General features: G+C 45.1%; 32 protein-coding genes, 1 tRNA gene and 1 pseudogene. 20 read left to right on the top strand and 14 right to left on the bottom strand.

The genetic code is table 11. From position 1 onward, the window contains the following. The 6 genes from T538_RS0109730 to T538_RS0109755 form a co-directional block, all read right to left on the bottom strand. Positions 1-201, bottom strand: a 201-nt coding sequence (locus T538_RS0109730) for a DUF4372 domain-containing protein (protein WP_031541118.1), incomplete at its 3' end; no start/stop codon positions are given. Positions 202-482: 281 nt separating this feature from the next. After that, the gene (locus tag T538_RS0109735) at positions 483-1,508 is read right to left on the bottom strand and encodes a porin (protein ID WP_031533622.1); all 1,026 of its coding nucleotides are present in this window, start codon (positions 1,506-1,508) and stop codon (positions 483-485) included. Between the two features lie 3 nt (positions 1,509-1,511). Continuing rightward, positions 1,512-3,032, bottom strand: a complete 1,521-nt coding sequence (locus T538_RS0109740; RefSeq protein WP_031533621.1) for a sodium:solute symporter family protein — start codon at positions 3,030-3,032, stop codon at positions 1,512-1,514. 274 nt (positions 3,033-3,306) lie between these two features. Continuing rightward, on the bottom strand, positions 3,307-4,026 hold the full coding sequence (locus T538_RS0109745; RefSeq protein ID WP_031533620.1) for a hypothetical protein: 720 nt from the start codon (positions 4,024-4,026) through the stop codon (positions 3,307-3,309). Positions 4,027-4,047: 21 nt separating this feature from the next. Continuing rightward, entirely contained in the window at positions 4,048-5,871 is a 1,824-nt protein-coding gene (locus T538_RS0109750) for a leucine-rich repeat domain-containing protein (protein ID WP_031533619.1), read from the bottom strand. A 154-nt stretch (positions 5,872-6,025) separates the two neighbouring features. After that, entirely contained in the window at positions 6,026-6,856 is an 831-nt protein-coding gene (locus T538_RS0109755) for a leucine-rich repeat domain-containing protein (RefSeq protein WP_081834939.1), read from the bottom strand. Between the two features lie 439 nt (positions 6,857-7,295). Here T538_RS0109755 and T538_RS0109760 point away from each other — a divergent pair, with 439 nt between their 5' ends. Beyond that, entirely contained in the window at positions 7,296-8,039 is a 744-nt protein-coding gene (locus T538_RS0109760) for an amidohydrolase (protein ID WP_031533617.1), read from the top strand. Positions 8,040-8,284: 245 nt separating this feature from the next. After that, positions 8,285-9,721, top strand: coding sequence for a hypothetical protein (locus T538_RS0109765; RefSeq protein WP_155993100.1), 1,437 nt, complete (start codon positions 8,285-8,287; stop codon positions 9,719-9,721). Positions 9,722-9,899: 178 nt separating this feature from the next. On the opposite strand, the gene T538_RS0109775 is transcribed toward T538_RS0109765, so the two are convergent. After that, complete coding sequence (locus tag T538_RS0109775) at positions 9,900-10,874, bottom strand: type I phosphomannose isomerase catalytic subunit (RefSeq protein WP_031533615.1); 975 nt, start codon at positions 10,872-10,874, stop codon at positions 9,900-9,902. A gap of 253 nt (positions 10,875-11,127) precedes the next feature. Here T538_RS0109775 and T538_RS0109780 point away from each other — a divergent pair, with 253 nt between their 5' ends. Then, positions 11,128-13,149, top strand: a complete 2,022-nt coding sequence (locus T538_RS0109780; RefSeq protein ID WP_081834938.1) for a glycoside hydrolase family 5 protein — start codon at positions 11,128-11,130, stop codon at positions 13,147-13,149. Between the two features lie 140 nt (positions 13,150-13,289). On the opposite strand, the gene T538_RS0109785 is transcribed toward T538_RS0109780, so the two are convergent. From T538_RS0109785 to lysS, 7 genes are all read right to left on the bottom strand, one after another. Beyond that, the gene (locus T538_RS0109785) at positions 13,290-13,475 is read right to left on the bottom strand and encodes a hypothetical protein (protein ID WP_031533613.1); all 186 of its coding nucleotides are present in this window, start codon (positions 13,473-13,475) and stop codon (positions 13,290-13,292) included. 93 nt (positions 13,476-13,568) lie between these two features. Then, entirely contained in the window at positions 13,569-14,813 is a 1,245-nt protein-coding gene (locus T538_RS17745) for a hypothetical protein (RefSeq protein WP_155993102.1), read from the bottom strand. A gap of 712 nt (positions 14,814-15,525) precedes the next feature. Next, on the bottom strand, positions 15,526-17,838 hold the full coding sequence (locus tag T538_RS0109795) for a sialate O-acetylesterase (RefSeq protein WP_051656008.1): 2,313 nt from the start codon (positions 17,836-17,838) through the stop codon (positions 15,526-15,528). 267 nt (positions 17,839-18,105) lie between these two features. After that, positions 18,106-18,846: an HAD-IA family hydrolase gene (locus T538_RS0109800; RefSeq protein ID WP_031533610.1), complete on the bottom strand. Its 741-nt coding sequence runs from the start codon at positions 18,844-18,846 to the stop codon at positions 18,106-18,108. Between the two features lie 3 nt (positions 18,847-18,849). After that, a complete protein-coding gene (locus tag T538_RS0109805; protein ID WP_031533609.1) occupies positions 18,850-20,196 on the bottom strand; it encodes a glucose-6-phosphate isomerase in 1,347 nt (448 codons plus the stop codon). Positions 20,197-20,394: 198 nt separating this feature from the next. Further along, positions 20,395-21,393 carry an NAD(P)H-dependent glycerol-3-phosphate dehydrogenase gene (locus T538_RS0109810; RefSeq protein WP_031533608.1) on the bottom strand — a complete coding sequence of 333 codons (999 nt, stop codon included), beginning with the start codon at positions 21,391-21,393 and terminating at the stop codon, positions 20,395-20,397. Between the two features lie 10 nt (positions 21,394-21,403). Beyond that, positions 21,404-23,134, bottom strand: coding sequence for a lysine--tRNA ligase (gene lysS, locus T538_RS0109815; RefSeq protein WP_031533607.1), 1,731 nt, complete (start codon positions 23,132-23,134; stop codon positions 21,404-21,406). A gap of 187 nt (positions 23,135-23,321) precedes the next feature. On the opposite strand from lysS, the gene T538_RS0109820 reads away from it, so the two are divergent. The 17 genes and pseudogenes from T538_RS0109820 to T538_RS0109900 all read left to right on the top strand — a co-directional run bounded on the left by T538_RS0109820 (position 23,322) and on the right by T538_RS0109900 (position 43,757). Beyond that, positions 23,322-24,827 carry a leucine-rich repeat domain-containing protein gene (locus T538_RS0109820; RefSeq protein WP_031533606.1) on the top strand — a complete coding sequence of 502 codons (1,506 nt, stop codon included), beginning with the start codon at positions 23,322-23,324 and terminating at the stop codon, positions 24,825-24,827. A 120-nt stretch (positions 24,828-24,947) separates the two neighbouring features. Then, positions 24,948-25,469 carry a hypothetical protein gene (locus tag T538_RS0109825; protein ID WP_155993104.1) on the top strand — a complete coding sequence of 174 codons (522 nt, stop codon included), beginning with the start codon at positions 24,948-24,950 and terminating at the stop codon, positions 25,467-25,469. 115 nt (positions 25,470-25,584) lie between these two features. After that, positions 25,585-26,217, top strand: coding sequence for an orotate phosphoribosyltransferase (pyrE, locus tag T538_RS0109830; RefSeq protein WP_031533604.1), 633 nt, complete (start codon positions 25,585-25,587; stop codon positions 26,215-26,217). 9 nt (positions 26,218-26,226) lie between these two features. Then, positions 26,227-26,709 (top strand): hypothetical protein, encoded by a 483-nt coding sequence (locus T538_RS0109835; protein ID WP_031533603.1) that lies wholly within the window; start codon positions 26,227-26,229, stop codon positions 26,707-26,709. Positions 26,710-26,721: 12 nt separating this feature from the next. After that, entirely contained in the window at positions 26,722-28,062 is a 1,341-nt protein-coding gene (gene argH / locus T538_RS0109840; RefSeq protein WP_031533602.1) for an argininosuccinate lyase, read from the top strand. A gap of 90 nt (positions 28,063-28,152) precedes the next feature. Further along, on the top strand, positions 28,153-29,124 hold the full coding sequence (locus T538_RS0109845; protein WP_031533601.1) for an aldo/keto reductase: 972 nt from the start codon (positions 28,153-28,155) through the stop codon (positions 29,122-29,124). Between the two features lie 63 nt (positions 29,125-29,187). Beyond that, positions 29,188-29,709: a hypothetical protein gene (locus T538_RS17750; RefSeq protein ID WP_155993106.1), complete on the top strand. Its 522-nt coding sequence runs from the start codon at positions 29,188-29,190 to the stop codon at positions 29,707-29,709. A 169-nt stretch (positions 29,710-29,878) separates the two neighbouring features. Further along, positions 29,879-30,151, top strand: a pseudogene (locus tag T538_RS0109855) (S46 family peptidase); the annotation flags it as partial. Positions 30,152-30,452: 301 nt separating this feature from the next. Then, a tRNA-Gly gene (locus tag T538_RS0109860) sits at positions 30,453-30,525 on the top strand. A 229-nt stretch (positions 30,526-30,754) separates the two neighbouring features. Continuing rightward, on the top strand, positions 30,755-32,440 hold the full coding sequence (locus T538_RS0109865; protein ID WP_031533598.1) for a Na/Pi cotransporter family protein: 1,686 nt from the start codon (positions 30,755-30,757) through the stop codon (positions 32,438-32,440). Further along, complete coding sequence (locus T538_RS0109870) at positions 32,440-33,834, top strand: MATE family efflux transporter (RefSeq protein ID WP_031533597.1); 1,395 nt, start codon at positions 32,440-32,442, stop codon at positions 33,832-33,834. The genes T538_RS0109865 and T538_RS0109870 overlap by 1 nt, the downstream gene beginning before the upstream one ends. Before the next feature lie 153 nt (positions 33,835-33,987). Next, the gene (gene fucO / locus T538_RS0109875; protein WP_031533595.1) at positions 33,988-35,142 is read left to right on the top strand and encodes a lactaldehyde reductase; all 1,155 of its coding nucleotides are present in this window, start codon (positions 33,988-33,990) and stop codon (positions 35,140-35,142) included. Positions 35,143-35,549: 407 nt separating this feature from the next. Further along, positions 35,550-38,891, top strand: a complete 3,342-nt coding sequence (locus T538_RS0109880) for a SusC/RagA family TonB-linked outer membrane protein (RefSeq protein WP_031533594.1) — start codon at positions 35,550-35,552, stop codon at positions 38,889-38,891. Positions 38,892-38,911: 20 nt separating this feature from the next. After that, the gene (locus T538_RS0109885) at positions 38,912-40,462 is read left to right on the top strand and encodes a RagB/SusD family nutrient uptake outer membrane protein (protein ID WP_031533593.1); all 1,551 of its coding nucleotides are present in this window, start codon (positions 38,912-38,914) and stop codon (positions 40,460-40,462) included. A 12-nt stretch (positions 40,463-40,474) separates the two neighbouring features. Beyond that, positions 40,475-41,386: a zinc-binding metallopeptidase gene (locus tag T538_RS0109890; protein ID WP_031533592.1), complete on the top strand. Its 912-nt coding sequence runs from the start codon at positions 40,475-40,477 to the stop codon at positions 41,384-41,386. Positions 41,387-41,397: 11 nt separating this feature from the next. Then, positions 41,398-42,705, top strand: a complete 1,308-nt coding sequence (locus T538_RS0109895; RefSeq protein WP_081834937.1) for a DUF4302 domain-containing protein — start codon at positions 41,398-41,400, stop codon at positions 42,703-42,705. An 8-nt stretch (positions 42,706-42,713) separates the two neighbouring features. Beyond that, a complete protein-coding gene (locus tag T538_RS0109900; RefSeq protein ID WP_197025774.1) occupies positions 42,714-43,757 on the top strand; it encodes a BACON domain-containing protein in 1,044 nt (347 codons plus the stop codon). Positions 43,758-43,970: the final 213 nt, after the last annotated feature.

Below are 43,970 nucleotides of genomic sequence, written 5' to 3' on the forward strand. Positions count from 1 at the left end.
TATCTCCAGTTCGCGCAGGGAATCAAAGTGATTCAATATGCCAAACAGCATAACGACCAGATGCTGGTATCCGTCAAAACGCTTCACATATGCCTCGCTGCCTTCTGTTTCACGGCTAATCTGCATGATTCTTTCACGGTCAAGCAGATTTAATATCTGACTATACACCGGCTGTCCGGTAAAATTGCTATCTTTGCCCATGTTATTGCTGTTTTGTGGTTAAAACAAAGATAACAAAAAGGGTCGGATTCCATGCGAGGAATACGACCTTATTTTTTTTCACTCTAAAAATGTTTTACCGGACAGCAATAGTTTGCAGTAAACAAGTTTTGTATGAAATCTTCGTAAATATGGAGATGACATAAGATTTGCTGACATACCGTCTACCTTTGGAACATAAAAAAAACGCGCCGTGGCACAATCGCTTGTATCACGGCGCTGTTATTATAAAAGTAAATATGTAAAGGTAAAAATATCAGTTTTTAGAATGCAACTTGCATCTGAGCCTGAATGCAGTTGTATTTTTTGCCCGAGTTAGGACAGCATCGGGTGTACTGAAGCTGCGCGCGGCACTTCTTGTAGAACCAGTACTGCACGCCGGCTGTGTAGTTTGTCTGACTGATTTCGAGCGTTGTGTTAGGCTCAAAATAGTCGTAAGATGCTATCGCCTCCAACTGCTTGTAAATAGGCGCAGAGCCTGTGCAGTAGAATCCGCGGCTGCCAACCTCGCCGTCCTTTCCGGCAAGATATTCGGAGCGCAGGTTTATTGGCTTTGTCTGCAACTCTGCACCGAACGACACACGGTCGCGGCGGTAGTCGTCGCCAATCTCAATGTCGGGATTATAGACCGATGTTGCCACGGCGTGTCCCTTTCCCTTCTGTCCTGAAGCCACGATGCGCAACTCCTTTATCGGACGGAAGTCGAGCTTCAGGATAACATCCTTCTGCTTGTTGCCGTCCTTACGGTTTATGCCTTGGCCGTTCATCACCGCCAGCTCGTAGTACAGATGCTTGTTGAACAGGTTTCCATAGGCCATCAGACCGAGGTCGCGACCGTACTGAACGCCGTAGAGAGGGTCGCTTCCGCAGCCTGTGAGATAGATTCCGGCTTGCGAATAGCACTCTATGAGTTCGAGTTTGGTAGGCGACAGCGGATTCTCGAGCGAATAACTGTTCTTAAACTGTCCGAACCTTACGCAGAAGGCATCGTGAACCTTGTAGTCGGTATAGAACTCCTGCACCACGCTCGAAAAGTCGTGCATGAACAGGAATGACCATCTGTCGGTAACCTTAGCCTTTGCCCAGAAAAGCACGCGCTTAACGTCGAACGTGTTTGTTGGGCTTCCCTCGCTGGCATCCTTGTATGTGTACCCTGCCTGAGCGTATCCGTGCAGCTCTATACGGCTTGCCAAATCGTCGATAATCTGTTTTGCGTTGCCCTCGCCGTTCTGTGCCAAGATGGTATGGCTTACAAGCAGCATTGCTGCCAGAAGAAAGTTTCTTGTCATGTGTTATTTGTAGCAGTTAAACATTTCGTCAACATATTCTCTGTCTGGCTTTGGAGTGAAGAGGCTCACCGCCGGCACGACAACGAATCCGCCCAGCATGGCAATTGCTCCGCAGTTGATAGGGTTTATCGGGTTGCCCATAAGCATGTTTATGACCGTTAATCCGACGCCCCAAGCAAAGCAAGCCCACACCGATGCGGTGGTGATGCCCCTCATGTAAAGTCCCAGCATGAACGGAGCGAGGAATGCGCCTGCCAGTGCGCCCCAGCTGATGCCCATAAGCTGCGCGATGAATGTTGGCGGATTAAGCGCAATCATAAGCGATAGGGCGATGAAGAACACAATGAGCACGCGCATAACCACCACCTTTCGGCGTTCAATCTTCTCTGAAACGGTATCGTCAATCTCGCCGTCAACAACCTCGTCCTTAGCCGATTTCTTGTCGCGATAGATGAGGTCGAGCGTCATTGTCGAGCTTGACGTGAGCACGAGCGATGCCAGAGTAGACATTGATGCCGACAGCACCAGAAGCACCACGAGCGCAATCAGAGCATCGGGAAGAGACTCGAGCATCGAAGGGATGATAGAGTCGAAGTCCAGCCTACCGTTTGGCAACGTCGGAGGCGTTCCGAACAGTCGGCCGAAGCCGCCGAGAAAGTAGCATCCGCCGGCAACCACAAGGGCAAAGAACGTAGATATTATAGTGCCTCGCTTAATCGCGCTCTCGTCGGTTATAGAGTAGAATTTTCCCACCATCTGAGGCAGTCCCCACGTTCCGAGCGATGTGAGCACCACCACGCCCAGAAGGTTCCAAGGGTCGGGGCCGAAGATGTCGGCAAAACCGCCGTTGGCTGTCGAGCCGTCGGCAGGCAGTTCGGCCATCTTCTTTATTGATTCAGAAAGACCGCCCTGCGTGTTCAGTACCGCCATTATTATAACCACAATGCCAAACAGCATTATTATGCCCTGAATAAAGTCGTTTATCGCCGTAGCCTTGTATCCGCCCAGAATGACGTAGAGGGCTGTGAGCACCGCCATCATCACCACGCAATATTCGTAGGGAATGCCGAAGCCCATCTCGAAGAGGGTAGAGATGCCCTTGTAAACTCCGGCGGTATAAGGAATCAGGAATACGAAGGCTATTATTGATGCCACCACTCTCAAGCTCTGGCTGTCGAAGCGAGTGCCGAAGAAATCGGGCATCGTGCGGCTGTTTATGTGCTGCGTGAAGAGTTTGGTGCGCTTGCCCAGAACGAGCCACGCCAAGAGACTTCCGATGATGGCGTTGCCTATGCCTATCCATGTGCTCGAAAGTCCGTATTTCCAGCCAAATTGGCCGGCATATCCAACGAAAACCACCGCGCTGAAGTATGATGTTCCGTAGGCAAAGGCCGTGAGCCACGGACCAACTTCGCGTCCGCCGAGCACAAATCCGTCAACCGATTTTGCCTGCTGGCGCGAGTACAGTCCCACTCCAATCATCACGGCAAAGAAAATAATAACTAACAGAATTTTAATTAGCATTGTTATGGATTTTTGTGTAAAATGATGATAAATTAAAGGTTTGGGTTGTAAAATTATAACAATCTGTTAAATTAGCCAAGTTTTTTGTAACAAAATTGTGTAAAATCCTTTTTATTCTGTTTATTTCTGCACTTCATTTTATAAATATACCGAAAATATAAGCGTTTTAGGCAGAATCAATAAAAAACGCATCGAACATGTCGATGCGTTTTTGATATAAAAAAGGTATGCTTTTTATTGAACTATTAGCTATGTTCTACTTTATTACCTTTGTTTATGATAGATTCCGTTCTATTATAATATGGACTTTTGAAGAAGGCATATCACAATCTTTTATTCTTTTCATCAAGTCATCCCAAATAATTCTCGATTTATTGGAAAAATAGTGATAATGTGGCTTTCCCCCCATAAGTCCACTTTCATTACCAGCAAGCCCTTTATATGTGAAATAAAAACAATGCCAGACATTATTCTTGTGATATATACGTGCTTGAATGACTTTTCTTTGTTCTAATATAGCACGCATTTCTCCTTCGGTCATGTCGGTCGTTCCCATTTTCTCTATGTCATTATCTTTCTTTTTATGGATTAGTAATGGAATATTCTTTTCTTTGAATTTTTCTGGGAACTTCTCTTCTTGATAAATATTTAGTAAGAATCCAAAGTCTTGTGCCTCTTTATTCATCCACAATATATCTGTTGGAGTTAAACTCACGCCTTTGAGCAGATTTTCTTGTTCTTTATGTGAAAGTGTGTCGTCTGTTAGAAGTTGATGAATAGCTGGATGAGGCTTACTTTCTTTTAGTTTCTGTTCTAGCATCTCGTTCGTTTTGTTCAAGATTTCTCTTTTCTCTAAATCATCATTAGTTAGAGACTGATAGTATGCATATACCAATCGAAAATATTCGAATGGAGGACAATCTATTTCTGTACTTGGCATAATACCACGAAAAGAAACATTTGTATTTTTGTCTTTAAAGTCAAAAAACTTCATATACTGTATTTGAAAGTATGTTTAGTATCTTGGTCTGTCAACCTCGATATACTCGTGCTTGTCGCCCCATGAGGCGATATATTCAGCAAGCGAGCCTCGCGGAATGAAAACCTTTGCGCGTATGCCGTTGAAAGGATTGGCATTTGCGCTAAGTTGCTTGCCAAGGTAGAATCTTGCAGGTTTGAAGCAAGCCTCGGCATGAATCTCCAATCCGTTGCGGCAGTTCTTGAAGGCGTTGTGACCGATGGCGAGGAGTGTGCTTGGCAGCTTTATTATGTGCATGTTAGAGCAGTTGGTAAATGCATCGTCGCCAATAGTTCTTACTCCCTCGCACAGTTCAACCTTTCTTAGGTTGTAGCAGTTGTTGAACGCGCTGTTGCCTATGTGCTGAACGCTTCCGGGAATGAACATCTCAGACAGACTTCGGCATTGCTCAAAAAGCCTTGGGCTAATCTCGCGCAAGTCTCGTGGCAGACCGATGTACGACAAGTTGGTGCATCCGTTAAACACTCCCTCGCCAAGAGTAGAGCCGTCGGGAATGAAAATCTCGTTCAGACTCTTGCAGTTGCTGAAGGCAAACGCGCCGATGTTTGCAGGGTTCTGAAACGAAACCATCTTCAGGCTCTGGCAGTTCTCGAAGGCCTTCTCGCCGCAGGTGTTCAGATATTTAGGCAGAACAACCTCCGTAACGTTTGTGCAGTTGCTGAATGCTCCGCTGTCAATCCTTTTAACATTGTCGGGCAGAAAGACGCTTGTAAGTCCTGTGCAGCCCTCGAAGGCAGAGCCGCGAATTACCGATATATTCTCGGGCAGGCTAATCTCCGTTAGACTTTGGCATTTGTAGTATGCGCCGAATCCGATTTCAGAAACAGAATACGGAATAACGGTGTTTTTGCATCTGGCAACCAGACAGTTCTCTTTTGTGTTGATGATGCCGTTGCAGTTGTCGCGGCTGTCGAACACGCTGTTCTGTGCGTCAACGCTCATGCTTTCCAAGTCATCGCAGCCGGCAAAGGCGAAATTCTCTATTTTGGTAACGTTTGCCGGAATCTCTATGCTCTGCAAGCCTCTGCCTTCGAAGGCAAAAGCCTTTATTTTAGCCACGGAGTTTGGAATAACGGTTGCCTTGCAGCCCAGAGCCAATTTGTTGTCCTTCTTCTCGATAATGGCGTTGCAGTTGTCGCGACTGTCGTAAAGTGCGTTGTTTGGAGCAATTCTGATGACTTGCAGTTCGCGGCATCTGGCAAAGGCCGATGCGCTGTATTTTTCGAGCGTAGAAGGCAGTTCGATGCCCCTCAGACTGCTCTCGGCAAATGCCTTGTCGTTAATCTTCTTCACGCCCTCAGAAATTGTAATCATGTCAAGCCCTTGATAGCCAAAGAACGCCTCGTCGCCAATCTTCTCTATGCCGCCGGGCACAACCGTGCCGTTGCAGCCAACAATCAGTTCCTTGTCTTTTGTGTCGATAATGGCGTTGCAGTTGTCGCGGCTGTCAAACTTCTTGTTCTGCGGACTTACCGTTATGGTTGTCAGTCTGTTGCAGCCAACGAAAGGACGCGCCGATATGCTGGTCACGCTCGACGGAATCTCGATGCTTACAAGATTCTCGTAGCCCGCAAATTCTTCCTTTCTAATCTTCTTGATGCCCTCGGCTATTACGATTTTTTTGATGGCAAGCCTTTGTGTGTACCACGGATATTCGTTGGCCTTGTAGCCCGAATATTTGTCGATGGCTATTGTCAGCACGCTGTCCTCGCTCAGCGTCCATTGCCCTTTGTCTTTGGCAGAAAGGTTCGCCGCAGGTAGCGCAAGGCAGCAAAGTATAAATAGTTTCTTGATTATCATGCTTTTGAAATTTAGAGATTACGGTTGCAAAAATATAAATTTATGCAGAATATGGTTGTAGATTGTCGTTTTTTTGTGTAAAAAATAATTTTGAAAAAAGAGAGGCAAGCCCTAAGACCTACCTCTCGCACGAAATGCCTATATCTAAAAAGCATTATTTCATAAGCTGACCAGCTGTGTTGAATTTCTTGCCGTTCTTTACAATAGTCACACGACCGTCCTCAACAATCTTTGCTGACTCAGCAGTCTGTTTTGCGCTTACTGTCTCGATGCCTGTTGTACCGCCGTTGGTCAGTTCCTTGTATTTGGCATCGCTCATCTCAACGATGTTAGGGAACTTTTTCCATTCAGGAGCCGACTGATACTTGTTTTTAAGTCCTTTCTTTACATACAGAGTCTTGCCCTCGTAGTCGAAGGAATAGAAACGCAATGTAATCTTGGAAGGGTCATCGGCAAGAGAATAGAATGTTGTCAGTTTGTCGCAGTTGCCAAATGAACTGTCAGAGAGTGTGAATGTTGTGTTTGGCAGAATTACAGTTGTAAGCGACTTACATCCATTAAAAGCAAAATCGATATCCTTTATAGAGTTGGGAAGTCTTACTGTTGTAATGCTTGTGCCGTTGAAAGACCAACTGTCTATCTGTTCTACCGAGTTTGGAATGTTGATGGATTTTAATCCGCTGCAAGTCTCAAATGCATATTCGTGGATTCTCTTGATTGTATTAGGAAGGGTGATAGATGTTAGGTTCTTGCATTTACGGAATGCTTCGTATCCTATTTTGGTAACTGTGTACTTGTTGCCGTTAACTGTTATTGTTGCAGGAATCGTGTATGATGATTTCTGATAATTGTTAGCTAATACAGTTGCTTCGTTCTCATACGGTTTTGCACGATATTTCACTCCGTTGATTGTTACTTCATCATCTTGTGCAAATCCGGCGATGGAAATCATTGCGCAGGCTAAAAGAATGTAAAATTTCTTCATGTAAATAAAAAAATATGCTGCCGTCCCCAAGGCAAGCGTTTTAATTAGGTAAAGAACGTGGGAACCATGCAATAGTCAAACTTAAACTCAACAATCTTTTAAGGAAATGTACAAGTTTTCAGTAAAAAATGTGCAAACGCTCTGTTAATACTATAAGATAAAGCCTTTTTAATCTATGGTAGTAGTTGTCTACTATTTTTTTGCGCTGCAAAAGTATAAATAAAAATCGAAACCTTAATTATCTTTTTTTTGTAAATTTCTGTACGTTTTTATAATGGATAGTTGGATTGCCTTTATTTTTTTGCTTTAAATCAATTCTGTTTCCAATTTGTCTAATAGTGTGGCAATTTTGTGACAGACGAAAATATGAGACCGAAAGTATGTAAAATCATTCATCTTTTGATTATTTTTGCGCCTGTGATTTAATTCTATCGAAAATATGAAGATTTGTTTGATACAAATGGATATTGCTTGGGCAGATGTAAATGCCAATCTGCAAACGGCCGAGCAACTTGTTGCCAGTGCCGAAAGGGCTGACGTCTACGTCCTTCCCGAGATGTTTACAACCGGATTTATTGGCAACCCCGAGGAGGTGGCAGGCGATGAGGCTGCCGCCCTTGACTGGATGAGGCGTACAGCCGCGCGGCTCGATGCCGCCGTGTGCGGAAGCATGGCTGTAAGGAATGGCGACAGGTTCAGCAACCGCTTTTTCTTTGTAAAGCCCGACGGCAATGTGGCACATTACGACAAAAGGCATCTGTTTGCCTACGGCGGAGAGCACAGGCATTACGAACGCGGAAGTGAGAGGGTGGTGGTAGAGTTCCGCGGCGTGCGAATGTTGTTGCAAGTGTGCTACGACCTGCGTTTTCCCGTGTTCTCGCGCAACCGCAAGGACTACGACGTGGCTCTTTACGTTGCCTCTTGGCCTGTTACCCGACTGGCGGTGTGGAACACTCTGCTGCACGCGCGCGCCATCGAAAACCAATGCTATGTTGTTGGAGTAAACCGCGTTGGAAGCGACCCTGCCTGCCAGTACAGCGGCGGCTCTATGCTTGTTGATGCCTACGGAAAAACGGTTGCCGAGTGCGAAAGCGGAAAGCAATGCGCGCTTACCGTGTCGCTCGACCTCGAAAAACTTGCCTCTTTCAGAAAGAAGTTCCCTGTTCTTGATGATGCCGACTGACGACTTGGTAATTTTGCAAAACACGTTGGTGGTGAAATAGTTGTAGAAAATAGAAGGTGTGAAATATGCTAAAGAATGAAATGAAGAAAATAGTCTTTAATAGACTTGACGAAGTTTTAAAGCCTCTTGGTTGGAAGGCGTATAAGTCTGGGTATAACCCGGCTTATGTGCTTGATACCGAACAATACAAGATAATATTTATTATGTGTTTTGAGAGTGGAAAAATCGATTTTTTTAGTATCGAAATGACTATAAAAGAAATTGAACCATATATTTCTGAATGTATAGGCGATACGGAGCAGTTACCTGGTCGTGGGATAATTATCGACAATAAAACGATATTTCGTACAACTGTCGTAGATAAAACCTACTTGGTAAAAGTTATCGAAACCGAAGATGATGTAAACATGGTTGTTGATTCTTTTTTTGATTATCTTTTTGGTACAGCCAAGAAATTTGTAGAAACATATCTGTATTTGCCAAATATAGTCCGAAAGATAGAAGAATTTATACCAGAGAAGATATCATGGAATTGCAATACTGATATGGAACTTTCGGGAAGATATGACGGATATTTCAGAGGACTGATTATATCAAAACTTTGCAATGACCCTAAATTCGAAGAGAAATTTAAGTATGTAGATACAAGGTTCACTTCTGATCGTGATGCAAGTTTTTGGGGCGGAAATTTCAGCTCAGACTTCGAAAAGTTAAAGCAACTTCTTCCAACCATCGAGCCAAAATACAGCATGGACTCGCCAAACGAGGAGGCTGAGATGGAGAAGATAAGGGCAATGGTCGCAAAAAACTTCACGCCAATATCAGCCCCAACAGAGAAACCTAAAAAGAAGGTGGCAAAGAAATTCGTGCCAACTCCGCCAGAGCAGGTAAACCAAGAACTTCTGTCTTTGCTCAATCCCGAACGCATCCCGAAGGAATCCCGAAGCCTGCAAAAGCAGTTTATGGACTTTTTCCTTGGCAAGAAAGACAGCAAAGAAAAGACTGAAAGCACCCAATTGCAGAAGAACACCATCGAGATTGTAGGCTGCTATCTTGATGCCAGCCTCCGCAATCACGGTTTCTGCAACGTGCGTCGCTATAAAAACGTGTTCTATTACACACGCCCTACCGATGTTGGCAACCTCATCTTCTCGTTTATGGTCGGTAACAACGGTTGCCTTAGAATCTATCCGCCAAGCATCCGCCTCGACAAGGTCGAAGAATGGATGCAGAAGATAGACATTAAGCTAAAATCGCGCGACGGCGACCATCAGGGAACGATAGAACTCGAGCTTCCGAAGAAAATCGTCAAACTAAATGATAGTGAATGTATTAGCGACGAAGATGTTAAGAAGCTCTGCCTTGCCACATGGCACTTTGTCGAAGACAAGTTCGGCGACTTTGTAGAAGACTATTCGTCTCCGCAGTTCTTGTGGGAAAGGCTGTGCTCAGACATCAAAGCCTATCCCGACTGGGTTAAGATAATCCGCGGCATCACAGCACCGGAGCAGATAATTCGTGGCGTCGTGTTCCTGCGCCTCTGCCGCGACAACGATTTCGAGGACAAGTTCGAACTTGTAAAGAAGTTTATCCTAACGGAGTACAAAAGTTTCATTCCATCGGTAAACCAACTCAAACATCTTCTTCCCGAAATGAAAAAAGAATACGAAGTTTGCTGCTAATCCTTATGGATTTCGGCTTAACGGCGAGGGAAAAGTTAGGGCAGACTAAAAGCATTATTCAGGGCTTGTGTTTTCTGTCTGCAAACAAGAAAACGGCAGCAACGGCTACATTCTATTTCTTCGATAAGTAATGCGCCGCTGTTGCCATTTCGGAAAGTTCTAAGTAGTGCAACATGCCTTATAGTGTAGCGGTAAGGAATGTTGCATTTCCAAAAATAAACAGAGTATTTTCCGATGCCGGAACAAGTACTGTTTCGCCTTGGTGCATGTTTATTCCGTTGATGTTGGCTATTCCGCTGAGGCAGATAACCACCACGAACGACTCGGTCAGGAGGTCGATTTTTGCCGATTCCTGAACCACTATTCTGTTCACCCTGAAGTAAGGGCAACTTACAAGTTCGGAGTTTGGCAGAGTGCTGTCGTAAGATGTACGGTATTCAGAATACACGTTATAGTCTATGGCATCTTTGGCCTGCTCAATGTGCAGTTCGCGCGGCTTTCCGTTGGCATCTTTCCGCCCGAAGTCGTAAACGCGGTACGTTATGTCAGATGTCTGCTGAATCTCGGCAAGGAAGTTGCCAGCCCCTATGGCGTGAAGCCTTCCGGCAGGCAGAAAGTAGAGGTCGCCTTGGTGCGACTCGTGCGTGGCTATAACGTCTTGCATGGGCGAGTGTCCGTCAACGGTTTCGGCCTTGGCAAGATGCTCGTACTCGTCGGGGGTAATCTTTCGGCTCAGTCCGGCATAGATTTTTGCTCCCGGCTTGCTCTTTATTATGTACCACATCTCGGTCTTCCCGGCGCATCCGTGGCGTTTCTGCGCCAGCTCGTCGTCGGGGTGAACCTGAACGGAGAGGTCTTGCCGCGAGTCTATGAACTTTATTAGCAGCGGAAATTTGTTTCCGTACTTCTCGTAAACTTTTCTGCCCACAAGCTGCTCCTTGTACTTGTCTATAAGTTGCGGTAGAGTAAGCCCAACGTCCACATCGTCGGCAATGCCACGGTTGGCAGCCACGCTCTCGTGTCCCGGCACAGCCGATATTTCCCACGATTCGCCTATGTTCTCCTCGTTTGTCCCGATGCTTTTGAATGGCGCTATTAGCGAGCCTCCCCAAATGGTCGGTTTAAGGTAAGGCTCAAATTTATAGGGTTTCATATTCTTGCTGATATTTTAATTTTCATGCTGCAAAGGTAGTGAGTAAAAATGTAAATTCATACCACTTTTTTTGCACATAATTGCACTATACAAATAAGTTGCTGCCAATGATTCGGTTGTTTCGTGTTGTATAACATATTGTCATTTTTAAAGGTTAGGTTATAAATTCGTAATTTTGCAGTCGCATCTGACTTATTTGTTTAAAATTACTTCATTTTCAGATTTTAAGAATCAAACTTTATACCAAACAACAATGAAAAAAATAGTTTTTTTGCTATTCGTGGCATGTATGGCGGTTGTGACTGCCAAGGCGTGGCGCAATATGCCTATGCCCAAACTGCACATCGAAGGCAGATATCTTGTTGATGAAAACGGCAACAAGGTTAATCTTCATGGCGTGGCGCAGACCTACAGCCCTTGGTTTAACGAGAAGGGCAAGTATTGGGACAACTACGATGTGGACAACTGTCTGAAATACAATAAGAGAGTGCTTGACGGAGCGCTCGACAAGGGCTACAAGATTAACGTGCTTCGCCTGCACATGGACCCTTATTGGAGCAACAATCCAAGCGCAAATAATGGTGACGAGAGCGATATCTCGGCTTTCAACATGCTTCGCTTCAAGCAATATTTCAACTCGGTTTTCTACGAGATGGCAAAGTATTGCGAGTCAAACGGAATCTATGTCGTTATGCGTCCGCCGGGCGTGTGTCCCAAGGAGATTACCGTAGGCGACAACTATCAGAAATATCTTATAAAGGTGTGGGAGTATGTTGCCGACCGTCTTGTAAAAGAAGGCAACACGTCGATAATGATTGAGCTTGCCAACGAGCCTATAAGAATCTGCAAGACTGATGCTTCGGGCAACAAGGTAACAACTGGCGCTTCTGCCGACTATTTTCAGCCTATTGTCGATGCAATCCGCGCAAAGGGATGCAACAACATAATCTGGGTTCCAGGACCTGGATATCAGAGCGATTATCGCGACTATGCCGTTACACCAATCACGGGCGATAACATCGGCTATGCCGTTCATTGCTATCCAGGCTGGTTTGGCAGCGATGCCGAGGTTGAGAGCGCAGAGAACACCGGCGATGTTTCGGGCGGCGGATATAATGGCTTTATTAACGGATGGCACGAGCGCATTAACTGCGTAACCGACTTTGCCCCAATCATCGTAACCGAGATGGACTGGGCTGCTAAGAAATACGATTGCTCGTGGGGAAAATCAACAACAGGCGTAAGAGGCGGCGAAGGCTTCGGAGCAAACTTCAAGTTCCTTTGCGATTATACCGGAAACGTAAGTTGGACGGTCTTTACAGGTCTGAATCTCTTGGCTGAGTATGACGACAGCAAGCCAGACGGCTCAACATTCCTTACCGACCCAGAATCGTGCGCGCGTCCTGTGTACCGCTGGTTCAAGGACTATGCAGCCGAGTGGCCTAACCCAACAGAGGATGCCCGCAAACTTGTGAGCCTCGAACTGGGTTGTGCCGACAATTTCAAGATTCTTCCGGGCAACGCCATCGCCATTCCTGTTGATGCTACGTTTGCCGACGGACACAAGTCGTGCGTAAGCGCAACAGTCGATTACAGCATCAGCAATCCTTCGGTGGCATCGTTCAAAAACGGCATGTTGCTGTGCAATGGAGTGGGCGAGACCGATGTCGTAATATCGCTAACCGATGACTTCGGAACACGCAAGGAGGTGAGCGTTCATCTGACGCTTACTCCGTTCCCGTTGTCGGCCGATTCTTTCAATCCGAATATCTGGGAGAAGGGCTCGTTCGATGAGAAGACAGGCACGCTCGTTACCGGAAAATACGGCTTCGGCGGATGGACATACAACAACGGCTTAAATATGTCTGACTGCAAGTATCTTGTTGTCGAGTTGTACGAGAAACAAAATGCTGGCGCCGAAATTCACCTGTTCGACGAGAACGATTATTGGGCACAGAAGGCAACGATACAAATAGGTACTCGTACCCGTGTGGTAGAGGAACTTGCAACCCTGAAAAAAGGAAACGGCGTTACGCTCAATACAGAGCACATCTATATTGCCGGATTCTGGTCGTATGGCGGAAATCCGATAAGGATTAAGAGCGTATTCCTGTCTAACGACAAAGACGCAACCGGGGCGGCAACTGGCATCGACGAGGTTGAGGCTTTGCCAGACTGTGGCGACAACGTAATATACAATCTGCGCGGCCAGCGAGTAGTAAACCCAACTCCGGGAATCTACATCAAGAACGGTAAGAAAATAGTTATAATTTAGGTTAATATTATTATGTAAAAGTGAAAGAAGAGAGCCATCGTTGCCGAGGCTCTCTTTTTTTTTGGTAAATATTACATTGTGTTTATGACGAATAGTCGCCATAAACACAAGTATAACGTTATAAATCAGGGCTGTTTATCTTAAAGCTGATGCCTAAAAATATGGTTTGCTTTTACATCTTCAGGTTTGCTTTCTTGACCGTGGTGTTTGATCTTGGCACCAAGTGATTTCCGCTTATGTAGAAATCCGCCGTCGTTGGCATAGAGCAATCTCGCAAACAACGATAGGGCCAGACACGCTAGCGCGCGGTTTGAAAAATGTTTCATTGTTGTGATAAAGATAAAAAGTTATTATTTGTTTATGAATCGGGGCATTATGATGTTTTTGTATGTATCAATAATATCGTGCTAATAGCTTGATTAACAGCCGCATCTGCCAATGAACGATACACTCTCAGAATGTCGTTCATCTGGGTCGATAATCCAAAACGAGCCTTCAAGATTGTGCGAATCTGGCGCTGTATTATCTTTCAGCTTTATTACATTAACGCGCAGCACATAGTTCTGGTTGGCATAAGAATATAGGTTGCCATCATTCCATTTTAGGGTAAACTTTTCAAGCTTGTTGTTTATTACAACGTAGGCTGTCTCTGCCAAATCGTTTACCATCACAAACTTCTTGGCTTTCATGTCGTCCTCGTTTCTGAAGAATTCGCAGCTTCCGCCGTCGATTTCATCGGGGAACGAATCGAATGTACCGATTTCAATCTTTATGCTGTCGGGCAGGGCATTTCGGGCGCGTGCCTTTTTGATATACTCAATCCATGGGCCGGCGTCTTTGTCTTTAATGTGGAACATTTCCCAATTAGCATACTCGCTGCTGCATGACGTTATTCGCAATGTGTCTTTGTCGAAGGTACACTTGTGCGGGTAGAATCTTCCGTCATTGCAAAAACTGATGTACAGAACCTGATTCCTTAAGATGTATGGAAAGTTTTTGAATCCGTCGTCGAAACCGTTTAACGAATATCTTTCAATCGTATTTTGTGTGATTCTGGTAACATCCTCGCAGCCGTTGTATGCCAGCCAGTAGCCGTGCAGTCTCTCCAGCATCTTGTTGTCGAGTTGTGGGTTGCGGCTTATGCTGTCCATCAGGTCGTCAATGTAATAACGCTTTGTATGCTCCCGATTGTCTGGCAGCTTTCTGGTCGTGAAGTTCTCGACATTGGCTATTTTGTATTCGTTTTTTTCTTTGCAGAGAGTTACTTGCAAATCTACCTTGTAGGTTGTCAGGTCGTAGGTGTCGTCGTACGCATCATCCAATGTCGTTTCATAGCGTACACGGAACACATTTTCTGCCGTCATTTCAATAGTCATGCTCTTGAGCGAGTTTTCGTCCATGGTATAGCCGGCAACCAGCATGCAGCCGTACGCTTCGCTGTAAGCATTCATAAGCTTGCTTCTGAATTCCTCGGTACAATATTTCTTGCACAGAAGTCTGTAATGCGTGTAAAACGTGTAGTTTTCCGGATTTGCATTCGAGATGGAGTCGAACTCGGTAAATACGGTCCTGATGAATTCTATTTGCTCCTTGTCGGAGTTGTCTTTACAGCCTATTGTCAGAAATGTAGCCATTAGGCAGATAATGTAGAATATTTTTCTCATTTTTTACGTTTAGATTCCTGTTCTTTTTTGCTCAACGGCTAATTACGAAGAGCGTGCAAATGTACATATTTTTTTGTTTTTTATCAGATATTAAATCAGAAATATCGGATTATTTGAAAGTTCTTTCGAATTGACAATGGATAATAATTGATAATTGATAGTTGACAATTTCTTTTGAAATTTGAAGTTTGAGAATTGAAAAAACTAAGCAATTTACAAATCACAATGGACAATTGACAATGAAAAATTGAGATTTGAAAGCCGAAAAGCAGCATTTTACAAGCTGCAACTTACTTTCAAGGTTGCTTCAAGTAAGCCGGAGGGTACGGGGTAGCTACGGGGAAGCAAGCCGATAGTAAGGGGATAGTAAGGGGCAGGTAAGCCAGAAGTAAGCCGGAAGGTTCGGAGTAGGTACGTTCAAGGTACGTGGTAGCTACGGGGTAGGAACGGAGTAGCTACGGGGAAGTAAGCCGATGGTAATGGACAATTGCCAATTCACAATTATAGAGTTGAAAATTGAGGGTTGAAAAATCGTATCAAGGTAGGTTTGAAAGTTGAGAACGCTACAAATTGTATAAAGCCACAAGTAAGCCGTAAGGTATAGAAAGCTCATTGGCGGACATAAAAAGGAGGCATGACGAAAATCATGCCCCCGTTTTGTGGAATCTCTTGTATTGTGAATACTTTTTTAAGAATGTAAACGCGCGGAGCGTTATTTCTTGTTAAGTTCCTGTTTCTTTTTGTCGAGTTCCTTCTGCTGCTTGTCAAGTTTGTCCTGCTGTTTCTTTAGCTTCTCGAGCTCCTTGCGCTCCTTGGCTTCCTGCTCGCGCTTCTCCTTGTTAGCCTTGAACTCGTCTTTTATAGCCTTCTCCTTCAAGTACATCTCGCCCTTGAACTGTTCAGAATCGTCCTTCATCTTTTCCTTTTCAATCTTGGCGCGTTCCTCAATCACGGCAACCTTAGTCTTGTAGGCTGACTGTTTTTTCGCCTCCTTCTTTCTCTGCGGAGCAACTTCCGGAATGTTCTTCGGCTTTTCTTCCTTCTTCTCAGCCTTGTTTTCTACCATCTTTGCTCCCTTCTCCTTTATCGGCTTAGCCGATTTGTCGGCCTTTGCCTTTGGAGCTGTGTAGCCTACCTCGAACTGGAAGGATGCAGCCGGCATTCCGTTGGTATTGTAGAGCGATAGGATAGGATTGTCGTCCCACGCATAGCGCACGCTCTTAGGCTGTTTCACGTCGGGACACGAAATGGTTACCGTCTTGCCGTCTGATGTGGCGTCGGCCTTGTAATAGAAGCCGCTTTCGCCAGCCAGTTCGAAGCCTCGCAGCGAGCCTTTCTGCACATCTTCGCGCGTGAACGACAGAACGACTGCTCCGTTCTTGCCAGCCTTAACATCCTTAACCACAGGACCTTCGGCAATCATCTTGTCCTTTTTGTAGACAAGTCGCTCAATCTGAAGGAATACGCGCTCGGCAACATCGCGCTTTTTCAGAGGGTGAATGTCGTTCCACTCGCCAAGACCGAGAGCCGTTGCAAGGGCAGCATCTGGAATAAGCGTGCTTGCCTCGCGCTGTGCGTTGCGCAGAGCCGCCCATTCGCTGTCGAAAGGCTTGTCGTGCGTCTCCATAAAGTTGGCAAGCTGAACGATGATGAATGGGGTAGAATAGCCCTGACGTTTGCGCCAGTCGGCAACCATCTTCTGCAAGAGGTCTGAATATTCGTTTGCGCGACTTGTGTTGCTCTCGCCTTGGAACCATACCGTTCCGCAGAAACGGAACTTGTTGAGTGGAGCAATCATTCCGTAGTACAGACCAATTGGCTTGTACTGGAAGAATGTCTGACCGATTCGTGCAGGCATTCTTGAGCCTATCTTGTGTCGCCAGTTCTGCGAGAGGGTAATCTCGTAGCCGTTGTTGAACGTGAGCTTGTATGGCTTCTCTCTTACGAAGCTTGGCTTACCCTGATAGCTAATAACGCGCACCGCGATGATATTTTTGCCGGCGCGGAGCAAGTCTGGTCTCACCTTGTATATTCGCGGCGGATACTGATATCCTGTTGAGCCAACGCATACGCCGTTTACATAAACGCTGTCGGCATCGACAATGCAGCCCAGCCTGAGCACGGCTTCCTTGCCTGCGCATTTCTCCGGAACGTCTATTTCCTGACGCAGCCAGTGCGAGCCGTTCACAATCTTGCCGTCGGGTGCTCCCCAGTCGCTGAACATATCAACCATTTCCCATTTGTTGTCATCGAAATAGAGCGATGTCCATTCGGTTAGTCCGTGGTCTGTCTCGTTCAAGATATTGTTCCAAGTGCGCATCTTCTCGGCCTCCTCCTTTAGAGTCTTTTCAATGTAGCCGTTCTGATAGCATTTGTCGGCTTCTTTACGGTAAGCCGGATAGTTCTCGAGTGCGTCGTAGTGCATCCAAGCCTCGATAGGAGAGCCTCCCACGCTCGAGTTTACGATGCCCACCGGAACGTTCTCGCTTATGTTAATGTTCATGCCCAGATAGTAGCAGAGTGCCGACATCTCGGGAGCATTCTTTGGGTTGAGCTCCTTCCAGTCGCACGCCTTGAAATCCTTTTGCGGCTCTCTGAAGTTGAATGTAAGCGGAATCTTAACGTATCTAACGTTAGTGTTCACGATACTGTCCATGTCCTTCTTGTAAAGGTCGGCTGTGCGTCGCATCGGCAGTTCCATGTTGCTCTGTCCCGAACACAGATAAACATCGCCAATAAGGATGTTGTTTACCTTTATGTCGTTTACCAAAAGCGTGTACGGACCGCCGGCCTTCATTGCCGGAAGCGATATTTCCCATTCGCCGCTTTCGCTTGCGATGGTCTTCACCTTCTTTCCGTTCAGAGCGATGAAAACGTTTTCCTTAGGGTCGGCCCAGCCCCATATTCTGATTTCTGCATTCCGCTGTATCACCATATTGTCTGAAAAAATCTTTGGCAAGCGGACGGTGGCGTTTGCAACTAATGCTGACAGAAGCAAAGCCAAGGAAAGGAATGCTTTTTTCATATTAAAAAATAATTAACGTTATCTTGTTATCAAATGCAAAGTTAGTCATTATTGGTGTAATGGCAAAAGCTTGTATAAACAAAAAGTTCTCAACTTCACAGTTGAGAACTTCTTTTAACTCTTTTTCCAATCTTTTTTACCTTATTAATCCAAATGATATTTTAATTTACACTTAGTTCTTCTTTAAAAGCAGTGCAAAGATAATACTATCTGTTGGAAACTGCAAATAAAATTGACGGAATTTTTCAAAAATAATGTTTTTTAACACTATCGTTCGTTGTTTTTAAATGATTTTAACAATTCAGGCCACTTGTCTGAAAGTTCTTGCATTGAGTGCAGAAGAAGGTTCGCTCCCTCGCATAGCAGAACGCTGTCGGGCAGCGGACCTGTGTTTACGGCAACCGTAAAGATGTTTGCCGCCACTCCTGCCTGAACACCAAGCGGAGCGTTCTCTACAACGATAGCCTCATTTGGCTTTACACCGGCTTTCTGAAGTCCCATCAGATATGGCTCTGGATTAGGCTTGCCGTATTTTACGTCGAAAGCCGTAACCATCTTGTCGGATGTAAAAATGCCGGGAAAGTGCGTGTTCAGTCTGTCGAGCAGAGATTTCTGTCCGCTTCCTGTTACCAGAACGATTTGCAGACCGTCGGCCTTGATTTTGTTTAGCAGCTCGGCTGCTCCGGGCATCGGACCAGCCTGTGGGCACTTGTTGAATACTTCGGTCTTCCAAGCATAAATCTGCTGCTTTTCTTCCTCGGTTGCATCGCGCCCCCATGTGCGCTGTGCCAGAATGTTGATTGTGCCGGCTCCCGTTCTGCCTTCGTGCATGTAAGCCTCTTCCTTTGTCATGGGCAGACCGTATTTTTTCATTCCTTCGCTCCAAGCAAGGGCATGGTTCGGCATCGAGTCGAACAGTACGCCGTCCATATCAAAAAGTACGGCTTTGAGGTTCATCTCCTCAAAGCCGTGTTTTTTCATATAATCTGTTTTTTCTCTCTTAAACATATATTATTTTAGTTTTTCCTGAATAGCCTTGCTTTCTGCTTCGTATCCCGGCTTGTTTAGGAGGGCAAACATGTTCTTTTTGTAAGCCTCTACGCCCGGCTGGTTGAAGGTATTTACGCCCAGAACCTCGCCGCTGATGCCGCAGGCCTTCTCGAAGAAGTAGATTACCTGACCGAGATAGTACTCGTTAAGCACAGGAACAACAAGACGCATGTTTGGAACGCCGCCGTCAACGTGTGCAAGCTGAGTTCCGAGCTCTGCCATCTTGTTAACCTCGTCGATGCGTTTGCCTGCAAGGAAGTTCAGACCGTCAAGGTTCTCCTCGTCTGAAGGAACGGTGAGCTTCTTGCATGGCTCTTCGATAGATATTACTGTCTCGAAGATTGTTCTTTCGCCTTCCTGAATCCACTGTCCCATAGAGTGAAGGTCGGTTGAGAAATCAACGGCTGCTGGGAACAGACCTTTCAGTTCCTTGCCCTCGCTTTCGCCGTAAAGCTGCTTCCACCATTCGTTCATGTAGTGGAGTTTTGGCTGGAAGTTTACGAGAATCTCAATCTTCTTGCCATCAGCATAGAGAGCGTTGCGAACGGCAGCGTATAGAGCCGATGGATTCTCCTCGAAAGGAACGTTTGTTGCTGTTGCCTTCTCCATCTCGGCTGCACCTGCAACAAGTTGCTCGATGTCGAAGCCAGCCACTGCGATAGGAAGCAATCCTACTGGAGTGAGCACAGAGAAACGACCGCCCACGTTGTCTGGAATAACGAATGTTGTGTATCCCTCCTTGTCGGCTGTTGTGCGTGCTGCACCCTTCTTGGCATCAGTTACGGCAACGATAACCTTACGAGCCACGTCCTTGCCTCTCTGGTCTTCGCACTGCTTCTTAAGCAGACGGAAAGCGATGGCTGTCTCGGTTGTTGTACCGCTCTTTGATATGTTGATTACACCGAATTTCTTGTCCTTTAGGTATTCTGTCAGTTCGGCAAGATAGTCCTCGCCGATGTTGTTGCCGGCAAAGACGATTGTCGGATTCTTCTTATCCTGAACAAGCCACTGGAAACTGTTGCCCAGTGCCTCGATAACGGCGCGTGCGCCAAGATAGCTACCGCCGATACCTGCAACAACAACTACCTCGCAGTTTTCGCGAAGCACGTTTGCGCAAGCCTTCAGGTCGGCAATGTGCTGAGCAGTTATTGATGATGGCAAGTGAAGCCATCCCAAGAAGTCGTTACCCTTACATGTGCCGTTCTCGAGTGCTTCCATGGCAGCCTTTACCTTTGGTTCGTATGACTTGATTTTCTCTACTGATACGAAAGGCGTTGCCTTGCTGATGTTTAAACTAATATTTTTCATATATGCAGTATTAAAATATCTATACTTCTGATGAATTTGTTATGCGGCGCAAATTTAAGATATTTCTTCTTAAAAGAACTCGTGTTATGTTAATTTTTTGGTAATTGTTGTCGGAAAGGATTGCATTTTGCTATAAAAGTATAATTCGCTTGCTTCGGCATTCGTTCCGTTGGCTGGACATAAAAAATACCGACGCCATTATCTGAAGGCGTCGGTAAGTAATTTTATTTCAATCTGTGGCGAGATATGCTCGTACAGAATATTGTACACGGCATCGAGTATCGGCATGTTAACGTGATAGTGCTTGTTAATCTCCTTCATGCACTTCGTTCCGTAATAGCCCTCGGCAATCATCTCCATTTCAATCTGGGCGGTCTTTACCGAATAACCCTTTCCAATCATCGTTCCGAACACACGGTTTCGGCTGAAGTTCGAATATCCCGTAACCAGAAGGTCACCAAGATATGCCGAGCTGATGATTTTGCGGTTCTCCATCGGACTAACCGTATTTACGAATCGCTCCATCTCCTGAACGGCGTTGGAAATCAGCACGGCTTGGAAGTTGTCGCCCATACCCATGCCGTTGCATATTCCGGCGCAGATGGCGTAGACGTTCTTCAGCACGGCTGCAAACTCTATTCCGAAGAGGTCGAGGTTTACTGATGTCTTGACGTATGGGCTTGATATGAAGTTGGCAAGGCATGTAGCCTTCTCCTCGTCCTTGCAGCCCACAGTAAGATAGCAGAGTCGTTCGAGAGCCACTTCCTCGGCGTGCGAAGGACCGGCTATCACGGCAAGATTCTCTTCCGGAACGCCGTAGACCTGATGGAAGTATTCAGAAACAACCAGATTCTCGTCGGGAATGATTCCCTTGATTGCCGTAACTATGAACTTGTCCCTGATGTGAGTCTTCAGTTTTTTCAGATGACTCTTTACATAAGGCGACGGAGTTACGAAAATCAGCGTGTCGGAGTTCTCTACAATATCGTTAATGTCCGAAGAGAACGAAATTTTGTTTATGTCAAAGTGTACACTTTGCAGATATGCAGGGTTATGCCCAAGCCGTTTGAAGTCACTGATTCGGTCGTCTCGGCGGAGATACCAGTTCAAGTGATCCGTACTGTCGAGCATAATCTTGGCAATGGCGGTAGCCCAACTACCACCTCCCAATACTGCTATTCTTCCACAATCTGTCACAGTCTATATTTTATTCGTCAACAACAATCTTGCCGATTATTGCGTTCAATTCGTCAACAGAAGGCTTCTGGATGTCAAGTTTGTACTTCTTGATAATCTCGCCAATCTGCTGCTGTACAGCCTGAGCCTTAGTGCCTGCGAGGTCCTTAACGAGGTTGTATCCTGCCTTCTGAAGCACAGGAACTATGTCTTCGCTAAAGCCGAGTTCAACATATTTGCTTGCTGCATCCTTCGGAGCCTTCTTCTCTGGCTTCATTGTAGGGAAGAGCAGAACCTCCTGAATTGTTGGCTGACCAGTCATAAGGATAGCCAAGCGGTCGATACCGATGCCGATACCTGAAGTTGGAGGCATTCCGTACTGGAGTGCGCGAAGGAAGTCGTGGTCTATTACCATTGCCTCGTCGTCGCCCTTGTCGGCAAGTTTCATCTGCTCAACAAAACGCTCTTCCTGGTCTATTGGGTCGTTCAGCTCAGAGTATGCGTTTGCAAGTTCCTTACCGTTTACCATCAGTTCGAAACGTTCTGTAAGTCCCGGTTTGCTGCGGTGCATCTTTGTCAGAGGTGACATCTCAACAGGGTAGTCGGTGATGAATGTAGGTTGAATGAATGTGCCCTCGCAAGTTTCGCCGAAGATTTCGTCGATAAGCTTGCCCTTGCCCATTATTTCAGTATCCTCAATACCAAGTTTCTTTGCAATCTCGCGCATCTCGTCTTCGCTCATTGTTGAAAGGTCGTAGCCTGTCTTCTCCTTGATGGCATCGAGGATAGGCAGACGGCGGTATGGAGCCTTGAACGATACGATGTTGTCGCCAATCTTGACTTCAGTTGTGCCGTTTACAGCGATACAGATTTTCTCAAGAAGGTTCTCTGTGAATGTCATCATCCAGTTGTAGTCCTTGTATGAAACGTAAAGTTCCATGCAAGTAAACTCAGGATTGTGTGAGCGGTCCATACCCTCGTTGCGGAAGTTACGGCCAATCTCGTAAACGCCTTCGAAACCGCCTACGATAAGACGCTTCAGATAAAGCTCTGTTGCGATACGCAGGTAGAGGTCAACGTTCAGGGCGTTGTGGTGTGTGATGAATGGACGGGCAGAAGCACCGCCGGCAATCTGCTGCAATATAGGAGTCTCCACTTCGGTGAAGCCAGCCTCGTCGAATACCTGACGCATAGTGCGCAGGATTGTTGCTCTCTTCAAGAATGTGTCCTTTACGCCGTTGTTTACGATAAGGTCAACGTAACGCTGGCGATAACGGAGCTCAGGGTCGTCAAATGAATCATAAACCTGTCCGTCCTTCTCCTTTACGATTGGGAGCGGCTTAAGGCTCTTTGCAAGAACTGTCAATTCTTTGGCGTGAACGCTGATTTCGCCTGTCTGTGTGCGGAAAACAGTACCCTTTACGCCAATAAAGTCGCCAAGGTCAAGAAGCTTCTTGAACACTGTGTACATTTCAAGTTCAGGAGTGTTCACATCGTCGCGTGTGATATAAACCTGAATTCTGCCTTTAGAGTCTTGCAGTTCGGCAAAAGATGCCTTACCCATAACTCGTCGGCTCATCATACGGCCAGCAATACAAACTTCTCTTGGTTCATCATCGTCCTTGAACGCCTCTTTAATCTCAGTAGTGTACGCGTTTGTCGGATACTCTGCAGCAGGATATGGGTCTATTCCCATAGCGCGCAATTCGTTAAGGCAATTGCGGCGGTTAATCTCCTGTTCACTCAGTTCTAATATGTTCATATTTGATTTTTAATGACTTTTTAAATCACAAATTTGATGGCAAAAGTACAAAATCTTTTTTATACGCTATTTCTGTTTTACGAAAAATGTAATAAAATGTTAAAAAAAATACTCAAATTTGGTGGTTTTATATATAATACTTAAATTTGCAACTGATTATTAAGATATCTAATTCTAATTTAGTTAAATGGTAGTTTGGTTGATATTGGGCTTTGCGTTTGCCGTTTTGGGCATAGCCTATCTATATAGCTGTAAAGATTATTATCTTGAACAAGAAGGCTTCGTGGCTTCACTCTTGTCGTTTTTCTGTCCAAAGAACGACGAAAGCGGGGGCAGCGAAGAACCTGTCCGTCAGCAGCGCACATCGTTTGTGAGCACCGATACAATATGTACTTGCGAGGCGCCGGTGGCGCAGAATCCTTTCGGACCGTTGCAGACGAAGGAACTTGACAGCTACATGATTGGCGATGAGATTATCTGCAACCGTGTTCTGTACTCAAAGAATGCGGAAGGCGGACTCGAAGCTATTGCGTATATAAGTAAGGTAGTAGAGGAGTATCTTGCAGAAGATGAGACGAGAAATGAATTCTTGAAGCATCTTGGAACAGACGATACTACCGTTGCAAAGATTGAGCCTGTAATCATGAACTACGAGGTTGTGAGCATTGGCGAAAGTGCCTTCAGTATGATTCAGGGATTGCTGGAGATTGTCATTCCTGATACTGTAACGGAGATTGGCGACAGCGCATTTTCGGGCTGCGTAGATTTGAAGACTATCAGACTAGGCTCTGGAATTCAGAATATTGGCGTAGGCGTTTTTGACGATTGCAAGTGTCTCGAATCTGTCTATTTCGACGGCGACACTCTGCCGGTATGCGAAGACAGTACTAAACTTCAGAAATGTATTCTCCGTGTTCCCGAGAAAAGCTTTTGCAGCATAATTGCATCGCCTTTCGGACAGCAGTTTAAGCAGATTACCGACGGAAGATATGTTAAAAGCGGATTGTGGACTTTCAGATATCTGCAAGACCGCAAGAAGGTCGAAATCGTGAAGTTTGACGGTCGCGATAGCGAAATTGAAATTCCTTCGAGCGTTATTCTCGAGGGTTTGGGCGTTGTTGTCGCAGGCATCGGCAAAAATGCGTTCCGCGATAATCAGCGACTTGTGAATGTGAAGTTTTCAAGCCGACTCACTTTCATTTCTGACCACGCTTTCGAAGGCTGCTCATCATTGCATAAGATTGATGTACCCGACAATGTGGCGCGTATCGGAGCAGGTGCTTTCTGCGGATGCGAGAATGCCGTTGAACTCCGTTTGCCTGAGAATCTTACAACCCTGAAGGTTGCCACGTTCAAGAAATGCAAGGCTTTGCGCAAGATTACCCTTCCGCTGAATCTTCAGCGACTCGAGGACGATGCTTTCAGCCTCTGCTCGTCAATCAATGCCATTGATTTTCCGCCTACGGTTACGGAGATTGGAATCCGTACATTCTCGCAGTGTGTGGCTTTGACAGATGTCCAACTTCCGGAGAATCTGCAAAAACTTGGTAATGCGGCGTTTGGCGATTGCATAAATATGGAACATATCTGTTTTCCTGATGGTTTCTCAAAACTTCACAAGGCAGAAATGATTGATGCCATTCAGGGCTGCGAGAAACTTAATGTCACGGAATTGTTAAAAAATAATAATTAAACGTAAAATAATTTCCTTTTTCTTTGGTTTGATAGCAATTATATATATATTTGTGGTGTGATACCCGAAATCTTGTTTATACTCCGTTTTGAGGAGCAAATTGCATAAAACCAAAGTATTATGAAGAAATTATTACTACTGGCTATGCTGGCCGTCATTTCGGTCGCAGCCACTGCACAGACAATTAAGAAGGTAAAGGCGAATCAGGTTCTTTACTTCGATCACGAATCCGTAGCTAAGGCATTTGAAGAAAAGTGGGTGCATAATGGAAAGGGCGAGAGCATCTTTGCATATAAGACTTGTCTCCAGACCATCGATCCTACAAGCGATAAGGTTATTCAGCCGCAGCGAATGGAAGGCGTAATTGTCAAGCAGGAAGGCTCTCACAAGGAGATGACACTTGCCGTTACCGGATGTAAGGGCGTGATTGTATATTGCGCAAACAAGGGCTCTGACTATGCCCGAAACCTTTATGTGAAGGCTCACTTCAGCGGAGCATTCTGGGGTTCTGTTGAACAGGTTGTCGACAAGAGCGGCTCGGCTGCTGTAAAATACGAGAATCTGAATCCAAACCACGATTATACAATAAGTATAACAGCATCTGGAGATTTGGTATGTTATGCTATCAAGTTTCTCAAGTAACAAATTTTCAATTGTGTAAATATTGGCCGTTGTTCAGTTTTTTATTGGGCAACGGTTTCTTTTTTGAAATAAATGTAGTATCTTCGCAGCGAAAAATAAAACACTTTTTTATAATATGAAGACTTTAGAGAAAATTTTTGCAGAGAAGCTTCTTAAGATTAAGGCTATCAAGTTGCAGCCAAACAGTCCTTTTACTTGGGCATCAGGCTGGAAATCACCATTCTATTGCGACAACCGCAAGACTCTGTCTTATCCTGAGTTGCGCAGCTTCGTAAAGACTGAGTCTGCACGAATCATCATGGAGGAGTTTCCGGGCGTGGATGCTGTTGCAGGTGTTGCTACTGGTGCAATTCCGCAGGGCGCACTTGTTGCCGATTTGCTTAACAAGCCATTTGTTTACGTTCGCTCTAAACCAAAAGATCACGGTCTTGAGAACCTTATCGAAGGCGAACTTCGTCCGGGAATGAAGGTTGTTGTGCTCGAAGACCTTATCTCAACCGGCGGTAGCAGTCTGAAGGCTGTCGAGGCTATCCGTAACAGCGGATGCGAGGTGCTTGGCATGGTTGCATCTTATACTTACGGCTTCGACGTTGCTGTTCAGGCATTCAAGGATGCCAAGGTTAAGCTCATCACACTTACTAACTACGAGGCTGTTGTTGATGTGGCTCTGAAAACTGAATATATTACAGAGGCAGATGTTCAGGTTCTTAACGAATGGAGAAAAGATCCTGCACACTGGAATGTATAAATAAGAAATATGTCATTACATAAATACGAAAGTTCTGTAAAAACCATCCCTTATACACGAGAGATGGTTTTCTCTAAGTTATCGGATCTGAGCAATCTGCAAAATGTAAAGCAGAAACTTGACAATCCGGAATTGGTTGCAAAACTGAAGGAACAGGCAGACGGCGATCAGGTTGAGAAGATGATTCCTGTACTCAAGAGTCTTACTTCAGACACCGATTCGGTAAGCGTTTCAGTTCCGCCAGTGGGCAACCTCACTCTTCGCGTTGTTGAGCGCGAGGAAAAGTGCATAAAGTACGCATTGGAGAATGTTCCGATAAATGCAAATCTGTGGATTCAACTTTTGCCAATCGACGCTAATTCGTGCAAGATGAAGGTCACTATTGGTGCCGACCTTAACCTTATCATGCGCGGAATGCTTGGCGGAAAGCTCGAGAAAGGTGCAGAGGGCATTGCAAATATGCTTTCGCGCATGCCTTATACTGAATTCTAATAAAACAAGACTATGGCTACAAAACTTTGGGAAAAGAACGTTCAGGTGAACGAGGAAATCGAGAAGTTTACCGTTGGTAGAGACCGTGAGATGGACTTGTATCTTGCAAAGTACGATGTGCTCGGTTCTATGGCTCACATAACGATGCTCGAGAGCATCGGACTGCTTGGCTCCGACGAACTTCCGAAACTTCTTTCCGAGTTGAAGAATATCTATCGGCTTGCCGAAAAGGGCGAGTTCGTGATTGAGGACGGTGTTGAGGACGTACACTCGCAGGTTGAACTGATGCTTACGCGCAAACTTGGCGACATGGGCAAGAAGATTCACAGCGGACGCTCGCGCAACGACCAAGTGCTTGTCGACCTGAAGCTTTTTACTCGTGCCGAGATTAAGGAGATTGCCGAAGAGGTAGAGGTACTGTTCAACGAGCTGATTGCCCAGAGCAATAAGTACAAGAACGTGCTGATGCCGGGCTACACTCACTTGCAGGTTGCCATGCCGTCGAGTTTCGGACTGTGGTTCGGAGCGTATGCCGAGGGCTTGGTAGACGATATGATGTTCCTTCAGGCAGCGTTCAAGATTACCAACCGCAACCCTCTCGGTTCGGCTGCCGGATATGGCTCTTCTTTTCCGCTGAACCGCACGCTTACCACTAAGCTTCTGGGCTTCGACTCGATGGACTATAACGTGGTCTATGCACAGATGGGACGCGGCAAGACGGAGCGCAACGTTGCGTATGCCATGGCTTCGATTGCCGGAACGATTGCAAAACTTGCCTTCGATGCCTGCATGTTCAACAGTCAGAATTTCGCCTTCGTGAAACTTCCTGATGAGTGTACTACGGGTTCGAGCATCATGCCTCACAAGAAGAATCCTGATGTGTTTGAACTTACTCGCGCCAAGTGTAACAAAATTCAGTCGCTTCCGCAGCAGATTATGCTCATAATGAATAACTTGCCAAGCGGATATTTCCGTGACTTGCAGATAATAAAGGAGGTGTTCCTTCCTGCCTTTAAGGAGTTGAAGGATTGTCTGAAGATGACTTCATACATCATCAACAAGATGAAGGTGAACGAGAATATTCTCGACGATTCGCGTTACGACAATATGTTCAGCGTTGAGGAGGTGAACAGACTGGCTGCAAGCGGAATGCCTTTCCGCGATGCCTACAAGAAGGTGGGACTTGATATTGAGGCTGGAAACTTCAAACCTAACAAGGATATCCACCACACTCACGAGGGCAGCATCGGAAACTTGTGCAACGAGCAGATTCAGGCTCTGATGAGCGAGGTTGTGAGTGGCTTCAATTTCAAGACGATGGTTGATGCCGAGAATGCCTTGCTTGGCAGATAAAAAACAGAAAAATATTTCAGAGGGTTGAAGAAGATGGCGTGCCGTTCTTTTCTTCAATCCTTTTTTCGTAATCTATAATACTATAACTTTATGAAATTCAGATTTTGTGGAAGGAGCGGCGTGCAGATGCCTGTTGTGTCGCTCGGCTTGTGGCATAACTTCGGCGATGTAGACGACTTCAAGATTGCCACCGATATTGTTGTGTCGGCTTTCGACCAAGGAATATGCCATTTCGATTTGGCTAACAACTACGGTCCTGCGCCCGGTTCGGCAGAGACAAATTTCGGCAGAATTCTAAGAAACGAACTGGCTTCGCATCGCGACGAGATGCTCATTACATCAAAGGCTGGACACGAGATGTGGCAGGGCGTGTATGGCGACGGCTCTTCGCGCAAGAATCTGATGGCGAGCATCAATCAGAGTCTGAAACGTACGGGACTTGAATATTTCGACATCTTCTATAGCCACCGATATGACGGCGTAACGCCGGTTGAGGAGACGATGCAGGCTCTTATCGACATTGTACGCCAAGGCAAGGCTCTCTATGTGGGCATATCAAAATATCCGCTCGATTTGCAGCAGAAATGCTACGATATTCTGCGCGAGGCAAAAGTTCCGTGTCTTGTAAGTCAGTACCGATACAGCATGTACGACCGTAAGGTCGAGGACGGAACGCTGAAGTGCGCTGCCGACAATGGTTCGGGTGTGGTGGCCTTCTCTCCTCTGGCGCAGGGATTGCTTACCGACCGCTATCTGAACGGCATTCCGGAACATTCGCGCGCTGCGAGAGAGACAGGCTTCTTGCAGAAAGGGCAGGTGTCGGAAGAACGCGTTGCGGCATCAATAAAACTGAATGAGATTGCGAAGAAACGTGGACAGTCGTTGGCGCAGATGGCTTTGGCGTGGATTCTGAAAGATGAGCGAATGACATCAGTGATTATCGGCGCAAGTTCGGTTGAACAACTGAATAATAATATAAAATGTATCGATAACCTCGATTTCTCGGCCGAGGAACTTTCGCAGATTGAGGACATACTAAAAGACCCTGTTCTTTCGTTCTGATTATGAATCGGACTTGCGCATTACAAGCGAAATGCGCAAGTCCGATGATGTTAAAAGTGTGATATGAAACAAACATATAAAACAATTTTGGCGTTGATGCTATGCCTCTGGACAACGGCGTGCGGCGACGTTTATAATTCAGGCTCAAGCTACAAGGTGAATTTCGGCTGCAACGTGTCGTTCTCGCCGTATAATGTGGCGCAGAGCATGGGGCAGTTCATCAGCATACGCAAGAATGGCAGCTCGAAACTTCTGATAACGAAGATGGATGGCTCGACCCACACGCAGACGCTCACCGAGGCAAAACTGCTGTCGACGTATCTGGGGCTTGGCGGATTGATTCTCGGCACGCCGACGCTCAACAACGATAACCTTGGGTTGGTGTGCTACGATTTGGCTTGTCCTGAGTGCAATTTGGAAAGTGCGCGGGTCCAGTTCGATGACAAGGGCATTGCCAAATGTACGCGCTGCGGCAATCAGTACGACTTAAACAACGGAGGTATAGTTGTCGAAGGCAAAGGCAGGCCGTTGTGGAAATACAGAGTTACTCAGTCGGTAGACGGTTCGGTTCAGGTTTATAACTGATTCCGAGCCGTTTTTTTATGTGCCGGCAATAATATCAGAATGTAAATAAAAACGCCTTTGAAGTGATAACCTTAAAAAATGAAAATGTTTTTAATAGCAAAAAATGCTGATTTTTTGCTATTTTTCTTCCGATTTATAAGCGGTAAATTATAAGGTATCTGATAAGTTCCGCCGGCTTCTCGAAAATGGCAAGGAATCGCTCCCTGTGGCATGTTTCACCACAAATGCCGAAACATCGTCTGGCAACAGCGGAAGTGCCGTGGTAAACGCGAAAGGCGAGTTGATAGGACTTAATTTCGACCGCACCGCCAGCAGCGCGTCAAGCATTTATTACTCAAATCCTCATACTCTCCGAAACATCGTTGTCTCGTCCGACTATATTCTCTGGGTCTTGAAGAATTATTCTCCGGGCAAGTATGTTCTCGAAGAATTCGGAAAATAAAGAAGAAAGTGCAGAAACACAACCGAGGTTTCTGCACTTTCTTTATACTCGAATTCGGAGTTCAACTCGTTGATTGCAGTCATTCTAAAAGCTGAAATCCCGAACGAAACCCGAGGGCATCCCGAAGAAATGTGAAACAGGAAGAACTGCGTTTTTTATCCCAGAACTCACGTTTTTTATATAAAGGTAAAATCCGTAAAAATCGAGAATTTTGAAAAATATCGGCAAAAAAGAAGTCCGAAAATTTGCAGGATAAAAAAAATGTCGTATCTTTGCATCGCTTTTCAGAACTAAAGCAAATGCGGAAGTAGCTCAGTTGGTAGAGCACAACCTTGCCAAGGTTGGGGTCGCGGGTCCGAGTCCCGTTTTCCGCTCAAGTGAAAGACTCAGATTTCTGGGTCTTTTTTTGTGTGTAAAATAAGAGAGATTTCAATACCTAATTGATTTTCAGGATTAATAAACAATGCGGATTTTAAGGTAGAAACAGATTTGGTGAGTCTGCAAAATCGTACTTTGGTACACTAAATATTGAATATAGTCTTGTAGATTAACCAAAGTTTTTGCTTATCTTTGCAACAGATTTTTATAATATTAAACATTCTTATGTCAATATTTATCTTTTTGAAGCTGATAGGCTGTCTGGCTCTTCTAATGTATGGAATGAAGGTGATGAGCGAGGGTCTTCAGAAGATGGCAGGTAGTCATTTGCGCCATGTCCTTGGTGCAATGACGACGAATAGGGTGACGGGACTGTTTACCGGAGCCTTTATAACCGCAGCCATCCAATCATCAACCGCAACAACCGTGATGACTGTCAGTTTTGTAAATGCAGGTTTGCTTACGTTGGTACAGGCAATTTCTGTAATTATGGGTGCCAATATCGGTACTACATTCACTGCATGGATAATGTCGGCAGGCTTCAATTTTAATATTGCAGATTACGTATTCCCTATGTTCGCCGTGGCTTTAGCGTTCAACTATTCAAAGAAACGCAAAAGTCTCGGCGAATTTATTTTTGGTTTGTGCTTCCTCTTCTTCGGTCTTGGTATGTTGAGGCAGAATGCCGTAGACATGGATTTGGGACATAATCAGATGGTGCTCGACTTTTTTGCGTCAACCGGCAACTACGGATTCCTTAGTATTCTGCTCTTTCTCTTGTTGGGCAGTATCCTTACTATGTGCGTGCAGAGTTCTGCTGCCATCATGGCAATAACCATGATTCTGTGCTCGCAGGGCGTTCTGCCAATCTATCAGGGAATTGCGCTTGTAATGGGCGAGAATATCGGTACAACCGTAACATCAAACATCGCCGCACTCACAGCCAACACTCAGGCGCGCAGAGCCGCCTTCGCCCACATGTTCTTCAACTTGTTCGGCGTATTTTGGGTGCTCATCTGCTTCAAGCCGTTCGTAAACATGGTGTGCTCGCTTGTGGGCTACGATGTAACTCTTACAGGAGCCGATGCAGCTTCAGAGGCTGGAAAACTTACGTTCGTTCTGGCAACGTTCCATACAGCTTTCAATGTATGTAACGTGCTCATCTTGATATGGTTCATCAAGTTTATCGAGAAACTCGTGTGCCGCGTAATCGTATCCAAGAATCAGGACGAGGACGACGAGTTCAGACTCAACTTCATCAGCGGTGGTATCTTGTCTACTGCCGAACTTTCGGTTCTCGAGGCTCAGAAGGAAATCAACAACTTTGCCGTTCGTTCGCAGAAGATGTTCGGACTTGTGCGCACGCTTATGCACACCGAGAAGCAGAGCGACTTCAACAAACTCTTTGCCCGAATTGAGAAGTATGAGGGCATCTGCGACAATATGGAGGTTGAGATTGCCAACTATCTTAATAAGGTGAGTGAGGGACGACTCAGCGACGACACAAAGCAGAAAATACGCATCATGCTGCGCGAGATTACCGAGATTGAGAGCATCGGCGACAGTTGCTTCAACCTTGCGCGCACGATAAACCATTGCTACACCGAGAAGAAGACGCTAACCGAAGGACAACTCGACCATGTTCATCAGATGTTCGACCTTACCGACAAGGCTCTCTCGCAGATGATGGTTGTGCTGAAAGACCGCCACAGAGATGTAAATTCGACATACAACATCGAGAACGAGATAAACAACTTCCGTACACAACTGAAGACACAGAATATTATCGACGTAAACGACCAAAAGTACGACTATCAGCTTGGTGTTCACTATATGGATATCATTCTTGAGTGCGAAAAACTTGGCGATTATGTTGTTAACGTTGTAGAGGCAAGAACACAAAGAGTTTAATGGCTCTGTTTGGGAAAGAAAACGGTACTTCCTACCTTCTCCAGATGATTAGAGACGGTAAGGAACTAACATTGCAGCAGCAGATTTTGCTTGCTGTGATGTTGAGTATTCCATCCATCTTGTCGCAGATGTCGAACGTGGTGATGTCGTATATCGACGCATCGATGGTTGGTAGCCTCGGTGCGGAGGCATCGGCTTCGGTGGGACTGATGAGCACTACAATATGGCTCTGCTCGGGCTTGTGTGCCTCGGTGTCAACGAGCTTTGCCGTTCAGGTGGCCCACATGATGGGGGCAAACAACAGGGTAGGGGCAAGAGAAATCTTCCGTCAGGCAATAACCGTTTGTCTTGCCTTCGGAATATTTCTTGGTTCTATAACCATTGCCATCAGCGGACAGTTGCCGGTATGGCTGGGCGGCTCGCCCGAAATAGTTGAGGGAGCATCAGACTATTTCTTTATTTATGCGTGCTTCATCCCTGTTTTACAGCTCAAGATCGTGGCTGGAGCGGTTATCCGTTGCAGCGGAAACCTTAAGTTTCCGAGTGCGGTGAATATATCGATGTGCTTCTTCGATGTGCTCTTCAACTACTTCTTTATTTTCGTCATGGATATGGGCGTTGTCGGAGCGGCGTGGGGAACGGCTGCGGCTGTTACCACATCGGCAATACTCATGCTTGGCTATGCCGTGTTCATCTCTTCTGATTTGAGGCTTACGCGCGAGAAGGGTAGTTTCCTTCCTAAGAAGGATGTGCTTGCCAAAGCGTTTCATATTGGAATGCCGGTTGGTATTGAACGAATAATGTTCAACGGTGCACAGATTTTGGCTACGCGAATTGTTGCGCCTCTCGGTACATTCTCAATTGCGGCAAACTCGTTTGGCATAACGGCAGAGAGTCTTTGCTACATGCCGGGCTACGGAATAAGCGAGGCTTCTACAACCCTTATCGGACAGGGACTTGGTGCTATGCGCATCTCGCTAACCCGAAAGTTGGCTCGCATAACCATAACAATGGGAATGTGCGTTATGGCTCTGATGGGCGTGGTTATGTATTTTGCCGCACCTTATATGATTGGCTTCATGACCGATAATCAGCAGATACTCGAACTTGGCGTAAGTGCGCTTCGCATCGAAGCCTTTGCCGAGCCTATGTTTGCTGCCAGCATCGTGTGCTACGGCGTTTTTGTGGGCGCAGGCGATACGCTCGTGCCGTGCACCATGAATCTTTGCAGCATCTGGATTGTACGCCTTACGCTTGCCTATTTCCTTGCGCCAGTCTACGGTCTTAACGGCGTTTGGCTTGCTATGTGCATCGAACTTTGTTTCAGGGGAGTGATATTCCTGTGCCGTTTCAAGTGGGGAAACTGGATGCACCTCGACCGCATCGGACGCTAAATGTGTCTAAAAACACATTAAAAAAATCAAAAACATATTGTCGGTTTTCAGAAAAACAGACTATCTTTGTCACACTATAATTTTAATACAAATACTATTTTAATTAGATAATTTACATACACTATTTATAAATAAAAACTATAATCAATACAAATGGCACAAAGATTTATTTTGAACGAGGTTTCATACTTCGGTGCAGGTTGCCGTAAGGAGTTGCCTGCAGTACTAAAGAGACTGAACTTGCACAAGGCATTGGTGGCTACAGATAAGGGTTTGCTGAAGGTTGGTACAGCCAAGATGGTTACAGACGTTCTCGACGAAGCAGGTTTCCCTTACGATATATATAGCGAGATTAAGCCAAATCCAACAGTTACAAATGTTAAGCAGGGCGTAGAGGCTTTCAAGAAGTCGGGAGCCGACTGTCTTATCGCTATTGGTGGCGGTTCGTCAATGGATACTGCAAAGGGTATCGGTATCGTGAGCAACAATCCAGAGTTCAGCGATGTCGTTTCTCTTGAAGGTTGTGCTCCTACAAAGAACAAGTCTGTGCCAATCATCGCTCTTCCTACAACTGCCGGAACTGGTGCCGAGGTAACAATCAACTACGTTATCATCGACGAGGAGCGTCAGGCTAAGATGGTTTGCGTTGACCCTAACGATATTCCAGCCGTTGCAATCGTAGACCCTGAGTTGATGTACACCCTTCCAAAGGGCTTGACTGCTGCAACAGGTATGGACGCTCTTACTCACGCTATCGAGGGTTACATCACTAAGGGTGCATGGGTTATGAGCGATATGTACGAGCTTCAGGCTATCAAGATGATTGCCGAGAATCTTCCTCTTGCTGTCGAAGAGCCTACAAACCCGGTAGGTCGCGAGGGAATGGCACTGGCTCAGTACATCGCAGCACAGGCATTCTCTAACGTAGGTCTTGGTCTTGTTCACGGAATGGCTCACCCAATGGGTTCGCTGTTCGATATTCCTCACGGTGTGGCAAACGCATTGTTGCTCCCAACAATCATGGAGTTCAACATGCCTAAGTGTATCGAGAAGTTTGGCGTTATTGCCAAGACTATGGGTGTTGATACAACAGGCATGACTGCCGAGCAGGCAGCACAGGCAGCCGTAGATGCCGTTCGTGCATTGTCTATAAAGGTTGGAATTCCACAGCACTTGAGCGACCTCAACATCAAGGAGGAGAACATTCCTGCTCTTGCGGCTCAGGCTATTGCCGATGTCTGCACTCCGGGCAACCCTCGCGATGTAACAGAGGCTGAAATTATAGAGTTGTACAAGAAGGTGCTGTAATTGCAGCATCAGTTAGTGATAAATAACAGATAAGTAAGAAAGCCATAACTCCGATTATAATGTCGGCAGTTATGGCTTATTTTTTTTGTCCTGAAACTTAAATGGTGAAAAATCATTTTTCATACCTGAAATCATTTTTTATACGGTAATCTGAAGATGCAAATGTAAGTTATTTTCGTTAAAAAATAGTCAAAAAGAAAGCGAAAACAGATTTTATATATCAGATGTTCGGAAGGCAAAAATGTCCCCAAAAAGTCCTCAAAGGTTTAAAAAATACCATAAAAATGTTATATTTTTGCTATTTGACGTAAAAAAATAATAAATTTATGCATTTGTATGTTTGTTTTTTATAATTTTGCGCTGAGAGATTATATTATAAAACATTAAAATCATTTTACTAAAAGACAATGAGAGGAAAAGTATTGTTGCTTTGCTCATTACTGCTTTTTTGCTTTTCGGCAATTAGTAGTGCGCAAGTTTCTAAGGTTTCTGGTATTGTTATTTCGGCAGAAGACAACGAGCCTGTTGTTGGTGCTTCGATAATGGTAAAAGGAACAACCTTGGGAACAATTAGTGATTTAAACGGAAAATTCAGTCTTACAGGAATTCCGTCAAGTGCAAAGAGTCTCGAGGTTTCATATCTCGGTATGAAGACTCAGGTAGTTCAAATCAAGTCGAACGTTAAGGTGGTTCTTGAACCAGACAGCAAGGTTATCGACGAAGTTGTTGTAACAGGTATGCAGCGCATGGACAAGCGTATGTTTACTGGTGCTACATCACAGCTCAAGGCCGAGGATATGAAGCTCGACGGTATGGCTGATATCAGCCGTTCGCTCGAAGGTCGTTCAGCTGGTGTGTCTGTGCAGAACGTATCTGGTACATTCGGTACTGCTCCAAAAATCCGTGTGCGTGGTGCTACATCTATCTACGGTAATAGCCGCCCTCTTTGGGTTGTTGATGGCGTGGTTATGGAAGATGCCGTTGAGGTTAGCGCCGATGCCTTGTCATCAGGTGATGCCGAGACTCTTGTCAGCTCTGCAATCTCTGGTCTGAACTCAGACGATATCGAGAGCATGCAGATTCTGAAGGATGGTTCCGCTACATCTATCTATGGTGCTCGCGCCATGGCTGGTGTGATTGTAATCACTACCAAGAAGGGTAAGGCAGGACAGAGCCATGTTAACTATACTGGCGAGTTCACTATGCGTCTGAAGCCAAGCTACCGCAACTTCAACATCATGAACTCACAGGAGCAGATGGCTATATACAAGGAGATGGAAGAGAAGGGCTGGCTTAACTTCAACGATGTTTACCACGCTAAAGGTAGCGGTGTGTACGGTAGAATGTATAAGCTCATCAATACTTACGACCCAACTACTGGTACTTTCGGTCTTGAGAATACTCCAGAGGCTCGCGCTGCATATCTCCGCGAGGCTGAGTATCGTAATACCGACTGGTTCGACGAGTTGTTTACAAACAGCATCATGCAGAACCACTCTATCAGCATCTCAACCGGTACAGACCGTTCTTCGCTCTATGCCTCTCTTTCTGTAATGACCGATCCGGGATGGTACAAGCGGAGCAAGGTGAACCGTTATACTGCTAATATCAACTCTTCTTACAACATTACCAAGAATCTTACTCTCAACCTTCTTGGCAATGCATCATACCGTAAGCAGAATGCACCGGGTACACTCGGTCAGGATGTTGATGTTGTAAGTGGTGAGGTTAAGCGTGATTTCGATATCAACCCTTATTCTTACGCGCTGAATACATCAAGAGCAATGTCTCCAACCGAGACTTATACTCGTAACTATGCAGATTTCAATATCCTCAAGGAACTTGAGGAAAACTATCTTGAACTCAACGTTGCCGATATGAAGTGGCAGGGTGAGTTGAAGTGGAAGCCTGTCGGCGAACTCGAGCTTGGTGTTGTTGGTGCGGTTAAGTATTCTACTTCTTCACAGGAGCATTATATTACCGACGAGAGTAATCAGTCTTTGGCATACCGTGCAATGTGGGATTCACAGATTCGTGATGCAAATAACTATCTGTACAAGAATCCTGATGATCCTTATGCGTTGCCTATCTCAATATTGCCTGTCGGCGGTTTCTATATGAGAGACGATTACAAGACTCTTGGCACAGACTTCCGTGCAACTGCAAACTGGAATCATGTTTGGAGCGAGAAGCACTTCACTAACCTCTTCGGTGGTATGGAGACAAGTGCCATCGACCGTTCAAAGAGCCACTTTAACGGTGTTGGTATGCAGTATTCTATGGGCGAGACTCCTTACTATATGTACGAACTTTTCAAACAGGGTATTGAGCGTGGTACTGACCCATACTATTCTTTGAAGCGTACTCGTATGCGTAGTGCTGCATTCTTCGCAAACCTTACTTACAACTACGCTGGTAAGTACACTCTTAACGGAACTGTCCGCTATGAGGGTACAAACAAACTTGGTAAGAGCCGTAGTGCACGCTGGTTGCCTACTTGGAACGTGTCTGGTGCATGGAACGCACACGAGGAGAAGTTCTTCGAGGCTCTGAAGCCTGCATTCAGCCATGCAACAATCAAGGCTTCTTACTCTCTTACTGCCGACCGTGGTCCGCAGGATGTAACCAACTCAATGGTTGTTGTAAAGAGCAAGACTCCATTCCGTCCTTTCACAAATGTTCAGGAAAACAGCTTGTATATCGACGATTTGGAGAATAGCGAACTTACTTACGAGAAGAAGCACGAGTTTAATATCGGCGGTGAGTTCGGTTTCATCGACAACCGTCTGAATATCGCTGTAGACTGGTACAAGCGTAACAACTTCGACCTTATCGGTATTATCAACACTATGGGTGTTGGCGGTCTTACCCAGAAGAAGGCAAACGTGGCTTCTATGAAGTCTCATGGTGTTGAGTTCACAATTTCTTCTAAGAACATCTCAACAAAGAACTTCTCTTGGAACACCGATTTGATTTACTCTCTTGCAAAGAACGAGGTTACTGATTTGAAGACAACTACTCGTATCATCGACCTTATTACTGGTTCTGGTTTCGCAGTTGAGGGCTATCCTGTTCGCGGTTTGTTCTCTATTCCATTTGCTGGTCTTACAGAAGATGGTCTTCCTTCATTCTACACAAATGTAGAGCATACAGAGACAACTGTTGATGGAATCTACTTCCAGGAACGTGAGAATAAGGATTTCTTGAAGTACGAAGGTCCTACAGACCCAACATTTACTGGTAGTTTCGGAAATACATTCAGATACAAGAACTTGAAGTTGAATGTCTACATCACTTACTCTGGCGGTAACGTTATTCGTCTCGACCCTGTGTTCAAGGCTCAATATCGTTACCTCGACCTTACCTCAATGACTAACGATTTCAAAGACCGTTGGACATTGCCGGGCGATGAGAATTATACAAACGTCCCTGTTTTGTTGAGTGCACGCCAGTACAACGAAAATAAGGATTACCAGTATGCTTATAATTCATACAACTATTGCGACCAGCGCATTGCAAAGGGCGATTTTGTAAGAATGAAGGAGGTTTCACTCTCTTACGATTTCCCTAAGTCTTGGCTCGAGAGCATAAAGATTAACAATCTTTCACTCAAGTTGCAGGCTACCAACTTGTTCCTTATCTACAGCGATTCTAAGCTGAAGGGTCAGGACCCAGAGTTCTTTAACTCAGGTGGTGTTGCTGCGCCAGTACCAAAGCAGTTCACATTTACAGTTCGTGTAGGTTTGTAATAATTAAAAAGAGAATTAAGATGAAAAAAATATATTATTTCGTAGGTATCGTTGTTTCTGCGCTGGCACTCGCATCTTGCGACAGCTATCTCGACGAAACTCCTGATAACCGTACAGAGGTAGATACACAGGATAAGATTGCAAAGTTGCTCGTTTCAGCTTATCCAAGCAAGAACTATCAGATGATGGCTGAGTTTGCCAGCGACAATGTAGATGACAATGGCTCTAAGTATTCTGCATACAACAGATTTCATACAGAGGCTTGGGAATGGCGCGATGTAAAGGAGAATGATGATGATGGCGAGCAGGATTTTTGGGACGCAAGCTATAAGGCTATTGCCGCTGCAAACCTTGCACTAGAGTCAATCGAAAAGTTGGGCAACCCCGATGATTTGAAGCCACAGCGTGGCGAGGCTCTTCTTTGCCGTGCTTACAATCACTTTATGCTTAGCTATATCTTCTGTAACACTTGGACTGAGGCTGGCAAGGATAAGGATCTTGGTATTCCTTATATGAAGGAAACAGAAAAAACAGTTTCTCCTTCATATACTCGTGGAACTATCGGTTCTGTTTACGAGGAGATAGAAAAGGATATCGAGGCTGGTCTTCCTCTTATCAGCGATGATGCATACTCTGTGCCAAAGTATCACTTTAACACAAAAGCCGCTTGTGCTTTCGCTGCACGTTTCTACTTGTACTATGGTAAGTACGACAAGGCTATAGAGTATGCAACAAGAGTGCTTGGTGATAATCCTGCATCAATGTTGCGCGACTGGCAGGCTTACGGAAAACTTGATGCAAACGGTGTGATTCAGCCAAATGAGTATTGCAATGCTGACAATAAGGCAAATTTGCTCATGTTTGTTCCATATTCAGGATGGGCAGTTTGGGGTGGTCCTTATGGCGCAAATAAAAAGTACACTCACAATGAGACTATAGCAAAAAAAGAGACATGCCAGTCTACCGGAGTATGGGGCTCTTCGTCAGTGCTTTATCATCAGGCAGCAAACTATTCAACTAGTCCTAAGTGCATTATGCGTAAGGTTGGTTATTATTTCGAGTATACTGATGTTGCAGCAGGTATTGGTTACTACCGAACAATTGTAAATGCTTTCAATACTGATGCAACCCTTCTCGATCGTGCCGAGGCGTATGCTTTGAAGGGCGATTTTGCAAAGTCTATTGCCGATATGCAGGTATTCGAGAACAACTATACAAAAAGTAAGGTCGTTCTTAGCGAGGATGTTATCAATAATTTCTATAATAAGATAGAATATTATGCTGCTGATAAACCGACAATTAAGAAGGAACTTAACCCTACTTTCGCTTTGCCTAAGGGTGCTGACAATTTAGTTCAGCTCATCCTTTACGCTCGCCGTATTCTTACCCTCGACGAGGGCTGGCGTTGGGGCGACATAAAGCGATACGGAATTGAGGTTAGACACCGTATTGTTGAGAACAATACCGTTCAGGTTGTTGACTCTTTGATGAAGGATGATCCACGACGTGCTATGCAGCTTCCTGCTGATGTGATAAGTGCAGGATTGGAAGCTAATCCACGAAACAAATAATAAGATTTTAGCATGAAAAGATTTTTATTATATACAATGATAGGTTGCATGAGCCTCGCATCGGTCTCATGTAGCGACGATTCGCTCGACAGCAGAAGTGTCTTTGATACAGCAAGAACAGAGCAGAACGACTTCGACAAATGGATTCAGAAGAACTTTACTGACCCATATAATGTCGATATTGTTTACAAAATGGATGATAACATCAGCGACTACGATTACGACCTTGCACCGGCAGAGTATAGCCAGAGCGTAAAACTTGCAAAAATCATCAAGCATGTATGGTTTGGCGCATACGACGAGGTTGCTGGTGTAGACTTTACTCGCCAGCTTGTTCCAAGAACCATTCATTTTGTTGGTTCTCCAGCCTATAAGGGTGATGGCACAATGGTTTTGGGTACTGCCGAGGGCGGTCTTGTTATCACTCTGTACATGGTAAACAATATGAATGAATACCTTTCGAAGGAAAATTATATGGATGACTTGAACGAATATTACTTCAAGACCATGCACCACGAGTTCGGTCATATTCTGCACCAGAAGAAGCCATACGATACTAACTTTCCAAAGATTTGTGAGGGACTTTACATTGGTGGCGACTGGTATTTGCACACTGAGACTGAGGCTCATCAACTTGGCTTTATCTCGCAATACTCACGCAATATGGAATATGACGACTTTGTTGAACTTATTGCAAACTACGTTACCCACGATCAGGAGTGGTGGGATGCTGCTGTAGCAGATGGTAATTCTACAGATAAGGATGGTACAACTCACAACGGTGGCGATATTCTCGAAGAAAAGCTTGCTATCGTAAAGGCATACTGCCGCAACAGCTGGGGCTTCGACCTTGACAAACTCCGCGATGCTGTACAGCGTCGTAGCAAGGAACTTTCAACAATGGATTTGACAACCCTTAATTAAGCACAGGTTTTATGAAGAAAATATATTTGTTTTTAATGGTTGCGGTGCTCGCCCTCGCACAGACATCATGTTCGAGCGACGACAGAGTTTTCGACGACTCTTCTGCAAACCGTATGGAAAATGCTCTGAACGAGTACAGGGAACTTCTTGTCTCTGCAGAGAACGGCTGGTGTCTCGAAATGTTCCCGGGCGAAGCGCAAGAGTATGTAGGCGTAAGTATTTATCTTAAGTTCGACAAGGACGGAAAGGTAACAGCTACAAGCGATTTTCCTATGATAGATGGTTACGATTGTGGAGATTTGTTTGAATCACGCTACGAGCTTATCAAACAGCAGGGACCATTGCTCTCTTTTGTAACATACAATCCGTTTATTCACGTTTGGAGCGAGCCTTTTGATAGCGATGTTGATGGACTTGAGAGTGATTATGAGTTCGTTGTAACAAAGGCTTCGGCTACTGAGTTCGAACTCAAGGGACGCAAACGTGGTGTTACTCTGCGTATGTATGCACTCGACAAGAGCGTAGATTGGAAGAAGAGTTGTGAGGAACGCTATGCTATGCGCGAAAAGTGTGCGGCTCTAAAAACTATAGCTCTTTACTCAGGCTCTAAGAAGTTAGGAAGTGGAAAAATATCTTCTTCTGCTTTTAGTATTTCAGGTGAAAATGGAGTGTATGAGTCAACTTTCCTTACAACCGAAACTGGCATTAAGTTCTATGCGCCAATCAATATCGACGGTAATTTAGTAAGTGAGTTTACTTACGATGAAACGGCGAAGGAACTAAAGGCTGTTGGTGCAGATGTGAAGATTGTATTCGAAAGACCTGCTGATTACATTTCTCTCGAAACATACTTGAATGGAAAATGGACATTCGCTTGTACGTCATATGAGGGAACTTTTAAAAATATTCCTGTTAAGTTTACTCTAAACAAGGACGGTTCTCTGACATTCACCGCTGAAGGTAAAGAACTTGAGTTCCCGACTCTGATTTGTACTTATGATGATTCTACAGGTATGATTGAGTTTGTACGTCAGTATGTAGGAACAGTTACAACAGCAAGTGGAAAAGAGTATCATATCTATTTGTGCCAGAGTAATGGTAGTTCGATTAATATATTGAATGATGGAACTGGTCTTGTTACTGAAACTAAGTCTCTCGAAGATGATAAGCAGGTATTGACATTTGTAAGTAATGGCAGTGGTTATAGCGATGCAAATTGTTTCTATTTTGAAGCTTTCAGTAGCTATCCTGGTACAAGTGGCAATAAATTAGGCTGGTGGAATTTCTATAAAGATATGACTCTTACATTAACTAAATGATTGTAACAATGAAGAAATATATATTAGCAATGTTGCTGGGATGCCTTTTTATGGCATCCTGCAACGAAACTGATTGCAGTTACCTTGGCGAGTTCAAACTTGTTGAGTCTACTACAAACTATTCGGCTAAGGCATGCAGCGGCTATATTCTGTACGATGGCGGTCTGGGCGATGCCACAGTTTCCGCAACATCATCAGAAGAGTGGTGTAAGGTAAGTGCAGATGCGTCTAAGGTTTACATCAGCCTCGACGACAACACTTCTATCGACAGCCGTACAGCAATGGTTACACTTACATGTGGCAACCAGACAAAGCGTGTTCCTGTAACTCAGCTTGGTTGTATAACAGAGTTTTCTAAAGATTCTGTTTATACATCAGCCTTTAATAAGGCAATGAGCATCGATTACAAGGCACGCAATACTTTCGGTTTCGAGATTACAGGACTTCCTGAATGGGTAAGCTATACATTAACCGAAGATGGCATACATTTTGATGTTCAGGCAAACAAGACAGGTGTAGGACGTAGAGGTTCGGCTGTTATTAAGGCTTTGAATGTTGGCAAGACACAGACTGTTGATTTCGTTCAGTATTCTATTGATGACCTTGGTGGCAAGTGGGTATCTTTGTCTTACAATCTTATTGAGGGTAGAAATGATACGCTTATTGTTGATGTTGACATAAACAAGACAGATTCTACTGTTACAATTACAGGCTTGTGCGATACTGATTTTGGACGTATCCCAGTGGTCGGTAAGTTGACAAAGGACGGAAGCTATGAGTTTGTAGGTTGTACAACTATTGCTAGTATTGGCGGCGTTTATGATGTTGTTCAGTATTCTTTGACAAGTACTGGAACTTTGTATACAAAGGCTAATTACACTCAGAAGTGTATTTTTAACTATTTCAAAGATTATCAGGCTTGTTACTTTGTAGATAATAATGGAGTCGAAGGCGTTGAGATTGCTGGTCTTATTGTAAGACTTGTTGATCCTTCAACAGGAAAGGCTAAGAAAAATTTAGCTGCCTTTACTGACTTGATTCTGGTTAGGTAATTTTGTCTATACAATAAAGCTCAAAAAAGCCTCTGGTTGAACTCGAAAATCAACCAGAGGCTTATTTTATTGGCATCTATCACAAAACTTTTACATCCTCTCCAATTGCAGAAAAGATGGGAGTGTAAGCAGAACTGTGTCAAGGTTAAATCCTTTATTATACAAGTTCCTCAGTAGGACACGATTTAAATCGTGTCCTACTGAGGAGAATCC

This window comes from Bacteroides sp. Ga6A2, from assembly GCF_000702225.1.
Lineage (GTDB): Bacteria > Bacteroidota > Bacteroidia > Bacteroidales > Bacteroidaceae > Ga6A1.

What these genes read in the sequence shown, in the direction of transcription:
- T538_RS0109765 (WP_155993100.1), top strand. Translation starts at nt 8,285, where the DNA reads ATGACTATAAAAGAAATTGAACCATATATTTCTGAATGTATAGGCGAT.
- T538_RS0109885 (WP_031533593.1), top strand. Translation starts at nt 38,912, where the DNA reads ATGAAAAAAATATATTATTTCGTAGGTATCGTTGTTTCTGCGCTGGCA.
- T538_RS0109740 (WP_031533621.1), bottom strand. Translation starts at nt 3,032, where the DNA reads ATGCTAATTAAAATTCTGTTAGTTATTATTTTCTTTGCCGTGATGATT.
- fucO (WP_031533595.1), top strand. Translation starts at nt 33,988, where the DNA reads ATGGCACAAAGATTTATTTTGAACGAGGTTTCATACTTCGGTGCAGGT.
- T538_RS0109735 (WP_031533622.1), bottom strand. Translation starts at nt 1,508, where the DNA reads ATGACAAGAAACTTTCTTCTGGCAGCAATGCTGCTTGTAAGCCATACC.
- pyrE (WP_031533604.1), top strand. Translation starts at nt 25,585, where the DNA reads ATGAAGACTTTAGAGAAAATTTTTGCAGAGAAGCTTCTTAAGATTAAG.
- T538_RS0109880 (WP_031533594.1), top strand. Translation starts at nt 35,550, where the DNA reads ATGAGAGGAAAAGTATTGTTGCTTTGCTCATTACTGCTTTTTTGCTTT.
- T538_RS0109825 (WP_155993104.1), top strand. Translation starts at nt 24,948, where the DNA reads ATGAAGAAATTATTACTACTGGCTATGCTGGCCGTCATTTCGGTCGCA.
- T538_RS0109805 (WP_031533609.1), bottom strand. Translation starts at nt 20,196, where the DNA reads ATGAAAAATATTAGTTTAAACATCAGCAAGGCAACGCCTTTCGTATCA.
- T538_RS0109865 (WP_031533598.1), top strand. Translation starts at nt 30,755, where the DNA reads ATGTCAATATTTATCTTTTTGAAGCTGATAGGCTGTCTGGCTCTTCTA.
- T538_RS0109900 (WP_197025774.1), top strand. Translation starts at nt 42,714, where the DNA reads ATGAAGAAATATATATTAGCAATGTTGCTGGGATGCCTTTTTATGGCA.
- T538_RS0109895 (WP_081834937.1), top strand. Translation starts at nt 41,398, where the DNA reads ATGAAGAAAATATATTTGTTTTTAATGGTTGCGGTGCTCGCCCTCGCA.
- T538_RS0109750 (WP_031533619.1), bottom strand. Translation starts at nt 5,871, where the DNA reads ATGATAATCAAGAAACTATTTATACTTTGCTGCCTTGCGCTACCTGCG.
- argH (WP_031533602.1), top strand. Translation starts at nt 26,722, where the DNA reads ATGGCTACAAAACTTTGGGAAAAGAACGTTCAGGTGAACGAGGAAATC.
- T538_RS17745 (WP_155993102.1), bottom strand. Translation starts at nt 14,813, where the DNA reads ATGAGAAAAATATTCTACATTATCTGCCTAATGGCTACATTTCTGACA.
- T538_RS0109870 (WP_031533597.1), top strand. Translation starts at nt 32,440, where the DNA reads ATGGCTCTGTTTGGGAAAGAAAACGGTACTTCCTACCTTCTCCAGATG.
- T538_RS0109785 (WP_031533613.1), bottom strand. Translation starts at nt 13,475, where the DNA reads ATGAAACATTTTTCAAACCGCGCGCTAGCGTGTCTGGCCCTATCGTTG.
- lysS (WP_031533607.1), bottom strand. Translation starts at nt 23,134, where the DNA reads ATGAACATATTAGAACTGAGTGAACAGGAGATTAACCGCCGCAATTGC.
- T538_RS0109890 (WP_031533592.1), top strand. Translation starts at nt 40,475, where the DNA reads ATGAAAAGATTTTTATTATATACAATGATAGGTTGCATGAGCCTCGCA.
- T538_RS0109745 (WP_031533620.1), bottom strand. Translation starts at nt 4,026, where the DNA reads ATGAAGTTTTTTGACTTTAAAGACAAAAATACAAATGTTTCTTTTCGT.
- T538_RS0109780 (WP_081834938.1), top strand. Translation starts at nt 11,128, where the DNA reads ATGAAAAAAATAGTTTTTTTGCTATTCGTGGCATGTATGGCGGTTGTG.
- T538_RS0109800 (WP_031533610.1), bottom strand. Translation starts at nt 18,846, where the DNA reads ATGTTTAAGAGAGAAAAAACAGATTATATGAAAAAACACGGCTTTGAG.
- T538_RS0109760 (WP_031533617.1), top strand. Translation starts at nt 7,296, where the DNA reads ATGAAGATTTGTTTGATACAAATGGATATTGCTTGGGCAGATGTAAAT.
- T538_RS0109835 (WP_031533603.1), top strand. Translation starts at nt 26,227, where the DNA reads ATGTCATTACATAAATACGAAAGTTCTGTAAAAACCATCCCTTATACA.
- T538_RS0109775 (WP_031533615.1), bottom strand. Translation starts at nt 10,874, where the DNA reads ATGAAACCCTATAAATTTGAGCCTTACCTTAAACCGACCATTTGGGGA.
- T538_RS0109755 (WP_081834939.1), bottom strand. Translation starts at nt 6,856, where the DNA reads ATGAAGAAATTTTACATTCTTTTAGCCTGCGCAATGATTTCCATCGCC.
- T538_RS0109845 (WP_031533601.1), top strand. Translation starts at nt 28,153, where the DNA reads ATGAAATTCAGATTTTGTGGAAGGAGCGGCGTGCAGATGCCTGTTGTG.
- T538_RS17750 (WP_155993106.1), top strand. Translation starts at nt 29,188, where the DNA reads ATGAAACAAACATATAAAACAATTTTGGCGTTGATGCTATGCCTCTGG.
- T538_RS0109795 (WP_051656008.1), bottom strand. Translation starts at nt 17,838, where the DNA reads ATGAAAAAAGCATTCCTTTCCTTGGCTTTGCTTCTGTCAGCATTAGTT.
- T538_RS0109820 (WP_031533606.1), top strand. Translation starts at nt 23,322, where the DNA reads ATGGTAGTTTGGTTGATATTGGGCTTTGCGTTTGCCGTTTTGGGCATA.